This window comes from Streptomyces sp. LE64, assembly GCF_052606915.1.
On the sequence record NZ_CP199708.1, the window covers coordinates 626,324 to 682,612 of the forward strand.

At 74.2% G+C, this 56,289-nt stretch carries 52 protein-coding genes (2 of these 52 only partly in view); 7 read left to right on the forward strand and 45 right to left on the reverse strand.

Going from position 1 to position 56,289, the window contains the following annotated elements:
• The 5 genes from ACSMX9_RS02675 to ACSMX9_RS02695 form a co-directional block, all read right to left on the reverse strand.
• Positions 1–97, reverse strand: the beginning of a protein-coding gene (locus ACSMX9_RS02675) for a hypothetical protein (protein WP_445399664.1). It extends 128 nt beyond the left edge of the window; only the first 97 of its 225 coding nucleotides appear in the window; the start codon lies at positions 95–97; its stop codon lies off the left edge, out of view.
• 195 nt (positions 98–292) lie between these two features.
• Positions 293–613: a hypothetical protein gene (locus ACSMX9_RS02680; RefSeq protein WP_445399666.1), complete on the reverse strand. Its 321-nt coding sequence runs from the start codon at positions 611–613 to the stop codon at positions 293–295.
• Positions 579–803, reverse strand: coding sequence for a hypothetical protein (locus tag ACSMX9_RS02685; RefSeq protein WP_351240602.1), 225 nt, complete (start codon positions 801–803; stop codon positions 579–581). Before ACSMX9_RS02685 ends, ACSMX9_RS02680 begins: the two co-directional genes overlap by 35 nt.
• A 118-nt stretch (positions 804–921) precedes the next feature.
• Entirely contained in the window at positions 922–1,146 is a 225-nt protein-coding gene (locus ACSMX9_RS02690) for a hypothetical protein (RefSeq protein WP_351240596.1), read from the reverse strand.
• A gap of 86 nt (positions 1,147–1,232) precedes the next feature.
• Entirely contained in the window at positions 1,233–2,423 is a 1,191-nt protein-coding gene (locus ACSMX9_RS02695; protein WP_445402869.1) for a glycoside hydrolase family 6 protein, read from the reverse strand.
• A 187-nt stretch (positions 2,424–2,610) separates the two neighbouring features.
• Here ACSMX9_RS02695 and ACSMX9_RS02700 point away from each other — a divergent pair, with 187 nt between their 5' ends.
• Positions 2,611–3,303 (forward strand): DUF5995 family protein, encoded by a 693-nt coding sequence (locus ACSMX9_RS02700; RefSeq protein WP_445399668.1) that lies wholly within the window; start codon positions 2,611–2,613, stop codon positions 3,301–3,303.
• Positions 3,304–3,318: 15 nt separating this feature from the next.
• Here ACSMX9_RS02700 and ACSMX9_RS02705 read toward each other — a convergent pair whose 3' ends face one another.
• From ACSMX9_RS02705 to ACSMX9_RS02715, 3 genes are all read right to left on the reverse strand, one after another.
• Positions 3,319–5,010 carry a flavin monoamine oxidase family protein gene (locus ACSMX9_RS02705; RefSeq protein WP_351240592.1) on the reverse strand — a complete coding sequence of 564 codons (1,692 nt, stop codon included), beginning with the start codon at positions 5,008–5,010 and terminating at the stop codon, positions 3,319–3,321.
• Positions 5,011–5,232: 222 nt separating this feature from the next.
• Entirely contained in the window at positions 5,233–5,688 is a 456-nt protein-coding gene (locus tag ACSMX9_RS02710) for an Lrp/AsnC family transcriptional regulator (protein ID WP_351240590.1), read from the reverse strand.
• Positions 5,689–5,821: 133 nt separating this feature from the next.
• Positions 5,822–7,264 carry a GuaB1 family IMP dehydrogenase-related protein gene (locus ACSMX9_RS02715; protein ID WP_445399670.1) on the reverse strand — a complete coding sequence of 481 codons (1,443 nt, stop codon included), beginning with the start codon at positions 7,262–7,264 and terminating at the stop codon, positions 5,822–5,824.
• A 326-nt stretch (positions 7,265–7,590) separates the two neighbouring features.
• Between ACSMX9_RS02715 and ACSMX9_RS02720 the strand changes: the two genes are divergently transcribed.
• Together ACSMX9_RS02720 and ACSMX9_RS02725 are read left to right on the forward strand one after the other, a co-directional pair.
• Entirely contained in the window at positions 7,591–8,802 is a 1,212-nt protein-coding gene (locus ACSMX9_RS02720; RefSeq protein ID WP_445399672.1) for a lycopene cyclase family protein, read from the forward strand.
• Positions 8,802–10,382: an FAD-dependent oxidoreductase gene (locus tag ACSMX9_RS02725; RefSeq protein WP_445399674.1), complete on the forward strand. Its 1,581-nt coding sequence runs from the start codon at positions 8,802–8,804 to the stop codon at positions 10,380–10,382. Before ACSMX9_RS02720 ends, ACSMX9_RS02725 begins: the two co-directional genes overlap by 1 nt.
• A 12-nt stretch (positions 10,383–10,394) precedes the next feature.
• On the opposite strand, the gene ACSMX9_RS02730 is transcribed toward ACSMX9_RS02725, so the two are convergent.
• The 5 genes from ACSMX9_RS02730 to ACSMX9_RS02750 form a co-directional block, all read right to left on the reverse strand.
• A complete protein-coding gene (locus ACSMX9_RS02730) occupies positions 10,395–11,414 on the reverse strand; it encodes a DUF5914 domain-containing protein (protein ID WP_445399676.1) in 1,020 nt (339 codons plus the stop codon).
• Positions 11,411–12,379, reverse strand: a complete 969-nt coding sequence (locus ACSMX9_RS02735) for a phytoene/squalene synthase family protein (protein ID WP_445399678.1) — start codon at positions 12,377–12,379, stop codon at positions 11,411–11,413. The genes ACSMX9_RS02730 and ACSMX9_RS02735 overlap by 4 nt, the downstream gene beginning before the upstream one ends.
• The gene (gene crtI / locus ACSMX9_RS02740; protein ID WP_445402870.1) at positions 12,376–13,890 is read right to left on the reverse strand and encodes a phytoene desaturase family protein; all 1,515 of its coding nucleotides are present in this window, start codon (positions 13,888–13,890) and stop codon (positions 12,376–12,378) included. Before crtI ends, ACSMX9_RS02735 begins: the two co-directional genes overlap by 4 nt.
• Positions 13,890–15,101, reverse strand: coding sequence for a polyprenyl synthetase family protein (locus ACSMX9_RS02745; RefSeq protein ID WP_445399680.1), 1,212 nt, complete (start codon positions 15,099–15,101; stop codon positions 13,890–13,892). Before ACSMX9_RS02745 ends, crtI begins: the two co-directional genes overlap by 1 nt.
• 173 nt (positions 15,102–15,274) lie before the next feature.
• Positions 15,275–16,222, reverse strand: a complete 948-nt coding sequence (locus ACSMX9_RS02750; protein ID WP_445399682.1) for a MerR family transcriptional regulator — start codon at positions 16,220–16,222, stop codon at positions 15,275–15,277.
• Positions 16,223–16,360: 138 nt separating this feature from the next.
• On the opposite strand from ACSMX9_RS02750, the gene ACSMX9_RS02755 reads away from it, so the two are divergent.
• Positions 16,361–16,960, forward strand: a complete 600-nt coding sequence (locus ACSMX9_RS02755) for an RNA polymerase sigma factor (RefSeq protein WP_445399684.1) — start codon at positions 16,361–16,363, stop codon at positions 16,958–16,960.
• 20 nt (positions 16,961–16,980) lie between these two features.
• Here the strand turns inward: ACSMX9_RS02755 and ACSMX9_RS02760 are convergent, their stop codons facing one another.
• The 4 genes from ACSMX9_RS02760 to rpe all read right to left on the reverse strand — a co-directional run bounded on the left by ACSMX9_RS02760 (position 16,981) and on the right by rpe (position 21,914).
• Positions 16,981–18,354: a cryptochrome/photolyase family protein gene (locus tag ACSMX9_RS02760; RefSeq protein WP_445399686.1), complete on the reverse strand. Its 1,374-nt coding sequence runs from the start codon at positions 18,352–18,354 to the stop codon at positions 16,981–16,983.
• An 86-nt stretch (positions 18,355–18,440) separates the two neighbouring features.
• On the reverse strand, positions 18,441–19,937 hold the full coding sequence (locus ACSMX9_RS02765) for an SDR family oxidoreductase (protein ID WP_445399688.1): 1,497 nt from the start codon (positions 19,935–19,937) through the stop codon (positions 18,441–18,443).
• A gap of 150 nt (positions 19,938–20,087) precedes the next feature.
• On the reverse strand, positions 20,088–21,128 hold the full coding sequence (locus ACSMX9_RS02770; RefSeq protein WP_351240570.1) for a sugar-binding transcriptional regulator: 1,041 nt from the start codon (positions 21,126–21,128) through the stop codon (positions 20,088–20,090).
• 105 nt (positions 21,129–21,233) lie between these two features.
• The gene (rpe, locus tag ACSMX9_RS02775) at positions 21,234–21,914 is read right to left on the reverse strand and encodes a ribulose-phosphate 3-epimerase (RefSeq protein ID WP_351240568.1); all 681 of its coding nucleotides are present in this window, start codon (positions 21,912–21,914) and stop codon (positions 21,234–21,236) included.
• Between the two features lie 127 nt (positions 21,915–22,041).
• Between rpe and ACSMX9_RS02780 the strand changes: the two genes are divergently transcribed.
• Complete coding sequence (locus ACSMX9_RS02780) at positions 22,042–22,713, forward strand: HD domain-containing protein (RefSeq protein ID WP_445399690.1); 672 nt, start codon at positions 22,042–22,044, stop codon at positions 22,711–22,713.
• A 37-nt stretch (positions 22,714–22,750) separates the two neighbouring features.
• Here the strand turns inward: ACSMX9_RS02780 and ACSMX9_RS02785 are convergent, their stop codons facing one another.
• Both ACSMX9_RS02785 and fmt read right to left on the reverse strand, forming a co-directional pair.
• Positions 22,751–24,199: an RsmB/NOP family class I SAM-dependent RNA methyltransferase gene (locus tag ACSMX9_RS02785; protein ID WP_445399692.1), complete on the reverse strand. Its 1,449-nt coding sequence runs from the start codon at positions 24,197–24,199 to the stop codon at positions 22,751–22,753.
• Between the two features lie 150 nt (positions 24,200–24,349).
• Complete coding sequence (fmt, locus tag ACSMX9_RS02790; RefSeq protein WP_445399694.1) at positions 24,350–25,282, reverse strand: methionyl-tRNA formyltransferase; 933 nt, start codon at positions 25,280–25,282, stop codon at positions 24,350–24,352.
• A gap of 254 nt (positions 25,283–25,536) precedes the next feature.
• On the opposite strand from fmt, the gene ACSMX9_RS02795 reads away from it, so the two are divergent.
• On the forward strand, positions 25,537–26,076 hold the full coding sequence (locus ACSMX9_RS02795; RefSeq protein ID WP_445399696.1) for a hypothetical protein: 540 nt from the start codon (positions 25,537–25,539) through the stop codon (positions 26,074–26,076).
• A 75-nt stretch (positions 26,077–26,151) separates the two neighbouring features.
• On the opposite strand, the gene ACSMX9_RS02800 is transcribed toward ACSMX9_RS02795, so the two are convergent.
• The 14 genes from ACSMX9_RS02800 to pyrR form a co-directional block, all read right to left on the reverse strand.
• Positions 26,152–28,311, reverse strand: a complete 2,160-nt coding sequence (locus ACSMX9_RS02800; protein WP_445399698.1) for a primosomal protein N' — start codon at positions 28,309–28,311, stop codon at positions 26,152–26,154.
• Between the two features lie 113 nt (positions 28,312–28,424).
• A complete protein-coding gene (metK, locus tag ACSMX9_RS02805) occupies positions 28,425–29,636 on the reverse strand; it encodes a methionine adenosyltransferase (protein WP_445399700.1) in 1,212 nt (403 codons plus the stop codon).
• Between the two features lie 257 nt (positions 29,637–29,893).
• Positions 29,894–31,126, reverse strand: a complete 1,233-nt coding sequence (coaBC, locus tag ACSMX9_RS02810; RefSeq protein ID WP_445399702.1) for a bifunctional phosphopantothenoylcysteine decarboxylase/phosphopantothenate--cysteine ligase CoaBC — start codon at positions 31,124–31,126, stop codon at positions 29,894–29,896.
• A gap of 142 nt (positions 31,127–31,268) precedes the next feature.
• Positions 31,269–31,541 (reverse strand): DNA-directed RNA polymerase subunit omega, encoded by a 273-nt coding sequence (gene rpoZ, locus ACSMX9_RS02815; RefSeq protein WP_030620214.1) that lies wholly within the window; start codon positions 31,539–31,541, stop codon positions 31,269–31,271.
• 93 nt (positions 31,542–31,634) lie between these two features.
• A complete protein-coding gene (gene gmk, locus ACSMX9_RS02820) occupies positions 31,635–32,228 on the reverse strand; it encodes a guanylate kinase (protein ID WP_445399704.1) in 594 nt (197 codons plus the stop codon).
• A 38-nt stretch (positions 32,229–32,266) separates the two neighbouring features.
• Complete coding sequence (locus tag ACSMX9_RS02825; protein ID WP_351240552.1) at positions 32,267–32,590, reverse strand: integration host factor; 324 nt, start codon at positions 32,588–32,590, stop codon at positions 32,267–32,269.
• 396 nt (positions 32,591–32,986) lie between these two features.
• Complete coding sequence (gene pyrF / locus ACSMX9_RS02830; protein WP_445399706.1) at positions 32,987–33,862, reverse strand: orotidine-5'-phosphate decarboxylase; 876 nt, start codon at positions 33,860–33,862, stop codon at positions 32,987–32,989.
• Complete coding sequence (locus ACSMX9_RS02835) at positions 33,859–34,965, reverse strand: quinone-dependent dihydroorotate dehydrogenase (RefSeq protein WP_445399707.1); 1,107 nt, start codon at positions 34,963–34,965, stop codon at positions 33,859–33,861. Before ACSMX9_RS02835 ends, pyrF begins: the two co-directional genes overlap by 4 nt.
• 143 nt (positions 34,966–35,108) lie before the next feature.
• Positions 35,109–38,417, reverse strand: coding sequence for a carbamoyl-phosphate synthase large subunit (gene carB / locus ACSMX9_RS02840; RefSeq protein ID WP_445399709.1), 3,309 nt, complete (start codon positions 38,415–38,417; stop codon positions 35,109–35,111).
• Positions 38,410–39,567, reverse strand: coding sequence for a glutamine-hydrolyzing carbamoyl-phosphate synthase small subunit (gene carA, locus ACSMX9_RS02845; RefSeq protein ID WP_445399711.1), 1,158 nt, complete (start codon positions 39,565–39,567; stop codon positions 38,410–38,412). The genes carB and carA overlap by 8 nt, the downstream gene beginning before the upstream one ends.
• Positions 39,564–40,187 carry a PH-like domain-containing protein gene (locus tag ACSMX9_RS02850; RefSeq protein WP_351240542.1) on the reverse strand — a complete coding sequence of 208 codons (624 nt, stop codon included), beginning with the start codon at positions 40,185–40,187 and terminating at the stop codon, positions 39,564–39,566. The genes carA and ACSMX9_RS02850 overlap by 4 nt, the downstream gene beginning before the upstream one ends.
• Positions 40,187–41,473, reverse strand: coding sequence for a dihydroorotase (locus ACSMX9_RS02855; RefSeq protein ID WP_351240540.1), 1,287 nt, complete (start codon positions 41,471–41,473; stop codon positions 40,187–40,189). Before ACSMX9_RS02855 ends, ACSMX9_RS02850 begins: the two co-directional genes overlap by 1 nt.
• A gap of 4 nt (positions 41,474–41,477) precedes the next feature.
• The gene (locus ACSMX9_RS02860; RefSeq protein ID WP_351240538.1) at positions 41,478–42,455 is read right to left on the reverse strand and encodes an aspartate carbamoyltransferase catalytic subunit; all 978 of its coding nucleotides are present in this window, start codon (positions 42,453–42,455) and stop codon (positions 41,478–41,480) included.
• Positions 42,456–42,631: 176 nt separating this feature from the next.
• Positions 42,632–43,222, reverse strand: coding sequence for a bifunctional pyr operon transcriptional regulator/uracil phosphoribosyltransferase PyrR (gene pyrR, locus ACSMX9_RS02865; protein WP_445399713.1), 591 nt, complete (start codon positions 43,220–43,222; stop codon positions 42,632–42,634).
• 218 nt (positions 43,223–43,440) lie between these two features.
• On the opposite strand from pyrR, the gene bldD reads away from it, so the two are divergent.
• Positions 43,441–43,941 carry a transcriptional regulator BldD gene (bldD, locus tag ACSMX9_RS02870; protein ID WP_351240534.1) on the forward strand — a complete coding sequence of 167 codons (501 nt, stop codon included), beginning with the start codon at positions 43,441–43,443 and terminating at the stop codon, positions 43,939–43,941.
• 201 nt (positions 43,942–44,142) lie between these two features.
• On the opposite strand, the gene nusB is transcribed toward bldD, so the two are convergent.
• The 12 genes from nusB to ACSMX9_RS02930 all read right to left on the reverse strand — a co-directional run.
• On the reverse strand, positions 44,143–44,571 hold the full coding sequence (nusB, locus tag ACSMX9_RS02875) for a transcription antitermination factor NusB (RefSeq protein WP_445399715.1): 429 nt from the start codon (positions 44,569–44,571) through the stop codon (positions 44,143–44,145).
• Between the two features lie 2 nt (positions 44,572–44,573).
• Positions 44,574–45,140: an elongation factor P gene (gene efp, locus ACSMX9_RS02880; protein ID WP_351240530.1), complete on the reverse strand. Its 567-nt coding sequence runs from the start codon at positions 45,138–45,140 to the stop codon at positions 44,574–44,576.
• Positions 45,141–45,212: 72 nt separating this feature from the next.
• Positions 45,213–46,319: an aminopeptidase P family protein gene (locus ACSMX9_RS02885; protein ID WP_445399717.1), complete on the reverse strand. Its 1,107-nt coding sequence runs from the start codon at positions 46,317–46,319 to the stop codon at positions 45,213–45,215.
• A gap of 70 nt (positions 46,320–46,389) precedes the next feature.
• Complete coding sequence (locus tag ACSMX9_RS02890) at positions 46,390–47,208, reverse strand: AAA family ATPase (protein WP_445399719.1); 819 nt, start codon at positions 47,206–47,208, stop codon at positions 46,390–46,392.
• Between the two features lie 206 nt (positions 47,209–47,414).
• Positions 47,415–48,509: a 3-dehydroquinate synthase gene (gene aroB, locus ACSMX9_RS02895; protein WP_351240524.1), complete on the reverse strand. Its 1,095-nt coding sequence runs from the start codon at positions 48,507–48,509 to the stop codon at positions 47,415–47,417.
• The gene (locus tag ACSMX9_RS02900; protein ID WP_445402871.1) at positions 48,506–49,009 is read right to left on the reverse strand and encodes a shikimate kinase; all 504 of its coding nucleotides are present in this window, start codon (positions 49,007–49,009) and stop codon (positions 48,506–48,508) included. Before ACSMX9_RS02900 ends, aroB begins: the two co-directional genes overlap by 4 nt.
• 56 nt (positions 49,010–49,065) lie before the next feature.
• Positions 49,066–50,250, reverse strand: a complete 1,185-nt coding sequence (gene aroC / locus ACSMX9_RS02905; protein ID WP_445399721.1) for a chorismate synthase — start codon at positions 50,248–50,250, stop codon at positions 49,066–49,068.
• 175 nt (positions 50,251–50,425) lie between these two features.
• Entirely contained in the window at positions 50,426–51,268 is an 843-nt protein-coding gene (locus ACSMX9_RS02910; protein ID WP_445399723.1) for a shikimate dehydrogenase, read from the reverse strand.
• Positions 51,243–52,970 (reverse strand): endolytic transglycosylase MltG, encoded by a 1,728-nt coding sequence (gene mltG, locus ACSMX9_RS02915; protein WP_445399725.1) that lies wholly within the window; start codon positions 52,968–52,970, stop codon positions 51,243–51,245. Before mltG ends, ACSMX9_RS02910 begins: the two co-directional genes overlap by 26 nt.
• A gap of 122 nt (positions 52,971–53,092) precedes the next feature.
• Positions 53,093–53,557 (reverse strand): Holliday junction resolvase RuvX, encoded by a 465-nt coding sequence (gene ruvX, locus ACSMX9_RS02920; RefSeq protein ID WP_351240519.1) that lies wholly within the window; start codon positions 53,555–53,557, stop codon positions 53,093–53,095.
• The gene (gene alaS / locus ACSMX9_RS02925) at positions 53,557–56,229 is read right to left on the reverse strand and encodes an alanine--tRNA ligase (protein WP_445399726.1); all 2,673 of its coding nucleotides are present in this window, start codon (positions 56,227–56,229) and stop codon (positions 53,557–53,559) included. The genes ruvX and alaS overlap by 1 nt, the downstream gene beginning before the upstream one ends.
• Positions 56,229–56,289, reverse strand: partial view of a hypothetical protein gene (locus ACSMX9_RS02930; RefSeq protein ID WP_445399728.1) — the 3' end only. The gene runs 299 nt beyond the window's last position; only the last 61 of its 360 coding nucleotides appear in the window; its start codon lies beyond the right edge, outside the window; it ends in the stop codon at positions 56,229–56,231. The genes alaS and ACSMX9_RS02930 overlap by 1 nt, the downstream gene beginning before the upstream one ends.

Here is a 56,289-nt window from a genome sequence, read left to right on the forward strand (position 1 = left end):
GCCCGTTCCGATCGTGCGTCACCTTGAGTCCGGCCGCCTCCGCCCGCTTGAGCGCCGCCTCCACGTCCTTCTTCTGATGCCGGTCCCCGAGTCCCATGAACGAGGATCCTGCTCTCCCGCGATCCGCCGGGCGGAGGAACCCGCCGACGCCCACCCGATCGAGGCGACGCCGATCGTGCGGATCACCAAGGTGGTGCGGCGCGCCCGGAGCCCGGAGGACATGCCGGTCGCCGACCCGCAGATGGGCACAGACCCGACCCCCGAGCCCACTGAGCCCGACCGACCGCACACCCTAACCAGGAGCCGGCACCACGGCGGGCGTCGCCATCCCGTTGTAAGCGAGGGAGTACTCGCTCAGCTCGACGCTGCGGATCAGGACACCGGGGAAGTACTCGAAGCGGGCCAGCGCGTCGGCGATCGCCCCGGTGAGCGTGGGGGCGTCCAGGTAGCAGGTGAAGAGAGAGCAACCCGGTCCTTGTTCGAGACCCAGGTCCCCGTCGGCGAACTGGTCGAGTCCCGCCAGGACGTCGACCTGCTCGGCGGTGAGCGGGTCCTGCACGTGCAGAATGAAGTGCCAGCTACGAACAGCCTCGGTGCCGTTGCGTGAACTCATCGATCCTCTTCGCCATGGTTCCTGTGTCCTTCGGCGTGCAGTGCACCGTCACGCTCCTGCTGCAGGGGCAGCAGAGGACGTATCCCCAGTGATGTCGGTTCTTGTCGTGCGTCACCTTGAGTCCGGCCGCCTCCGCCCGCTTGAGCGCCGCCTCCACGTCCTTCTTCTGATGCCGGTCCCCGAGTCCCATGAACGAGGATCCTGCTCTCCCGCGGTCCGCCGGGCGGAGGAAACCGCCGACGCCCACCCGATCGAGTCGGCGCCGGGCACCGTCCCCGGGGCGCCGCCGAAGGGGGCCCGGCGCGGGGTCACCGCCCGTCGTGGCGCGGGTGGCGGCGGGCGACCCGTTCGTTGCCCCGCCGGTAGTTGCCGGTCCACCGGGCCATGACCGCCTGGGCGTCCTGGGTCGTCACCTCCTGGAGGAACCGGGCGGCGCGCTCGCCCCGCAGGACGGTGGCGGAGCGTCCGAAGTGCCGTACGTCGACGGTCCCGTCGCCGTACTCCCGGTAGGTGAAGCCGTGCGGCCGTGCCATCCTCGTCCCCGTTCCGGGCCGGTGCCGGCCCCCGCCCCCATGGTGACGGGGCGGGGGGTCGGCGGCGAGCGGAAATCGACGGGCGGTCAGCCTCCGTTGCGGGCCAGTTCGTAGGCGTAGGACGGGGTGAACCTGCCGGGACGGCCCCGGCAGCCGTCGGACTCGCCGGGGAGCTTGACCCACAGGTACCCGTCGATGCGGGCCTGCCCGGTGCGCAGGGTCGGCGGCCGGCCCAGCGCCCGGCCGGCCGGATCGCACCAGGCGCCGTCCGCGGGGGCGCCGTTGCCGTTGCGACTGGTGTCGACGACGGCACCGAGACCGGGGGCGCCGCCGAGCGCGTCGAGGACGGCGCGCGCGAACGCGGTCTCGTCGGTGGTGCGGTGGAAGTTGGACACGTTGGTGAAGATGCCGTCCGAGGCGGTGGCGGCGCCTGCGCCGGCCGCGCGCAGCCGTTCCGCGATGGTGGCGGGGGCGTGCCAGCCGGAGTGGCCGGCGTCGAAGTACACCCGGGCTTCGGGGTTGGCCGCCTTGAGGACGCGTCCGGCCCGGGCCAGCGAGCGGTAGCGGCGTTCGCGGGCGTCGGCGGGGAGGCAGTCGACCAGGGCGAGCGCATCGGGTTCGAGGACGACGATGACCTCGTCGTCGCCGAGTCCGGCGGCGAACCGGTCGATCCAGGCGTCGTAGGCGGCGGTGTCCGGGGCGCCGCCCTGGGAGGCGCCGCCGCAGTCCCGGTCCGGGATGGCGTAGGGCACGACGACGGGGACCCGGTCCCGGTCGGCGCCGCCGGAGGTGACGGCCCGCACCCGGGCGGTGATGGTGTCGGGCGTGTAGTCGGCGAACCACACGGCCGCGGGCTGGTCGCCGATGCGGGACGCGATGGTGGCGGCCCGGGGATCGCCGGGGTTGGCCCGCAGCCAGTCCAGCACCTGGGAGGCGGGGTGCCGGTACAGGGCGGCGGAGACGGGTTCGGCCCGGGTGGCGGGCGCGCTGCTGGGGGGCGGGGCGGACGCGGTCGGGGGCGGGGCGGGCGGTTCCGGGGCGCGGGTGACGGTGCGCGAGGGGCTCGGGGAGGGCGACGGCGACGGCGACAGGGTGGGGGACGGCGGTGGCGGGGTGGGGCTGGGCGCGGGCGGGGGCGTGGTCGGGGCGGGGGGCGGCAGCGGGGTGGTGGTGATCTCGGGCCGGGCCTCGTCGGCGGTGCGACCCCGGTCCTCCAGGGCGTCGAGGGTGCCGGCGACCGTACCGAGCAGGGCGACCACCGAGGCGGTGACCACCATGACGGTGCGGTGCCGTCCGTACCGCCGGCGCGGTACGCGGACCGCTCCCGTCCGGTTGCCGGTCCGTCGCGCGTGGCTGCCGGGCACGGCGCCTCCCTCCCCCGGTGCCGTGCGACCGTTCCCCCGTTCCGGGGAAGCCCCCGGCCCTTCGGCACCCGGGACAGCCTAGGGCTGGGACGCTGCCGCCATGACACCGTTCACGGAGTTGCCCGCCCCGACGCACGGGGTGGACGAGGTGGTGCGGACCCTGCGCGCGCTCGGCGGGAGGTGGCCGGCGGGTGACGGCGTCGGGGTGTTCAACCGCGTCTACCTGACGGTCACGGAGGCGGTCGGCCGGGACGTCCTCGGTGGTGGGTTCGCCGATCGGGAGGCCGCCGTCACCCTGGACGTGCTCTTCGCCGGACGGTACGTGGCCGCGGTGCGGGCGGTGGACGAGGGGGGCCGGCCGCCGGCCTGCTGGCGGCCCCTGTTCCAGCTCCGCCGGCATCCCGGGGTACGTCCGGTGCAGTTCGCCCTGTCGGGCGTGAACGCGCACATCGGGCACGACCTGGCGCTGGCCGTGGTGGACACCTGTCGTAGCCTCGGCTGCGAACCCGCCGATCTGGAGGACGAGTTCGACCGGGTGGGCGAGGTGCTGACGGGGTTGGAGGAGCGGGTCCGCGAGGAACTGATGCCCGGCCCGGACCTGTTGGAGCTGGCCGATCCGCTGACACACCTGGTGGGCGCGTGGAGCCTGGAGCGGGCCCGGGACGCGGCCTGGGCGGCGGCCCGGGGGCTGTGGGCGCTGCGGCACCTGCCCGAGCTGCGGGACGAGACCGCCGCCCGCCTGGACGCGGCGGTCGGCCTCGTCTCCCGCTACCTGCTGACGCCCACCCGGTGAGCGGGGCGTCGTCGTTCAGTCCTCCGGCAGTTCCACCGGGGCGATCTCGTCGTACACGTCGCCCGGGCCCGGGTTGCCGGCGTCGGTCTCCCCGCCGAACTGGCGCATCACGCCCCACACCGCGTTCAGCGCGGTCTGCACCGCGCCCTCGGCCCAGCCGGCCGTCCAGGAGATGTCGTCGCCGGCGAGGAAGATGCCCCGCTTGTCCTCGGGCAGCCGGTCCTGCACGAAGTGGGTGAACAGCCGCCGCTGGTAGCGGTAGTGGCCCGGCAGGTTGGCCTTGAACGCGCCCATGAAGTACGGCTCGTTCTCCCAGGACACGGTCACCGGGTTGCCGATGACGTGCCGGCGGACGTCCACCTTCGGGTAGATCTCGCCGAGCGACTTCAACATGACCTCCATGCGCTCGTGCGCGGAGAGCGGAAGCCACTTGAGGCTGTCGTCGCACCAGGTGTACGAGAGGCAGATGACGGCGGGCTTGTCGGGTCCGTCGTCCAGCAGGTAGGTGCCCCGGGTCATCCGGTCGGTGAGGGTCATCGACATGACGTCCCGGCCGGTCTCCTCGTCCTTGTCCAGCCAGAACGGCCGGTCCACGGGGACGAAGAGCTTGCTGGACTCCATGTAGTGGGTGCGCTCGATGGCGGTCCAGTGGTCGATCGGGAACAGCTCGTCATCGCACTCGATCTTGGACAACAGCATCCAGGACTGCGCGGTGAACACCACCGCCGGATAGGTGCGGATGTCGCCGGTGGCGTCGGTGACGGTGATCCGGTTGCCGGCCGTGCGGTGCAGTCGGGTCACCGCGGGGCGCGGGGCCCCGTCGTGCAGCGAGGAGAGCGAGGTGCCGGGCGCCCAGTGGACGATCTTGCCGGGGGCCCGCTCCCACAGCCGCAGCGGCAGCTGCTGGCTGCCGCCGACGATGCCGCGGTGGTGGTCGTCCGCCTCGGTGTAGACGACCCGCAGGATCTCCAGGATCGAGTTGGGGAAGTCGGTGTCCCAGCCGCCGGTGCCGAAGCCGACCTGGCCGAAGATCTCCCGGTGTCGGAAGGAACGGAACGCCTCCGAGTCGCAGAGGAAGCCGTAGAAGGTCTGGTTGTCGAGCTTCTCCACGAGCCGCGCCCAGATCTCCCGGATGCGCGGCACGTCCCGCTCCCGCATCGCCCGGTTCATGTCGGAGAAGTCGGCGCCCTCCTCCAGACAGGCGCTCCACGCCTCGGCGACCTGCCGGTACACCGGGGGCAGGTCGTCCAGCGTGCGGGCGTAGTGCGACTCGCCCTTGAGGTCGACCACGGTGGACGGGGTCGCCTCGGCGAGCGGGTTGGGGAACGGCCGGGTCTCCAGGCCCACCAGGTCGATGTAGTGCTGGAGCGCCGTCGACGAGGGCGGGAACCGCATGGCGCCCATCTCGGCGGTGAGGCCCGGGTCGCACCCCTCGAAGCCGACCGTCCGCAGTCGCCCGCCGATCCGGTCGGCCTCGTAGACGACCGGCTTGAGGCCCATCTTCATCAGCTCGTACGCGGTGACGATGCCGGACAGCCCGCCGCCGATCACCGCGACCTCGGTGCCGTGCTCGGTCGCCGGCACCTGCCCCAGCCCGGCCGGGTGGGCCAGGAAGTCGTCGTAGGCGTAGGGGAAGTCCGGGCCGAACATGGTGATCGGCGGCTGCGCGTCGCTGTGCTGGACGGCGTTGGGCACCGTGGACGTCATGGGGCGGGGACTCCTTGCACGGGGAACGACGGCCGCTGCGGCGGCGGAACGGGGGGAGGCGCGGGGCCGACTCGACGGTACGTTTCGGCCTTCTGCCGCCACAAGGCGCGTCCGTTGCGCACGACCCGGTGATCCCTTGCGTCTGTGGACCCCTGTACGGCGATTCGTTGCGTCCGCCCGGTCGACGTGAGCTGGGCCACGTCCGGGAGGGGGTGCGGGCCGTCAGCCGGGGGCGCCGGAGGAGACCCGGCGCAGCAGCGGCGAGAGCACCAGCACCGACTTGGTGCGCTCCACGAACGGCTCGGCCGCGATGCGCTCCAGGACCCGCTCGAAGTGGCGCATGTCGGCGGCGAAGACCTGCACCACCGCATCGGCGGCGCCGGTGACCGTGGAGGCCGCCACGACCTCCGCGTACGGTTCGAGGCCGCGGTGGATCTCGTCCGCGGAGGTGTTGCTGCGGCAGTACAACTCGATGAAGCCCTCGGTCGCCCAGCCCATCGCGGCCGGGTCGACCCGGACCGTGAACCCGGTGATGACCCCGGTGGCGCGCAGCCGGTCCACCCGGCGTTTCACGGCCGGGGCCGAGAGGCCGACCCGGTGGCCGATGTCGGCGTAGGAGCGGCGGGCGTCCTGGGCGAGGGCGTGGACGATGGCTTCGTCGAGGTCGTTCAGTCGCACGGGGGTCGTTCGCTTCTCTTCACTGGCCCCGGCGCTGCGGGGACGGCGGGGGGCCGTACCCGCAGTAGAACACGCCTCGCGCCGGGCCGGCCGCGGACGGCACCCGGGGTGCCGTCCGCGGCCGGCGGGGCGGTCAGTTCCAGCTGGCGTGCAGGGGCTTGCCCTCGGCGTAGCCGGCGGCGCTCTGCACCCCGACGACGGCCCGCTCGGCGAACTCCTCCAGCGAGCCGGCGCCCGCGTAGGTGCAGGAGGAGCGGACGCCCGCGATGATCGAGTCGATCAGGTCCTCCACCCCGGGCCGGGCCGGGTCGAGGTACATCCGGGAGGTGGAGATGCCCTCCTCGAACAGCGCCTTGCGGGCCCGGTCGTAGGAGGACTCCTCGCTGGTGCGGTTGCGGACCGCGCGGGCGGACGCCATGCCGAACGACTCCTTGTACAGGCGGCCGTCCGCGGCCTGCTGGAGGTCGCCCGGGGACTCGTGGGTGCCGGCGAACCAGGAGCCGACCATCACGTTGGACGCGCCGGCGGCCAGGGCCATCGCCACGTCGCGCGGGTGGCGGACGCCGCCGTCCGCCCAGACGTGCTTGCCGTGCTTGCGGGCCTCGGCGGCGCACTCCAGCACGGCCGAGAACTGCGGGCGGCCCACTCCGGTCATCATCCGGGTGGTGCACATGGCGCCGGGTCCGACGCCGACCTTGACGATGTCGGCGCCCGCCTCGATCAGGTCGCGCACGCCCTCGGCGGCGACGACGTTGCCGGCGACGATCGGGACCTCGGGGCCCAGCGCCCGCACCGCCCGTACCGCGGCGATCATCGATTCCTGGTGGCCGTGCGCGGTGTCCACCACCAGGGTGTCCACACCCGCGTCGAGCAGCTGCTTCGCCTTGCCCGCGACATCGCCGTTGATGCCGACCGCGGCGGCGATCCGCAGCCGTCCCCGTGCATCGGTCGCGGGCGTGTAGAGGGTGGCGCGCAGCGCGCCCCGTCGGGTGAGGATGCCCACCAGGCGCCCGTCCGCGTTCACGGCGGGGGCGTAGCGGCGGTTGGCGGCGTCGAGCTGGTTGAACGCCTCGCGCGGGTCTATGTCGGCGTCGAGGATCAGCAGGTCACGGGACATGACCTCGCCGAGTTGGGTGAACCGGTCCACCCCGGTGAGGTCCTGCTCGGTGACCACGCCGACGGGGCGGTGGTGCTCGTCGACGACGACGCCGGCGTGGTGGGCCCGCTTGGGCAGCAGGAGCAGGGCGTCGGCGACGGTCTGGTGCGGCACCAGCACGATGGGGGTGTCGAGGACCAGGTGGCGGCCCTTGACCCAGCCGACCACCTCGGTGACGACCTCGATCGGGATGTCCTGCGGGATCACCACCAGGCCCCCGCGCCGCGCCACCGTCTCCGCCATCCGGCGGCCCGCGACCGCGGTCATGTTGGCGACCACGAGGGGGATGGTGGTGCCCGTGCCGTCCGGGGACGAGAGGTCCACGGCCTGTCGGGAACCGACGGCGGACCGGCTCGGCACCATGAAGACGTCGTCGTAGGTCAGGTCGTACGGGGGCTTGAGGTCATTCAGGAAACGCACGTGCTGCTCATCCCAGTCGATCAGAGGTGGCCCCCGAACAGGTCAGTCGGGGGAAAAGCACGTACTTCAGTGTCCCATGCCGGGCCCCCTCGCCGACCTGGGACGATCGGCCAGGCCGCGGCGCGTACCCCTCGTCGTTTCCTCCGAACGCCTTCCCCCGGTCGGGGCGTGCGTCGGCCCGGCGTACCGGCCGGGCGGGACCCGAGGGGCGATCGTGTGCCACGGGGCGCATCCGGGGACGGCACCGGGACGGAAGCACCCGTGGACGGCCGGGTACCGCCCCCGGCCCGGCCGTCCGCCGCGCACCCGGGACGGAGGAGGACGAGGTGTCCGATGCGGACGTGGTGATCGTGGGTGCCGGGGCGGCCGGCTTGTCGCTCGCGCACCGGCTGTGCGCGCTCGGCCCGCGGGAACGGCCAGCGGTCGTCCTGGTGGAGGCGCCCCCGGGGCCGCGACGGCCCGGGGAGCGCACCTGGTGCTACTGGGAGGAGCCCGGCGGACCCTACGACGCCTGGCTCACCGCGTCCTGGGACCGGTTGCGGGTGCGGGGCGAGGACGGCGCCCCGACGACGGGGCGGACGGCCCCGCTGCGGTACAAGATGCTGCGGTCCCGGGAGTTCACGGCGGCGGTGGAGGCGCGGATCGCGGCCACGGACGGCGTGCGCCGGCTCACCGCCACCGTGGACCGCATCGCGGACCCGCCGCCGGGACGGGCACCCGGCGCTGAGGTGCACGGCACCCGGGCCGACGGCTCCCCGCTGCGGTTGCGGGCCCGCTGGGTGTTCGACTCGCGTCCCCCCTCGGCGCCGCCCCCGGCGCGCACCGTGCTCCTCCAGCACTTCCGGGGCTGGTTCGTGCGGACCCGGCGCCCGGTGTTCCGCCCCGACACCGTCGACCTGATGGACTTCCGCACCCCGCAACCCGCGCACGGGCTGTCCTTCGGCTACGTCCTGCCCACCGGACCGCGGACGGCACTGGTCGAGTACACCGAGTTCTCCCGGAGCGTCCTGCCGGACGCCGACTACGACCGCGCCCTCGCCCACTACCTGGAGGAGGTGCTCGCCGCCGGGCCCTACGAGACCACCGGGGTGGAGCACGGGGTGATCCCGATGGCGGACTCCCGGCCCGCGCCGCGCGCCGGCGCCGCGGTCTTCCGGATCGGTGCGGCCGGCGGGGCCATCCGACCCGCGACCGGGTACGCCTTCGCCGGCATCCAACGGCAGACCCGGGCGGTCGCCGCGCTGCTGCGCGCCGGTCGCACCCCGCTGCCGCCGCCCGCCCACCGGGCCCGTTCCCTCGCCATGGACGCCGTGCTGCTGCGGGCCCTGGACACCGGGCGGATCGACGGCGCCGACTTCTTCGCCCGGCTCTTCCGCACCGTGCCCACGCCGACCCTGCTGCGCTTCCTCGACGGGGCCACCCGCCCCGTCGAGGATTTCACCCTCGGGCTGCGCACCCCCGTGCTGCCGATGCTGCGCACCGCCCTGGAACTGCCCCTGCTGCGCCGTTCCCCGTCCGCCTCCGGAAAGGCCCCCTGATGCACCCGCACCCCGACCGCCAGCCGTTCCCCGACCGACCCCGGCGGGCCGGCGGCGCCCGGTTCCGGGACCGGCGCTCGGTACTGCTGCCCGCCCCCGAGGGGCGCCCGCGCGCCTCCGGCGAGGGGCCCGCGGTGGCGGTCGTCGGCGGGGGCATCGCGGGGCTGGCCGCGGCGACCGGGCTGGCCGAGCGGGGCGCACGGGTCACCCTGTACGAGCGGGAGCCGGTGCTCGGCGGGCGGCTCGCGGGGTGGCCGATCCGACTCGCGGACGGTTCCGCGGCGACCATGAGCCGCGGGTTCCACGCCTTCTTCCGCCAGTACTACAACCTGCGGGCGCTGCTGTGCCGCACCGACCCCGGGCTGGACCGGCTGCGCCCGCTGCCGGACTATCCGCTGCTCCACCGCGACGGCCGCACCGACGGTTTCGCCCGGGTGCCCCGCACGCCCCCGTGGAGCGCGCTCGGCTTCGTGGCGCTCAGCCCCTCGTTCGGCTGGCGGGACCTGGGGCGGATGGACGTGCGGGCGGCGCTGCCGCTGTTCGACGTGCGGGTGCCCGAGGTGTACGCGCGGCTGGACGCGACCGACGCCCGCGCGTACCTGGAGCGCATCCGGTTCCCGGCGGCGGCCCGGCACCTGGCCTTCGAGGTGTTCTCCCGCAGCTTCTTCGCCGATCCGCGGGAGTTGTCGGCCGCCGAGTTGGCCCTGATGTTCCACGTCTACTTCCTCGGTTCCGCCGAGGGCCTGCTGTTCGACGTGCCCACCGAGCCCTTCCCCACCGCCCTGTGGGAGCCGCTCGCCCGGTACCTGGGCGGACTGGGCGTGACGGTGCGCACCGAGTGCCCGGTGACGACGGTGGTGCCGGTCGACGACGGCTCCGAGGGGCTGGCCCTCACCGCGGACGCCCGGACCGTCCGCTACGACGCGGCGGTGCTGGCGCTGGACGGCGGGGGGCTGCGGCGGTTGGTGGGGGCCTCGCCGCTGCTGGGGGACCCGTCGTGGCGCGCCCGGGTGCTCGGCTCGCGGGAGGCGCCGCCGTTCCTGGTCTCCCGGTACTGGCTGGACCGTCCCGTGGCGCCCGGCCGCCCCGGGTTCCTGGGCACCGGCGGCTTCGCCTCGCTGGACAACGTCAGCGTGCTCGACCGCTGGGAGGGCGAGGCGGCCCGTTGGGCCGCGCGCAGCGGCGGCAGCGTGGTGGAACTGCACGCGTACGCGCTCGCCCCCGACGCCGACCGGGCCGCCGAACAGGACCGGCTGCTGCGGCAGTTGCACCGGGTGTACCCGGAGACCGCACGGGCGCGGGTGGTGGACCAACGGCACGAGTGGCGGGCCGACTGCCCGCTGTTCCCGGTGGGCGGCTACCGCGACCGCCCCACGGTCCGCACCCCCCACCCCGCGCTGGTCCTGGCCGGCGACCAGGTGCGCACCGACCTGCCGGTGGCGCTGATGGAACGCGCGGCGACCACCGGCTTCCTGGCCGCCAACGCGCTGCTGGCCCGCTGGGGGGTGCGGGGGCACGCGCTGCGCACGGTCCCCCGCCGGGGGCGGGCGCCGTTGCTGCGGGCCCTGGCCGGCGGCTGAGCCGCGGCGGCCTCACCCGGGGAACCGACCCGCGGCGCGCAGCGCCCAGCGGCGTTCCGCGTACGCCAGGTCGTCCCGCCACAGCCGGGCCGCGGCCCGGCGCATCAGGGGCCGCAGCAGCGGCGAGAGCCTTCGGGCCACGGCGAACCCGTTCCGGTCGGAAGCCGCGAGGACCGCCTCGACCACCGCGGTCCGGGGCGGCCGTCCCCCGGTGCCCGGGCCGGTCACCGGAGTGGCGTGGGTCTCGACCACCGAGCCGGCCCCCTCCCCCTCGACGATCCGCATCACCACGGTGCGCGGACCGGGCGCGGTGAACTCGGCCCGGACCGGCACCACCAGGCGCCCCGTCAGCCGGAAGGACACGTCCACCACGAAGGCGTCGGCCTCCTCGGGAGCCTCGGCCCCGGGGGCGCTGACCACGGTCAGGTCCACGAAGGAGTACGGGTGGAACCACGCCCCGTGCCAGGGGTCGAGCCGGTTGGCGACCACGTCCTGCGGGGCGCAGCGCCCCACCGCCGTGCACACCGCCGCCACCGCCCGGGCGGTGGCGGGTCGCGGCGGTACCGGCGGGCGGGCGGTGGGCTCGGCGCCGCCGGCCCGGTCGAGGCGCACCCAGACGAGGACGCCGTCGTCGTGGGCCGGGTAGGGCTCCCAGCCGGCGCGGGGACGGCCGTCGAGGGCGAGTCCGTGCCAGTGGCACACCAGCGTCCCGCACCGCACCGGGCTGTCGCGCAGCGGGGCGCCCAGGTGGGGGCAGGCCCCCGGGCCGGCGGTCAGCGCGCCCGAGGCGTCCCGCCACAGGACGATCTCGGTGCCCTCGACGGTCCGCCCGAGCGGGGCGCCGGCCGGGACGTCCCGACTGGCGCCGACGACGTACCAGTTGCCGTGCGGACGCCGGAGGGCCCGGTCCAGCGCACCGGCGATCAGCGCGGGCCGGGCCTGCGGCCAGGTGGGGCGCTGGCGCGCCCAGGGCACGGGGTCCCGGCGCAGGCGCACCGGGACCCCGGGGAGCCGGACGGGACGGCGGGTCATGCGGGCCTCCCGGGGGCGGTCTGCGGGGCGACGGGGGTCCGCCGGCGAGCGTGCAGGGCGGCGGCGTACCCCCGCGCGGCGACGGCCAGGCGGCGGGGCAGACCGACGGCGGCGCGCCGGTGCAGCACCGCGTAGCCCCCGTCGGCGACGGCGTCGAGGATCCCCCCGTACAGCACGAACGCGGTGCGCACGCACGGCCGGGAGACCGGTTCCAGCAAGGCGATGCCGGGCTCGGCCCGGGCGTAGGCCGTCCGGGTCAGTCCGGCCGCGGCGACCAGGGCGGCGGTGATCCGCGGGTCCCGGCGGCCGGTGCGGCGGGACCACTCCAGCAGCGGACGGTCCACGCCGTGGGCGGCGAGCAGGTCCGCCGGCAGGTAGATCCGCCCCCGGTCCAGGTCCTCGCCCACGTCCCGCAGGAAGTTGGTGAGCTGGAAGGCGACGCCGAGGTCCGCCGCGTAGGGGGCGGCCTCCCGCGGCGGGGCGACCGTGCCCAGGACGGGCAGCATCTGGAGGCCGATGACGGCCGCCGAGCCGTGCATGTAGCGGCGCAGGGCCGCGTAGTCGGCGTAGTCGGTGACGGTGAGGTCGGTGTGCATGGCGGTCATGAAGTCGTCGAACAGGCCGTGCGCGATGCCGTACCGGGCGGCGGTGTCGACGAGCGCGCGCACCGCGGGTTCCCCCGCGGGGGCTCCGGCGAGCCCCTCGGCCAGCCGCCGGCGCAGGGCCGTCAGCGCCTCGGCCCGCTGTCCCGGCCCCGCGGCGGGCCCCGGGACGTCCACGATGTCGTCGGCGTGCCGGGCGAAGCCGTACAGCGCGTGCACGGCGGGCCGGCGGGCGGCGGGCAACAGCCGGGTGGCGAGGAAGTAGGTCCGGCCGTGGCGGGCGTTGAGGCGTCGGCAGTGGGCGTAGTCGGCGCGGAGCGCGGGGTCGGTGATCCGGGCCGCGTCGAGTTCACGGTCCGTCATGTGCGGGGGGCCTTCCTGGCGGGCCGGGGCAGGTGGGCCCCGGTGATGCGGGCGGCGGCGAGCTTCCCGGAGACCAGGACCGTCGGCACGCCCACGCCGGGGGCGGTGCCGCAACCGGCGAGGACGGCGTTGGTGGTGCCGCGAACCAGGTTGCGCGGCCGGAAGGGGCCGGTCTGGGCGAAGGTGTGCGCCACCGCGAACGGGCCGCCCGCGGCGTGCCCGGCGGCGGCCCAGTCCACCGGGGTGACCAGGCACTCCTGCTCGATCGCGGCGGCGAGGCCGGGCATCTGACGGCGTTCCAGCACCCGCAGCAGGGAGTCCCGGTAGGCGGGCCCGAGGGTGCGCCACTCCCGGACGCCGGGGCCGGTGTCGGTGTTGGGGCAGGGCGCGAGCACGGTGTGCAGGTGGCGGCCCGGCGGGGCGAGGTCGGGGTCGGTGCCGGTGGGACGGGTGATGAGCAGCGAGGGGTCGGTCATCAGCCGTCCGGTCCGGGTCAGCTCGTCGAAGGTGCGGTGCCAGGCCGCGCCGAAGGAGAGCGTGTGGTGGCCGAGGTCCGGCCAGGTGCGGTCGGTGCCCAGGTGCAGCAGCACGGCGGACGGGGCGTGCCGCAGGGGCCGGGGGCGCCGCGGGGCGCGGCCCAGCAGTCGGTAGCTGATCGGGAGGTCGGGGGTGAGGACGACAGCGTCGCAGGGGATGCGCTCGTCGGCGGTGTGCACGGCGGTGATCCGCTCGCCGCGCCGTTCCAGCCGGGTGACGGGGCTGGCGCAGCGCAGGTCGGCCCCGGCGTCGACGGCCGCGGCGGCGAGGGCCCGGGGCAGTGCGTGCACGCCGCCGCGCGGGAAGTACACCCCGGCGACGGTGTCCATGTAGGCGATGACGGCGTAGGCGGCGAGGGCCCGGGCGGGCGGCACGCCCGCGTACAGCGACTGGAAGGAGAAGACCCGCCGCAGTCGTTCGTCGGAGAGGAAGCGGCCGATGCGGGCGTCGAGGCGGCCGAAGCCGCCGAGGGCGGCGAGCCGCGCCAGGTCCGGGTGGAGCAGCCCGAACGGGGAGTCGAAGTGGGCGTCGATGAACCGGTTCATCTGCACCCGGTACAGCGCCTGGAGCCAGGCGCGGAGCCGCCGGTAGCCGAGGGCGTCCCGGGCGCTGGCGAAGCGGTGCACCTCGGCCTCCATCGTCTCGGCGCAGGTGTGTACGTCGAGGGCGGAGCCGTCGGCGAACCGGGCCCGGTAGGCGGGGTGCAGCGGGACGAGGTCGAGCCGGTCGGCCAGGTCCTCGCCGACCGCGGCGAAGGGTTCGGCCATCAGGTCGGGCATGGTCAGCACGGTGGGTCCGGTGTCGATGCGGTAGCCGCCGCGGGTCAGCAGCCCGGCCCGGCCGCCGGGTTCGGCCTCCCGTTCCAGGAGGGTGACCCGGCGGCCGGCGCCGAGCAGGTGCAGCGCGGTGGCGAGGCCGGCGAGCCCGGCCCCCACCACCACGACGTGATCGGTGGGTCCGGCGACGGTCTTCATCATGACGGGAGGACTCCTCGGACTCGGGAGGGGGCGCGGCGGCCGTGGGCGGTCTCCTCCAGCAGGCGGGCGAGCCGGCGCAGGGCCTCGGGGGCGGAGGAACGGGGGACGGCCTCCAGATGGCGCAGGGCGAGGGCGGCGAAGTGGTCGGCCCGGTCGGCGACGGCGTCCCGGGCGCCGGTCATGATGAGGGCGGTGCGCACCCGGCGCAGGTCGTCGGCGGTGAGGTCGGGGGCGCCGATCGCGGCGTCGAGGACGGCCAGGGCCGCCAGGTCGCCGCCGGTCTCGGCGCGGGCCCGGCCGACCGCGGCCAGATAGGTGGGCTTGCCCTCCCGGATGTCTTCGCCGGACGGCTTCCCGGTCTCGGTGGGGTCGCCGAACACGCCCGAGAGGTCGTCGCGGAGTTGGAAGGCGATGCCCGCGTACCGGCCGGCCGTGCACAGCGCCCGGGTGGTGTCCTCGTCGGCGCCGGCGAGTGCCGCGCCGAGCGCCAGCGGCCGTTCCACCGTGTAGAGGGCGCTCTTGAGCCGGGTCACGTGCAGGGCCTGGGCCCGGGAGCGGGAGCCGGTGACCTGGCCGTGCAGGTCGAGGTACTGACCGGCGACGAGTTCGGTGCGCAGGGCCCGCCATTCGGCGCGCACCCGCTCGCGGGAGCCAGGCGGGACTTCCGTGTCGAGGAGGACGTCGTCGGCCCAGGCCAGGGCGAGGTCGCCGACGAGGACGGCGGAGGAGGTGCCGAAGTCGGCGCCCTCGTGCCGGGGGCCGGGTCCGTAGCGGTCGCGCAGGGCGGTGTGCACGGCGGGTCTGCCGCGGCGCAGCGCGGAGCCGTCCATCAGGTCGTCGTGCACCAGGGCGCAGGTCTGGAGGAGTTCGAGGGCGGCGGCGATCCGCAGGGCGGGGACGACCGCGGCGGCGGGGCCGTTGCAGGCCCGCATCGCCCACCACAGGAACTGGGAGCGCAGCCGCTTGCCGCCGTCCAGGGTGAAGCGGGCGACGCAGGCGGCGACGTCCCGGGCGAAGACCGGGTCGAGGCGGGCGGACTGGTCGAGGCGTTCGTCGAGCAACCGGGCGAGGACCTCCCCCACGGCGGAGGGCACGTCCCGGTCGACGTGCCGGGCCTGCGGGGGCTGGCGCCGGGGAGACGGTTGGTGCCGGGGCGCCCGGCCCGGGGGCGGACCGGCTCCGGAGCGTTCTTCGGCGGCGCGGCGCATGGGCCTCCTTCGGGGTGGGCGGCTGGGTCTGCGGATCGATTCGTGCCGGGGCGTGCGGACGGATGCAGGGGACGCGGATCCGGGTGTCCGCCGTAGCGGGCCTATCAGCGCCGGGTCGGCCCGCACGGCTGCGCCGCCGACCGGCCGTCCGGGTCCACACCACCGGCCCAGTGCTACGCGGCCCCGTCGGCGTACAGCTCGCGGACCATCCGCAGCGCCCCGGCCAGGGTGGTGGGGCGCAGCGCGCCCTCGGGCGCCGGCCCCGCCCAGCCGGGCCCGGCGGCGAGGACCACCGGGGTGCGCCGGGCTCCGCGCACCCCCCAGACCGTGGTGGCGGTCCGGCGCAGCAGGGCGCGGTCGGCGGTGGTGCGGGACTGGGACCACAGGACGACCGCGACGGGGCCCGAGCGGTGGACCGCCTCGTCCAGGGCGCGGGCGGGCACCGCGCCGCCGAGCATCCGCACCGGGAGCCCGACGGACAGCAGTCCGGCGGTGAGCGCCTCCAGCGGCAGGGTGTGCATCTCCCCCGGTGCGCAAGCGGCGAGGACGGGCCCGGCGGGGTGCCGGGCGCCGGGGCGGGCCGGGGGGACCCGGCGCAGGGCGGAGGAGATGTGCCAGGACAGCAGGTGCTCCACCTCGATGTAGCGGCCGTCCGAGGACTGCCACTTGCGGCCGACGGCGCGCAGCGCCGGCATCATCACCTCGTCCCAGGCGAAGAGCAGACCGTGCGCGTCGAGGCTGTGGGCGAGCAGTTCGTCGACGGCGTCGGCGTCGAGCCGGACGGCGGCGCGGGCGAGTCCCCGGCATTCGGGGCCGACCCGGCCGAGCGGGAGGGCGCCGTGGTTGCGCAACCGGGGGGCGGCCCCGGTGGGCGGCGGGACGGGACCGGACCGGGCGGCCCGGGCCGCTTCGGCCGGCGGCACCCCGGAGGCGGTGAGCCGGCACATGGCCTCCAGCACCGCGATGTCCCCCGGCGTCCAGCGCCGGTGCCGGCCGCCCTCGTGGTCTGCCGGGCCCAGGCCGTAGCGGCGGCCCCAGGAGCGGAGCGTCGTCGGTGCCACCCCGAGCAGGCGGGCCACCGCACCGGTGGTGAGGGCGGGCGCGGGCGGTACCTCAGGCATCCGCCCAGAATAGGCCAATCGATGCACGAACGATGCGTGTTGCGAGGATCGGGCGCCTGCTCGACAGTCGGGATGACGGCCCGTCGACCGACGCCGGGCCGTCCGTCAGCTCCACCTCCGGACCGAGGAGCCCGTGCAGTGACCACCGAAACACCGGTCGGGTCCGTCCCGAGCGCACCGTCCGAGGAGGCCCGCTGGGAGGAGGAGCTGTCGGCCGCACTGGTCGGCGGCGACCAGGACGCCCTCGCCGTCGCCTACCGCCGTTGGGGACCGCTGGTGCGGACCCTGGCGGTGCGCTCGCTGGGGGACGCCGGTGAGGCCGAGGACGTCAGTCAGCAGGTGTTCCTGGCGGTGTGGCGGGGGCGGGCCGGGTACCGCCCGGAGCGCGGGCCGTTGGCCGCCTGGATCGTGGGGATCACCCGCCGCAAGGTCGCCGACGCGCTGTCCGCGCGGACCCGCCGGAGCACCTTGGCCGCCGCGGCGGCACGGGTGTCCGGGCCCCGGGTACCGGGCGGGGACCCGGAGGCGGCGCTCGACCGGGTGGTGCTCGCGCAGGCCCTGCGGGGACTGACCCCGGTGCAGCGGGACCTGTTGCACCTGGCGTTCTACGAGGACCTGACGCAGTCGCAGATCGCCCGGCGCACCGGTCTGCCGCTGGGCACGGTGAAGAGCCATGTGCGGCGGGGGCTGCACCGGCTGCGCGGGCACCTGGGGCCGCCCGGGGCCGGCGGGCCGTGAGCGGTCCGCCCGGCGGTCGTTCACCCGGCCTCCCTGCCCCGGCGGAACCGTTCGGTCCCGGCCGCCAGGTCCACGAGCGGCTCCGGGTAGTCGTAGCGGGCGCGCTCGGTCGCGGACAGCTTCCAGGGCTCGTGCACGGCCGGTCCGGCGAGGCCGGCGAGTTCGGGCACCCAACGCCGCACGTAGCTGCCGTCGGGGTCGTGACGCCGGCCCTGGCGCACCGGGTTGAGCACCCGGCCGGGGCGGGTGTCGGTGCCGGTGCCGGCCGCCCACTGCCAGTTGAGCTGGTTGTCGGCCACGTCCCCGTCGACCAGGAGGTCCAGGAAGTGCCGGGCCCCGATCCGCCAGTCCAGGTACAGCGTCTTGGTGAGGAAGCTGGCGGTCAGCAGCCGGGCCCGGTTGTGCATCCACCCCTCGTGGCGCAGTTGGCGCATCGCCGCGTCGATCACCGGGTAGCCGGTGCGGCCGGTCCGCCACGCCTCGGCGTCCCGGTCAGCCGCCGCTCCGGTCCGCCACCGGTCGTGCCGGGGGCGGTAGTCGGCGTCGGCCGCGTCGGGACGGGCCGCGAGGACCTGGTGGTGGAAGTCGCGCCAGCACAGTTGGCGGACGAACGCCTCGGCGCCGCCGCTGCCGACCGCCCGGGCCCGGTGGACCACCTCGGCGGCGGACACGGTGCCGAAGTGCAGGTGCGGGGAGAGGCGGGAGGTGCGGTCGCCGGGCAGGTCGTCGTGGCCGTCCGCGTATCCGTCGAGCCCGCTGCGCAGCCAGCGGGTCAGGAGCCGACGGCCGGTCTCCTCGCCGCCCGCGGCCAGCCCCGGCGACACCCCGGTCACCCCGTCGCGGGCGGGGAGCGGCTCCGAGCGGAGCGCCTCGGGCACCCGGACGGCACGGGGCGCGGCCAGGGGCTCGCGGAGCGGTTCGGCGTTCCAGCGGCGCAGGTAGGGGGTGAAGACGGCGTAGTGGTCGGTGCCCTGCGGGGTGACGGCTCCGGGCGGCAGCGCGGTGATCACCGCCTCGTGCGCGGTGAGCCGGCCCCCGGCCTCCCGGACGGCCGTCGTGAGGCGCCGCTCCCGGCGCGCCGCGTAGCCGCTGGCCCCGGCCGCGAGGTGCACCTCGCGGGCGCCCGTCTCGGCGAGCACCTCCCGCACCGCGGTGACCGGGTCCCCGGAGCGCACCACCAGTCGGCCGCCCCGGCGCCGTAGCCCGGCGTCCAGGTCCCGCAGGCAGTCGGCGAGGAAGGCCAGCCGGTTGGGCGGGGCGAATCCCGCCGCCTCGATCGCCGGGTCGCGGACGAACAGCGGGACCACCCGGTCCGCGGCGCGCAGGGCGGCCCGCAGCGGCGGGTGGTCGTGCAACCTCAGGTCGGAGGTGAACAGGACGACGGACGCGGTCACGGGCGCCACTCCTCGGTCGGACGGTTCGGCGTGCCCCTTCTTCGGCCCGGGGGCCGCGATCGGACGCACCCGGTGGCGGTCGGGTCCTACTCGTTCCCGGCGTCGCGCTCGGCGGTGCGTTCGGCGGTGCGGGCGATGTTGCGGACCATGCCGCCGAACACCAGGGCGTGGAAGGGGGCGACGCTCCACCAGTACAGGTGGCCCAGCAGTCCGCGCGGGTGGAACAGCGCCCGTTGCCGGTAGCGGCTGCGCCCCTCGGCAGCGGGTTCGGCGGTCAGCTCCAGCCAGGCCAGTCCGGGCAGCCGCATCTCGGCGCGCAGGCGCAGCAGTCGTCCCGGCCGGATCTCCTCCACCCGCCAGAAGTCGAGGGAGTCGCCGGCGCGCAGCCGGGCCGCGTCCCGCCGGCCCCGGCTGAGGCCGACCCCGCCGATGAGCCGGTCCAGCCAGCCCCGTACCGCCCAGGCCGGCGGGAAGGAGTACCAGCCGTTCTCGCCGCCGATGCCCTCGATGACCCGCCACAGGGCGGTGGGCGGGGCGGCGACCACCGTCTCCCGGCGGTCGGTGTACAGGCTGCCGCCGGCCCAGTCGGGGTCGGTGGGCAGCGGGTCGCTGGGGGCGCCGGGCGTGGCGGCGGAGGACCAGCGGGTGGCGACGTTGGCCTCGCGGACCCGGCGCAGGGCGAGGGCGAGGGCGGTGTCGAAGGGCAGGGGGTGTCCGGGCGGGTCGGGGACGTACCGGGTGATGTCGTGTTCCTGCTGGACCACCTCGTGGCGGAGCGATTCGGCGAGCGGACGGGCGAGCGCCGGCGGGACCGGGGTGACCAGGCCGATCCACCGGCTGGACAGTCCGGGGCTGAGCATCGGCACGGGGAGGACGAGCCGGCGCGGGAGTCCCGCGACGGCGGCGTAGCGGGCCATCATCTCCCGGTAGGTCATGACGTCCGGCCCGCCGATGTCGAAGGTCCGGTTGACCTCCTCGGGCATGGTGGCGCTGCCCACGAGGTAGCGCAGCACGTCGCGGACCGCGACGGGTTGGACGCGGGTGGAGACCCAGCTGGGGGTGACCATCACCGGGAGGCGTTCGGTCAGGTAGCGCAGCATCTCGAAGGAGGCGGAGCCGGAGCCGATGACCACGGCGGCGCGGAGCACCGTGGTGGGCACCCCGGAGGCCAGCAGGACCCGGCCGACCTCGGCGCGGGAGCGCAGGTGCGGCGAGAGTTCCCGGACGGGCACCCCGGCCGGGGTGAGCCCGCCGAGGTAGACGATGCGGCGGACGCCGGCGGCGCGGGCCTGCTGGCCGAAGGAGAGGGCGGCTTCGCGGTCGGTGCGCTCGAAGCGGGAGCCGCCGCCCATGGTGTGCACGAGGTAGTAGGCGACGTCGACGTCGCGCAGCGCGGCGGCGAGGGAGTCGGCGTCGGTGACGTCGCCGCGGACGAGTTCCGCGCGGCCGGCCCAGGGGTGGTCACGCAGCACCGCCGGGTCGCGGGCCATGCAGCGGACCCGGTGGCCAGCGTCGAGCAGTTCGGGCACCAGGCGCCCGCCGATGTATCCGCTGGCCCCCGTGACCAGGCAGCGCAGCACCACCGTGTCCCCTCACTCGGTCGGGAAGCGCCCCGGTGTCCGTGCCTCCGGGGCTCTGGACCAGCGCACCACAGCGCGGGGCGGAGCACCCCTCCGGAGGTCCGAAAGGGGGCCGGGTGCGCGGCCCGCGCCGGTGCGGCGCGGGCGGCGCGGTCAGGCGTCCGGGTCCCGGCGCTCCAGCGCGGGGGCGGGCGACGTTCCGGTGGTCATCAGCAGGTCCGCCGCGGCGGTGTCGGTGACGAGGCTGGTGACCAGCCCGGACCGCAGCACCGCGTCGATGGCCGTCGCCTTGCGGCGGCCCCCGGCGATGGCGATGACCTCGGGGATCCGTCGCAGCCGGTCGGCCTCGACGGTGATGCAGCGCTCCCCCAGGTCCCTACCGACTCGGCGGCCCTCCGAGTCGAACAGGTGGGCGGACATCTCGGCGGCGACGCCCAGCGAGGCGTAGTGACCGCGTTCCTCGTCGGTGAGCATGTCGTGCACCGTGGAGATCCCCGGCTCCCAGGAGCCGATGGAGACGCAGGCGACGGTCACCTTGTCGAAGTACTCGAAGGCGCGGGCGATCCCGGTCTGCTCCCGCAGCGCGGCGGCGGTGGCCGCGTCGGGCAGCAGCATCGGGGCGTAGATGGGGTGGGCGTCGCCGCCGGAGACCTGGGCGGCCCGGCGGACCGCCTCGACGGACCCCCGCTCCGCGGTCCCCGCGTCGTACACCCCGGTGAGCTGGACGACCGTGCACTGCGGCAACCGGTCGAGCGCCGCCGCCATGTGGATGGTCGAGCGTCCCCAGGCCAGTCCGAGGACGTCCCCCTCCGTCACCAGTTCGCCGAGCAGGTCCGCGGCGACCTCTCCGAGGTTCTCCGGGTCCGGGGAGTCCTCGGTCTCGGCGGGCGACTCGACCACCACGGCGTGCCGCAGGCCGTAACGGGCGCGCAGCGCGTCGGAGCGTTCCGCGTCCAGTTCGGCGGGCACCCGGATCTCGATGCGCACGAGGTCCCGTTCGAGGGCGGTCTCCAGCACCCGGGCCACCTTGAAGCGGCTGACGCCGAACTCCTCGGCGATCTGGATCTTGGATTTGCCCTCAAGGTAGAAGCGGCGGGCCATGGCGGCGGCCTGCACCAGCTCAGCGGGTCCCATCCGCATGGCCGATCGGCCCGCCGAGAAGCCAGTCAAGGCGATCTCCTCACTGCTGTTCACTTCTGTTCACAACCCGGCCGGCTCACAACCGGCTCTCGTCGTTCATCCTCGCAGATCCCGTTCGACCGATGAGCCCGGATGAAACGTCGTTCATCTGCGGGTGGCTCAGTGCTCGCAGGCCCGGACGCCCCCGGCCGACTCCGCCAGGGTGCGCAGCCCTCGGACGGCCTGGGCGGGATCGGCCGCGCCGTAGACGGCGGAGCCCGCCACGAACACGTCCGCCCCGGCCTCGGCGCACCGCTCGATGGTGGCGGCCGAGACCCCGCCGTCGACCTGGAGCCAGAGTTCCAGGCCGTGCTTGGTGATCAGCTCCCGGGTGCGGCGGATCTTGGGCAGCATGATGTCGAGGAACGCCTGGCCTCCGAAGCCGGGCTCCACCGTCATGATCAGCAGCATGTCGAGTTCCGGCAGGAGGTCCTCGTACGGCTCGATGGACGTGGCCGGCTTCAGCGCCATGGAGGCCCGGGCGCCCTTGGCGCGGATCTCCCGGGCCAGCCGCACCGGGGCCGCCGCGGCCTCCACGTGGAAGGTGACCGACCCCGCGCCCGCCTCGACGTACTGGGGGGCCCAGCGGTCGGGGTCCTCGATCATCAGATGGCAGTCGAGCGGGGTGTCCGTGGCGCGCGCCAGGGATTCCACGACCGGAACGCCCAGGGTGAGGTTGGGGACGAAGTGGTTGTCCATGACGTCGACGTGGAGCCAGTCGGCGCCGTCCACCGCACGGGCCTCTTCGGCGAGGCGGGCGAAGTCTGCGGAGAGGATACTGGGATTGATCTGCACGGCCATGGTCCAAGACTGCCATGCCGGCCGCCGGTTGCTTCCCCGATCCCCGTCCGGGCGGCCGTCCGCTCCGGACCCCCACGACCGAACTGCCCGACCTGACCGGAATTGCCCCAGCCAGGGAGTGAAGGCGATGACGAACCCGCAGGAGCCCGGCTCACCCCCCGCCCCCGAGGAGGTCGCCGGGGTCTCCGTACCGGACACCGAGGTCGCGGCGGCGGCCACGGAGTTCATCCGGGACACCACGAGCGAGCTGATCTACCACCACTCCCGCCGGGTGTACTTCTTCGGCGCCCTCCAGGGCGCCCGCCGGGGCCTCGGCTTCGACCCCGAACTGCTCTACGTGGCGGCGATGTTCCACGACGTCGGACTGGGCGAGCCCCACCGTTCCAGCGGACGGCGCTTCGAGGTGGACGGCGCCGACGCGGCCCGCGACTTCCTGCGCGGCTACGGGCTGCCCGAGGACAGCGTGCGCCGGGTGTGGACGGCCATCGCCCTGCACACCACCCCCGGCATCCCGGAGCACCTGGAGCCGGAGGTGGCCCTGGTGACCGCCGGGGTCGAGTACGACGTCCTCGGCATCGGCTACCACGACCTGGCGGACCACCTCCGCACGGCGGTGACCGCCGCCCATCCGCGCCCCGACTTCAAGCAGCGCATCCTGGGCGCGTTCACGGACGGCATCGCCCCCAAGCCCGCGACCACCTTCGGCAACGTCAAGGCGGACGTGCTGCGCCACTTCGTCCCCGACTTCACCCCCGGCGACTTCGTGCAGGTCATCCGGGACTCCCCCTGGCCCGAGTGACCGGCCGCACGGGCCGGAACCCGGGCGGTGCGCACCGTCAGCCGGTGCGGCGCAGCAGCGCCAGGTACATGGCGTCGGTGCCGTGCAGGTGCGGCCACAACTGCACGTCGGGCCCCTCGCCCAGAGCGGGCACGCCGGGCATCAGCGGGCGGGCGTCGACGAGTTCGGCCGTCAGCGCCGGCCCAGCACCGCGCAGCACGTCGTCCACCACCGCCCGGGTCTCCGCGAGGTGCGGGGAGCAGGTGGCGTAGCCGACCACCCCGCCCACCCGCACCGACTCCAGCGCCCTCGCCAGCAGGGCGCGCTGGAGCGGCGCGAAACCCGCCAGGTCCTCGGGGCGGCGGCGCCAGCGGGCCTCGGGCCGGCGGCGCAGCGCACCGAGGCCGGTGCAGGGCACGTCCACCAGGACCCGGTCGAAGCTGCCCGGCCGCCACGGCGGCCGGGTTCCGTCGGCGGTGACCACCTGGTAGGGGCCGGGGTTGCCGTCCAGGGCCCGGGCCACCAGCCCGGCCCGGTGCGGCTGCCGCTCGGCGGCCAGCAGCGCGGCCCCCCGCCCGGCGGCGAGGCCGGCGAGCAGGGCCGCCTTCCCGCCGGGGCCGGCGCAGCCGTCCAGCCACCGGGCGTCGGGCCCGTCCAGCGGCGCGTTCGCCACGGCCAAGGCGACGAGCTGGCTTCCCTCGTCCTGCACACCGGCCCGGCCCTCCCGCACCGCCTCCAGCGCACCGGGCTCGCCGCCCTCGGTGAGCCGGACCGCGTACGGCGACCAACGGCCCGCCACGGCGCCCTCGCCGGCCAGCCCCTCGCGCAGCGCGTCGACGTCGATCCGGCCGGGGCGGGCCACCAGGGTGACCTCGGGGCGTTCGTTGTCGGCTTCCAGCAGGTCCTCGATGCCGGCGCGGCCACCGCCGAGGGAGTCCCACAGGGCGGAGACCACCCAGCGGGGGTGCGAGTGGACGACGGCGAGGTGGTCCTCGGGGTCCTCGTCGTAGGGCGGGGCGACCCGCTCCAGCCAGCCGTCCAGATCGTGCTGGGTCACCTTGCGGAGCACGGCGTTGACGAACTTCGCCCGCCCGTCCCCGAGGACGACCCGGGCCAGCTCCACCGAGGCGGACACCGCCGCGTGGCTGGGGATGCGGGTGCCCAGGAGCTGGTGGACGCCGAGGCTCAGCACGTCCAGCACGGGCGGGTCGACCTCGCGCAGCGGCCGGTCCACGCAGGCGCCGAGCACCGCGTCGTAGGTGCCCTGACGGCGGAGCGTGCCGTACACCAGCTCGGTGGCCAGGGCCGCGTCCCGGTCGTCGAAGCCGTCCTGCTCCCGGGCCTTGCGCAGCAGCGGCGGCAGGACGAGGTTGGCGTACGCGTCGCGCTCGTCCACGGCGCGCAGGGCGTCGAAGGCGAGGATGCGGACGGGGTCCTTCTGGGGTCGCCGGTAGGGACGGCCGGGCCGCCGGGAGGGGGACGTCGGCCTGCGCCGCTGGTCGTTCACGACAAGGTGCTCCGGAGAAAGGGGGACGGGCGTGGAGGGGGAAGGCGCGGGACGCGCGTCCCGCCGCACGGAAGCGGAGGTCGGCGCCCCGTCCAGCGTACGCCGGGGTGCGGGGGCCCACGCCCCGGCGGGGGCCGGGGCGCCCACGCCTCAGTCGCCGAGCCGCTCCCCCGGGGCGATCCGCGCTCCCCGGGCCCAGTCCGCGGCGTTCATCGGCCGCTTGCCCTGGGCCTGCACCCACAGCAGCCGCACGGCCTGCGAGCCGCTGCCGACGTGCACGGTGCTCTTGCCCACCGCGAGTTCACCGGGGGCGAGGTCGGTGCGCTCGGGGTCCGGGGCGACCTGGACGAGCTTGAGCCGTTCGCCGCGGAAGACGGTCCACGCCCCGGGCGCCGGGGTGCAGCCGCGCACCACCCGGTCCACCCGCAGGGCGGGGGCCGTCCAGTCGACCCGGGCGTCCTCCACGCTGATCTTCGGGGCGACGGAGACCCCGTCGGCCGGCTGCGGCACCGCCTTGAGGGTCCCGTCCGCGATGCCGTCCATGGTGGCCGCGAGCAGTCCGCCGCCCGCGAAGGCCAGCCGGGTGAGCAGGTCCCCGCTGGTGTCGGTGGAACGCACCCGTTCGGTGACCGTCCCGTACACGGGCCCGGTGTCCAGGCCCTCCTCGATCAGGAAGGTCGAGGCCCCGGTGTACTCGTCGCCGGCCATCACCGCGTGTTGCACGGGGGCCGCCCCGCGCCAGGCGGGCAGCAGGGAGAAGTGGAGGTTGACCCAGCCGTGGGTGGGCACGTCCAGGGCGATCCGGGGCAGCAGCGCGCCGTAGGCGACGACCGGGCAGCAGTCCGGGGCGATCTCCCGCAGCCGTGCCAGGAAGTCCTCGTCCCGGGGGCGGGCGGGCTTCAGCACCTCGATGCGCGCTTCCTCGGCCCGTTCGGCGACGGGGCTCGCGACCAGTCGGCGGCCCCGTCCGGCGGGGGCGTCGGGCCGGGTGACGACGGCGGCGACCTCGTGCCGGTCGGAGGCGATCAGGGCGTCCAGGGCGGGAACGGCGACCTCGGGGGTGCCGGCGAAGACGAGCTTCATCAGGGTCGTTCGGCCTCTCGGAGCGGGGGCGGGGCGTGCACGGGGCGCACTCGGCGGGCAGCGCACCAGTCTATGGGGGCCCGGCCGGGGCACGCCGGGGGCGTACGTCGGCCCGTGCGCCCCGCTCGCATTTCTCGCGCCCCGGCACCGTGACCACTCCAGGCGTGGCGCGTTGGTCAAGACAGCGTTGACCGCCGGGCCGTCGAGACGGCCCGGCACACCCCCTTCCACCGCCGGTTCGAGAGGCTTGTCTGATGGCCGACCACGCAACCCACGACGCACAGGCACGGGCCAGCCTGCACCTGCTGGTGCGGGACATCGAGCGGGTCCGCCGACAGGTGGACGCCCTGCGGACGCTCACCGCCCAGTTGGGCAACGTCTACCGTCCCCGCCGCTCGGGCCCGTCCACGGGCTTCGTCGTCTACGGGCGCGCGCCCGCGCCCACCGTCCGCCTCGCCCAGGAACTGCGGGACAGCGTCGAGACCCTGGTCACCGCAGCCGTGGACTTCGACCGGTCGCTCGGCTTCTCCTGGGACGCGGTGGGCTCCGCCCTCGGCGTGACCAAGCAGGCGGTGCACCGCCGCTACGGTGCCCGCCGGGCCGCCGCCCAGGCCGCCGCCGAGGCGGAACGGGCCCAGGAGGCCGCACCCGCCGCCCGCCCGGTGGGGGTGACGGGCTCTCCCCTGCCGGCGGTTCCGGCCGCACGCACCATGCCGACGCAGCCCATCGGCGGCAGTCCTGCCCTGCGGGACGACAGCCGACCGAACGCCTTCCCGGGTCCGCGCAACGGCTGAGCCAGCGCGGCGGCGCGGCCGGGGTGCGGACGGACCTCCCGCACCCCGGCCGTCGCCGTGTCCGGGGACGGTTCCTCAGCCGATGTCCGGCGGATCCACCCGTACCTCGACCCTGCCCCCGCCCCCGGTGCCCCGCGCGGTCCGTGCCGCCTGCGCGGACTTCAGGGCGGCGGCCAACGCGCCGCCGCTGCCCGGTGGCACCCTCAGCAGGGCCCGCTCCCAGGGCCGGTCGGACGGGGGCCCTCCCGGGACGCCCGGTGCCGGCATCGGCACCGGGCCCAACACCACGACGTCGGCGGGCAACTCCACCAGGGCCAGGAACTCGGCGACCGCCTCCGGCGGGCCGGCGACCGACGCCATCCGGGACACCGGGGGGAACCCGAGTTCGGCACGGTCGGCCAGCTCGCGCAGCGCGTGCCCCACCGGGTCCCACCGCACCAGCGCCTGCACCGGACGCAGGGTCGGCTCGGCGACGATCACCACGGTGCCGCCCGAGCCCTGGTCCCGGACCAGGGCGCTTGCCCCCAGCCAGCGCCGCAGCGCCTCCTCGCCCGCCCGCAGATCGGGCCGGGACAGCATCGCCCAACCGTCCAGCAGCAGGGCCGCCGCGTACCCGCCCTCGGCCACGGGCTCCGCACCCGGGGTGCTGACGACCAGCGCGGGGGCGTCCGGGACGGTGTCCAGCACCTGTTCGCGGCCCGAGGTGCGCACCGGGACGGCGGGGAACGCCCGGCCCAGCTCCTCGGCGGTGCGCCGGGCCCCCACGACCTGCGCCCGCAGCCGGGAACCGCCGCACTCCGGACAGTGCCAGCGCGGCTCCTCACGCCCGCACCAGGAGCAACCGAGGCCGCCGTCCTCCCGGGCGGCCAGCGGTCCGGCACAGTGTCGGCAGCGGGCCGGGGCCCGGCACCGTGCGCAGGCCAGCCGCGGCACGTAGCCGCGCCGCGGGACCTGGACCAGGACGGGGCCACGGGCGAGCCCCTCACGGGCCACCTGCCAGGCCAGCGAGGGCAGCCGGGCGGCGCGGGCCGCGCCGTCCCGGGCCAGCTCCGCGTCCCCGACGGTGCGCACCAGCGGGGCGGCGGCCCGCACCCGGTCCCGGTCGGCCACCAAGGGCCGGGCCCAGCCGGTCTCGACGAGTTGGGCGGCCTCCACCGTGCACCCCAGCCCGCCCAGCAGGAAGCCGCACCCCTCGTGCGCGGCGCGCAGTTGGAGGACCTCGCGGGCGTGCGGCCTGGGCGCGTGCCGTTCGCTGTGGTTGCCGTCCCCGTCGTCCCACAGGACGACCAGCCCCAGGTCACGGACCGGGGCGAACATCGCCGCCCGGGTCCCGACGACCGCCCGCAGGGCACCCCGTCGCACGGCCAACCACTGCCCGTAGCGCTTCTCGGGACCCGCGTCCGCGGTGAGCACCGCGTGCCGGCCGGAGCCGAGCAGGGCGGTGAGCGCGGTGTCGACCCGTTCGACGACCCGCCCGTCCGGGACCACGACCAGGGCGCCGCGTCCCGAGGCCAGGGCGGCGGCGACGGCACGGGCGATCCCCTCCGCCCAGCCGGGGCCGGGCAGCGCGGTCCACACGGCGCGGGGGGCGGCCCCGTCGGCGAGGGCGCGCAGGAAGGCCGGGCCCCGTGCGTAGTTCTCCCAGGGGCCGGGGGCCGGCGCGGGGGGCGGGGGCAGCGGCTCGGGCGAGGGGCGTTTCTCGGCCCGGGCGCTGCGCGGGGGGACGGCCAGTTGCAGCACGTCGGCGAGGCTGCCGGCGTAGCGGTCCGCGACCGCCCGGGCCAGGGCAAGCAGTTCCGGTCCGAGGACCGGTTCCGGGGAGACGACCTGGGCGAGGGCGGCGAGGGGACCGGGGTAGTCGGAGGCGGCGACGCGCTCGACGAGGAAGCCGTCGACCAGTCCCCCGCCCTCGCGCCGCCCGCCGCGGACCTGGCCGCGGCCGGCGCCGAACCGCACCCGGACCCGGACGCCGGGTCGGGCCTGGGCGTCGAGTTCCTCGGGGACGGCGTAGTCGAAGTAGCGGTCGAGGTGGAGGACGCCCTTGTCCACCAGCACCCGGGCCACCGGCAACCGGCCGGCGAGGGCGGCGCCCCGCCAGGTGCGGGGTTTGGCCCGGGGGACCTCGGCCCGGCGGACGGACTCCCGGATCAGGGCGAGCTGCTCGGGGGGCTCGGAGCGGGGCCGGTCCTCCGCGCCCTCACCGGGGCCGGCCGCGCCGTGGTCTGGGCTGCTCACACCGCATTCCTACCAGACCGCACCGACAGCCCGGCCCCGGCGGCGGAGCACACAGCGAGGGCCGGACACCGCGACGGATGCGGTGTCCGGCCCTCGTCCGGGTGCAGGGGCGGTCAGAGCCCGGCGGCGGCGCGCAGGGCCTCGACCCGGTCCGTGCGCTCCCAGGTGAAGTCCGGCAACTCACGGCCGAAGTGCCCGTACGCGGCGGTCTGGGCGTAGATCGGCCGGAGCAGGTCGAGGTCGCGGATGATCGCGGCCGGTCGGAGGTCGAAGACCTCGCTGATCGCGCTCTCGATCCGGTCCGTGTCGACCTTGTGGGTGCCGAAGGTCTCGATGAAGAGGCCGACCGGTTCGGCCTTGCCGATGGCGTAGGCCACCTGCACCTCGCAGCGGGAGGCCAGCCCGGCCGCGACGACGTTCTTGGCCACCCAGCGCATGGCGTACGCGGCCGAGCGGTCGACCTTGGACGGGTCCTTGCCGGAGAAGGCGCCGCCGCCGTGGCGGGCGTAGCCGCCGTAGGTGTCGATGATGATCTTGCGCCCGGTGAGGCCGGCGTCGCCCATCGGGCCGCCGATCTCGAAGCGCCCGGTCGGGTTCACCAGCAGGCGGTAGCCCTCGGTCTCCAGCTTGATGCCGTCGTCCAGGAGCGCCTTCAGCTCGGGCTCGACGACGAACTCGCGGATGTCGGGAGCGAGCAGCGACTCCAGGTCGATGTCGGAGGCGTGCTGCGAGGAGACGACGACCGTGTCGAGCCGGACGGCCTTGTCGCCGTCGTACTCGATGGTGACCTGCGTCTTGCCGTCGGGACGCAGGTACGGGATGGTCCCGTTCTTGCGGACCTCGGACAGCCGGCGGGAGAGCCGGTGCGCCAGGTGGATGGGGAGCGGCATCAGCTCGGGCGTCTCGTCGCACGCGAAGCCGAACATCAGGCCCTGGTCGCCGGCGCCCTGTCGGTCCAGGTCGTCGGTCCCCTTGGACTCGACGCGGGACTCGTACGCGGTGTCGACGCCCTGGGCGATGTCGGGCGACTGCGCGCCGATGGACACCGAGACGCCGCAGGAGGCGCCGTCGAAGCCCTTCTTCGACGAGTCGTACCCGATGCCGAGGATCGTGTCGCGGACGAGTTGCGCGATGGGCGCGTACGCCTTCGTCGTGACCTCGCCGGCCACGTGGACCAGGCCGGTGGTGATCAGCGTTTCCACGGCGACCCGGGACGTCGGGTCCTCCCGCAGAAGCGCGTCGAGAATGGTGTCGCTGATCTGGTCGGCGATCTTGTCGGGGTGACCCTCGGTCACGGACTCCGAGGTGAAGAGACGGCGGGACACATCGCTCCCTGTGGTTGCAGCGGCTGCTGGCTGTTCATAGGCGGGCCCTCCGGAGGCTGCGCCCGGGGGGTCCGTCATCAGTTTATCGGTCGCGCTCGCCGGACGGGTCACGTGTCTCGCCACCTGGGAGGGCTGTGACCTGCGGCACCGGCATTCTGGTGCACGGTCGGTGCGCGCACCAGTACGCCCTGCCCGAATGTGGGGGTTGCCAAATCCCGGGAAGGGGGTTCCGGCGATTGTCGCGCAGGGACCGTCGCTCACCCCGTGGGCGCGCCGGGGAACCGGGCCGCCACCAGGTCCCAGACGGTGTCCGCCACGGCGTCCTTCGGTCCGAAGGGCACCGGGGTCAGGGTGCCGTCCGCGCCCAGGACCACGGCTTCGTTCTCGTCGGCGCCGAAGGTCTTGCGTTCCCCGACCTCGTTGACGACCAGCAGGTCACACCCCTTGCTGCGGAGTTTGGCGCGGCCGTTGTCCAGCACGTCGTCGGTCTCGGCGGCGAAGCCGACGACCACCTGTCCGGGGCGGGCCCGGTCCCGGGAGACCTCGGCAAGGATGTCCGGATTCCGTACCAGGACGATGGGGTCGGGCTCCTGCCCGTCCCGCTTCTTGATCTTGCCGGGGGCGTAGGCGGCGGGGCGGAAGTCGGCCACCGCGGCGGCCATGACCACCGCGTCGGCGGTGGCCGCGGCGGCGAGCACGGCCTCGCGCAGTTCGGCGGCGGTGCCCACCGGGACCAGGTCCACCCCCGCCGGGTCGGAAAGGGCCCCCGCGGTGTTGGCGGCGACCAGGGTGACCCGGGCGCCGCGGGCGGCGGCGGACCGGGCGAGCGCGTAGCCCTGCTTGCCCGAGGACCGGTTGCCGAGGAAACGGACCGGGTCGAGCGGCTCCCGGGTGCCGCCGGCGCTGACGACCACGTGCCGGCCGGTCAGGTCGGGCTCGCGGACCCCCCGGGCCAGGACGCGCCGGCACACCTCGTAGATCTCCCCCGGGTCGGGCAGTCGGCCCTTGCCGGTGTCCACCCCGGTGAGGCGGCCGACCGCGGGTTCCACGACGACCGCGCCGCGGCGGCGCAGGGTGGCCACGTTCTCCTGGGTCGCAGGGTGCTCCCACATCTCGGTGTGCATGGCGGGCGCGAAGACGACCGGGCAGCGCGCGGTGAGCAGCGTGTTGGTGAGCAGGTCGTCGGCGAGGCCGTGGGCGGCCTTGGCGAGCAGGTCGGCGGTGGCCGGGGCCACCACGACCAGGTCGGCTCCCTGGCCGATGCGGACGTGGGGCACCTCGTGGACGTCGGACCAGACCTCGGTGGCGACCGGCTGCCCGGAGAGCGCCGACCAGGTGGCGGCACCGACGAAGTGGAGCGCGGACGCGGTGGGGACCACCCGGACGTCGTGTCCCGATTCGGTGAGCCGGCGGAGCAGCTCGCACGCCTTGTAGGCCGCGATGCCTCCGCTGACCCCGAGCACGACCCTGGGCCTGGCCGCCTTGTTCATGTGTCTCCCGCCTCGACTCGCGTTCCGGCCCCGGGCCGGCACGCATCCCGTTGGTGCGCGTGTCACGTCCCATCAGACACCACGGGCCCGGCAGCGTCGCTGCCGGGCCCGTGACGGGTGGTGCTGCGGAGGAACCGCCGAGCTACTGGGCGGGGCCGTCGACGGCCTCGGAGGTCAGCAGGCCCGCGTTGATCTCGCGCAGGGCGATCGAGAGCGGCTTCTCGTGGACGTGGGTGTCGACGAGCGGACCGACGTACTCCAGCAGGCCCTCGCCGAGCTGGGAGTAGTACGCGTTGATCTGCCGGGCACGCTTGGCCGCGTAGATCACGAGGCTGTACTTGGAGTCGGTGGCCTCAAGCAACTCGTCGATCGGCGGGTTGATGATGCCCTCGGGCGCGGTGATGGAAGAGGACACGCTCTACCTTCCGAAATATGGGCCGTCGCTGCGGTCCGCGGTGGACGCGGGGCGCGGGGCCTTGAGGAAAAGACGGTACGGGATCAGCGAAGATCACACGACGTTCATCAAGGCTAGCAGCTCGCGCGCCACGTCCTTGACCGAGGTGTTGACCAGGGTGGTGTCGAACTCCGACTCCGCGGCCAGTTCGGTCGTGGCGGCTTCCAGTCGGCGGGCGATCACCTCGGGGGACTCCGTGCCGCGGCCGGTGAGGCGACGGACCAGTTCCTCCCAGGAGGGGGGAGCGAGGAACACCAGCTGGGCGTCCGGCATGGACTCCCGCACCAGGCGGGCGCCCTGGAGGTCGATCTCCAGGAGCACCGGCTCGCCGGCCTCCAGCCGCTCCTGCACTGCGCCGCGCGGGGTGCCGTAGCGGTTCCCGGCGAACTCGGCCCACTCCAGCAGCTCGCCGTTGGCGATCAGCTTGTCGAACTCCTCGTCGGTGACGAAGAAGTACTGCACGCCGTGCTGCTCGCCGGGACGGGGCCGCCTGGTGGTGGCCGAGACGGAGAGCCAGACCTCGGGGTGCTCCTTGCGCATGTGGGCGACGACCGTGCTCTTGCCGACCCCGGAAGGGCCGGAGAGCACGGTCAGTCGCGGACGTGCGTCCGGGGGTACGGGGGGCGTCCCCCGGGATGTTGCAGCCATGGAACGATTATCCCGCTTCGCGGGGGTGCCCGAGAACGTCAGGCGGGGCCGCCGCCGAACTCCCGCTCCAGGGACGCGATCTGGTTGGAGCCGAGCCCTCGGACGCGCCGGCTCTCGGAGATGCCGAGCCGCTCCATGATCTGCTTGGCGCGGACCTTGCCCACGCCCGGGAGGGACTCCAGGAGGGCGGAGACCTTCATCTTGCCGATGACGTCGTTCTCCCGGCCTTGTTTGATGACCTCGTGGAGGGAGGCGCCGGAGTGCTTGAGTCGATTCTTGACCTCGGCCCGCTCCCGGCGAGCCGCGGCGGCCTTCTCGAGCGCGGCTGCGCGCTGTTCAGGGGTCAGGGGCGGAAGAGCCACGCCTACGTCACCTCGGATGTCGAACTGTCGGATGTCTGTCAGGTACAGCAGTCCGGTGAGGAACCTAGTCGCCCCACACCTGGGGAGCAACGAGCAACGCGCTTGCCCGTCCGCTCTCGACGGAGACTAGCGGCCACGGCCCCCCGAGTCAGCGAGAACAGCGGAAAACTCCTGGTCAGCCTTGCCAGAGCCCGACATTTTCGGGCAAATGGACCCTGTTTCTGAGAACTCTTTCAGAAGACACGCCGGGGCGGGTGCAGGGCGGACGGCGCCTGCGGAGCCGAATTCGGGAGACTGCCCACCTCGGACCGCGCCGAAACCGACACCTCGTGGCACTTCCGGCAGGTGCCCCCGTACCGCCCCTCGGGGGCGGCGGCACGGGGGCGGAGCAGGCGGTCAGCCCCGCCCGACCGCCTCGCGGACCTCGTCGGCGAAGCGGTCCGCCGACGACCGCAGGGCCGCCGGGTCCGGGCCGTGCCGCAGCACCCCGCGACTGACGTTGGGCACCACCTGGTGCACCGCCGACCCGAAGACCCGGGGCAGGTCCGCCGGGGTCGCCCCCTGGGCACCGATGCCGGGCGCCAGCAGCGGCCCGTCGATCGCCAGGTCCTCGGCGGACAGGTCCGCGAGGGTCGCCCCCACGACCGCCCCGAAGGAACCCAGGCGGGCTCCGCCGGCCACCTCGGGCGCGTTCTCCGCGGCGAGGTGCGCCAGCATCGTGGACCCGACGGTGCGCCCGTCCCCGCGCACCGCGTGCTGCACCTCGGCACCCTCCGGGTTGGAGGTCAGCGCCAGCACGAACAGTCCGGCGCCGCTCTCCCGGGCCAGCTCGACCGCCGGCGCCAGCGCGCCGTAGCCCAGGTACGGCGAGACCGTCAGGGCGTCCGAGAACAGCGGGGCGTCCGGGCGCAGGAAGGTGTCGGCGTACGCGGCCATGGTCGAGCCGATGTCCCCGCGCTTGGCGTCCATCAGCACCAGGGCCCCGGCCGCGCGGGCCTCGGCCACGCAGGTCTCCAGCACCGCGACGCCGCGGGAGCCGAACCGCTCGAAGAACGCGCTCTGCGGCTTCAGCACCGCGACCCGGTCGGCCAGCGCCTCGACCACCGTGCGGCTGAAGCGCTCCAGCCCGGCCAGGTCGTCGCCGAGCCCCCAGGAGGTCAGCAGGGAGGCGTGCGGGTCGATGCCCACGCAGAGCGGGCCGCGGGCGTCCATCGCCCGGCGCAGCCGGCTGCCGAAGGGCGCCGTGGGGGCGGCGGGGGCGGTGTCGGTCATGCGGACCTCCGGGAGTCGGCGCCGACGGCCTCGGCGAGGGTGGCGTACGGGGAGGCGGCCAGTCGGGCGGCGAGTCCGCGGTGGATGCCCCGGGCCCAGGCCGGGCCCCGGTAGATGAACGCGCTGTACCCCTGCACCAGGGTGGCGCCGGCCAGGATGCGCTGCCAGACGTCCTCCGCGTCCTCGACGCCGCCGACCCCGATCAGGGTGATGTGGTCGCCCACCCGGGCGTACAGCCGGCGCAGGACCTCCAGCGAGCGCTCCTTCAGCGGGGCGCCGGACAGTCCGCCGGCCTCGGCGAGCAGCGCGGGGTCGCTGCGCAGCCCGAGGCCCTCGCGGGCGACGGTGGTGTTGGTGGCGATGATGCCGTCCAGGCCCAGCTCCACGGCGAGGTCGGCGACGGCGTCGACGTCCGCGTCGGCGAGGTCGGGCGCGATCTTCACCAGGAGCGGCACCCGGCGGCCGGTGACCGAGCGGTCGGCGGCCTCGCGGACCGCGGTGAGCAGCGGGCGCAGGTGGTCGACGGCCTGGAGGTCGCGCAGTCCGGGGGTGTTCGGCGAGGACACGTTGACGACGAGGTAGTCGGCGTGGCGGGCGAGCCGTTCGGTGGACTTCACGTAGTCGGCGACGGCCTCCGCCTCCGGGACGACCTTGGTCTTGCCGATGTTGACGCCCACGGTGGTGCGGAACACCTCGCGGCGGGCGTCGAGCCGGGCCGCTACGGCCGCCGAGCCCTCGTTGTTGAAGCCCATGCGGTTGATCAGCGCCCGGTCGGCGGTCAGCCGGAAGAGGCGGGTGCGGGGGTTGCCGGGCTGCGGCTCCCCGGTGACGGTGCCGATCTCGACGTGGTCGAAGCCCAGCATCGCCAGGCCGTCCACGGCGATCGCGTTCTTGTCGAAGCCGGCGGCCAGGCCGAAGGGGCTGTGCAGCCGCAGCCCGAGCGCCTCGGTGCGCAGTTCGCGGTGGCGCGGGGCGAGGTAGCCGGCGACGAAGGTCCGCAGCACGGGGGTGCGGGCCGCCAGCCGGATCCAGCCGACGGCCAGGTGGTGGGCCTGTTCGGGGTCCAGGCGCCGGAACAGGTGGTGGAAGAGGAGCTGGTACACGGTGGTGGGTCCCTCGGTCCGGGGGGCGGGGCGCCGGACGGGCGCGGGTCATGGAACGGGGGCACCGTTTCCGGTGCCCCCGGGGGCGGTGCCGTGCGGCGGGCGCGGGCCGGCCCCGTCGAGGGCCGGCCCGCGCTCCGGGATCAGTCCCGGGCCGCGGTCAGTTGCTGCGCGTGCTCCTGGAGCGAGCGCACGCCGACGTCGCCGTGGTGCAGCGCGTCGATGCCCTGGACGGCGGCGGCGAGCGCCTGCACGGTGGTGAGGCAGGGCACCGACCGGGCGACGGCCGCGGTGCGGATGTCGTAGCCGTCGAGCCGGCCCCCGGTGCCGTAGGGCGTGTTGACGATGAGGTCGACCTCGCCGTCGTGGATGAGCTGGACGATGGTCCGCTCGCCGTTGGGGCCCTCGCCCTCGGACTGCTTGCGCACCACCGTGGCGTTGATGCCGTTGCGCTTGAGGACCTCGGCGGTGCCGGAGGTGGCGAGCAGTTCGAAGCCGTGGGCGACCAGCTCCCGGGCCGGGAAGATCATCGATCGCTTGTCGCGGTTGGCGACCGAGATGAAGGCGCGGCCCTTGGTGGGCAGCGGGCCGTACGCCCCGGCCTGCGACTTGGCGTAGGCGGTGCCGAAGACGGAGTCGATGCCCATGACCTCGCCGGTGGAGCGCATCTCCGGACCGAGCACGGTGTCCACGCCGCGGCCGTGGATGTCGCGGAACCGCGACCACGGCATGACGGCCTCCTTGACGGAGATCGGCGCGTCCAGCGGCAGGGTGCCGCCGTCGCCCTGGGCCGGGAGCAGTCCCTCGGCCCGCAGTTCGGCGACGGTCGCCCCCAGCGAGATCCGGGCGGCGGCCTTGGCGAGCGGGACGGCGGTGGCCTTGGAGGTGAAGGGCACGGTCCGGGAGGCGCGCGGGTTGGCCTCCAGGACGTAGAGGATGTCCCCGGCCATGGCGAACTGGATGTTGATGAGCCCGCGGACCCCGACGCCCTTGGCGATGGCCTCGGTGGAGGCGCGCAGCCGCTTGATGTCGAACCCGCCGAGGGTGATCGGGGGCAGGGCGCACGCCGAGTCGCCGGAGTGGATGCCGGCCTCCTCGATGTGCTCCATCACGCCGCCGAGGTAGAGCTCCTCGCCGTCGTAGAGGGCGTCCACGTCGATCTCGATGGCGTCGTCGAGGAAGCGGTCCACCAGGACCGGGCGGGAGGAGCTGATCTCGGTGGACTCGGCGATGTACGAGGAGAGCCGGACCTCGTCGTAGACGATCTCCATGCCGCGCCCGCCGAGCACGTAGGAGGGGCGCACCAGGACCGGGTAGCCGATCTCGTCGGCGATGGCCTTGGCCTCGGCGAAGGTGGTGGCGGTGCCGTGCTTGGGGGCGGGCAGTCCGGCTTCGGCCAGGACCCGGCCGAAGGCGCCGCGGTCCTCGGCGGCGTGGATGGCCTCCGGGGGCGTGCCGACGATCGGCACGCCGTTGTCCTTGAGCGCCTGGGCCAGGCCCAGCGGGGTCTGGCCGCCGAGCTGGACGACGACGCCCGCGATCGGTCCGGCGAGGGACTCGGCGTGGACGATCTCCAGGACGTCCTCCAGGGTGAGCGGCTCGAAGTAGAGCCGGTCGGAGGTGTCGTAGTCGGTGGAGACGGTCTCCGGGTTGCAGTTGACCATGACGGTCTCGTATCCGGCGTCGCTGAGCGCGAAGGAGGCGTGCACGCAGGAGTAGTCGAACTCGATGCCCTGGCCGATGCGGTTGGGGCCGGAGCCGAGAATGATCACCGCGGGCTTCTCGCGCGGGGCGACCTCGGTCTCCTCGTCGTAGGAGGAGTAGAAGTACGGGGTCCGCGCGGCGAACTCGGCGGCGCAGGTGTCGACGGTCTTGTAGACCGGGCGCACCCCGAGGGCGTGCCGGACCTCGCGGACGACGTCCTCGCGCAGTCCGCGGATCTCGGCGATCTGGGCGTCGGAGAAGCCGTGCCGCTTGGCTTCGGCCAGCAGCTCGGGCTCCAGCCGGTCGACGGCCGCCAACTCGTCGGCGATCTCCTTGATCAGGAAGAGCTGGTCGACGAACCAGGGGTCGATCTTGGTGGCCTCGAAGACCTCTTCGGGGGTGGCGCCGGCGCGGACGGCCTGCATGACGGCGTTGATCCGGCCGTCGGTGGGGCGCACCGCCTCGCGCAGCAGCTCGGCCTTGTCGCCGGGCTCGCCCACGAAGGTGAACTGGCTGCCCTTCTTCTCCAGCGAGCGCAGCGCCTTCTGGAGGGCCTCGGTGAAGTTGCGGCCCATGGCCATGGCCTCGCCCACCGACTTCATGGTGGTGGTGAGGGTGGAGTCGGCGGAGGGGAACTTCTCGAAGGCGAACCGGGGCGCTTTGACGACCACGTAGTCGAGGGTGGGCTCGAAGGACGCGGGGGTCTGCTCGGTGATGTCGTTGGGGATCTCGTCGAGGGTGTACCCCACGGCGAGCTTGGCGGCGATCTTGGCGATGGGGAAGCCGGTCGCCTTGGAGGCCAGGGCGGAGGAGCGGGAGACCCGGGGGTTCATCTCGATGACGATGACCCGGCCGTCCTCGGGGTTGACCGCGAACTGGATGTTGCAGCCGCCGGTGTCCACGCCCACCTCGCGGATCACGGCGATGCCGATGTCCCGCAGGATCTGGTACTCGCGGTCGGTGAGGGTCATCGCCGGGGCGACGGTGATCGAGTCGCCGGTGTGCACGCCCATGGGGTCGAAGTTCTCGATGGAGCACACGACGACGACGTTGTCGTGCTTGTCGCGCATCAGCTCCAGCTCGTACTCCTTCCAGCCGAGGATGGACTCCTCCAGGAGCACCTCGGTGGTCGGCGAGAGGGTGAGGCCCTGGCCGGCGATGCGGCGCAGCTCCTCCTCGTCGTGGGCGAAGCCGGAGCCGGCGCCGCCCATGGTGAAGGAGGGGCGGACGACGACGGGGTAGCCGCCGAGGGCGTCCACGCCGGCGAGGACGTCCTCCATGGAGTGGCAGATCACCGAGCGGGCGGACTCGCCGTGCCCGATCTTGGCGCGGACGGCCTCCACGACCTCCTTGAAGAGTTCGCGGTCCTCGCCCTTGTTGATGGCCTCGACGTTGGCGCCGATCAGCTCGACGCCGTACTTGTCGAGGGTGCCCGCCTCGTGCAGCGAGATGGCGGTGTTGAGGGCGGTCTGCCCGCCGAGGGTGGGCAGCAGGGCGTCGGGGCGCTCCTTGGCGATGATCTTCTCGACGAACTCGGGGGTGATCGGCTCGACGTAGGTGGCGTCGGCGATCTCCGGGTCGGTCATGATCGTCGCCGGGTTGGAGTTCACCAGGACGACGCGCAGGCCCTCGGCCTTGAGGACACGGCACGCCTGGGTGCCGGAGTAGTCGAACTCGGCGGCCTGACCGATGACGATCGGGCCGGAGCCGATGACCAGGACGGACTGGATATCGGTGCGCTTAGGCACGCTGGCCCTCCATCAGGGTGACGAAGCGGTCGAACAGGTAGGCGGCGTCGTGCGGACCCGCGGCGGCTTCGGGGTGGTACTGGACACTGAACGCGGGCTTGTCGAGGAGCCGCAGCCCCTCGACGACCTGGTCGTTCAGACAGACGTGGGAGACCTCGGCGCGACCGTGGGGGGTGTCGCTGACCCGGTCGAGGGGGGCGTCCACGGCGAAGCCGTGGTTGTGGGCGGTGACCTCGACCTTGCCGGTGGTGCGGTCCTGGACGGGCTGGTTGATGCCCCGGTGGCCGTACTTCAGCTTGTAGGTGCCGAAGCCGAGGGCCCGGCCGAGGATCTGGTTGCCGAAGCAGATCCCGAACAGCGGGGTGCCGCGGTCCAGGACCGCGCGCATCACGGCGACCGGGTGGTCGGCGGTGGCGGGGTCGCCGGGGCCGTTGGAGAAGAACACCCCGTCGGGCCGGACCGCGTACACGTCGTCGACGGTGGCGGTGGCGGGCAGCACGTGCACCTCGATGCCGCGCTCGGCCATCCGGTGCGGGGTCATGCCCTTGATGCCGAGGTCGACCGCGGCGACGGTGAAGCGCTTCTCGCCGATCGCGGGGACCACGTACGCCTCGCGGGTGGCCACCTCCGCGGAGAGGTCGGCGCCCGTCATCTCCGGGGCCTGACGGACCTCGGCCAGCATGGTGCCCTCGTCCGGCAGGGCGTTGCCGGAGAAGATCCCGACCCGCATGGCGCCGCGCTCGCGCAGGTGGCGGGTGAGGGCGCGGGTGTCGACGCCGGAGATCCCGACGACGCCCTGGGCGGCGAGTTCCTCGTCCAGGGAGCGGCGGGAGCGCCAGTTGGAGGGCGTCCGGGCGGGGTCGCGGACCACGTAGCCGGCGACCCAGATGCGGCCGGACTCGGGGTCCTCGTCGTTGACGCCGGTGTTGCCGATGTGCGGGGCCGTCATCACGACGACCTGCCGGTGGTACGAGGGGTCGGTGAGGGTCTCCTGGTAGCCGGTCATGCCGGTGGAGAACACCGCCTCGCCGAAGGTCTGGCCGACCGCTCCGTACGCACGGCCCCGGAAGACGCGGCCGTCCTCCAGGACGAGTACGGCGGGAACCCGGGTTCCCCTGGTGGAGGTCGGCTGCGCTGTCTGCGCGCTCATCGGTCCGCGCCTTCCGTGGTGGTGGTGTGCAGGGGGGTGCCCTCGGTGGGGCGGTGGGGGTCGACGGGGGCGCCCAGGGCCTCGACCCAGGCGGGGTGCTCGGCGGCCCGGTCGGAGCGGAAGCCCGAGTCGATCAGGCGGTCGCCGTGCTGCCAGGTGAGGACGAGCAGTCCGCCCTCGGCGAGGACCTTGCCCGCGATTCCCTTGTCGAGCCGGGCCCCGCGCAGGCGGTCCGCGGGGACGAAGAAGTCGTTCGCCCCGGGGCGGACCACGGCCAGGCCCGCGTCGGTGAGGGTCAGCTCGGCCCGCGAGCGGGCGCCGAGGCCGTGGGCGACGATCCGGTCGAGCCACTGCCCGGCGGTGGTGGAGCCGTGGTAGCGGCCGTGCAGGGTGAGGCGGGGGGTGCCGGGGTCGGCGGGCGCCTCGGGGAGCGGGGGCAGGTCGCCCTGGAGGGTGCCGCGCCACTTCCACCCCTCGCGCATCAGCCAGTACACGAGGGCGACGAAGAGGACCAGGCCGACGAGCCAGCCGATGCGGGCGGCCCAGTCGGTGACCTCAGCCGATTTCCGCTCGGTGGCGAGCACGGTGAGGAGTTCGGCACTGCGCAGGGGGTGAGACATCACACGAGCTTCCCGTCGACGACCGTGGCACGGCCCCGCAGCCAGGTGTGGGTGACGCGTCCCGGCAGCTCGCGCCCCTGGTACGGGGTGTTGCGGCTGCGGGAGGCGAAGCCCGCGGGGTCCACGGTCCCACGGTAAGCGGGATCGACCAGGGTCAGGTTGGCGGGCTCGCCCACCGAGACGGGGCGGCCGTGTCCGGCGAGGCGTCCGATCTGGGCGGGACGCACCGACATCCGGTCGGCGACCTGCGCCCAGTCGAGCAGTCCGGAGTCGACCATGGTGTGCTGGACCACGGAGAGCGCGGTCTCCAGGCCCACCATGCCCATGGCGGCGGCGGCCCACTCGCAGTCCTTGTCCTCGTGCGGGTGGGGGGCGTGGTCGGTGGCCACGCAGTCGATGGTGCCGTCGGCGAGCGCCTCGCGCAGGGCCAGCACGTCGGCCTCGGTGCGCAGCGGCGGGTTCACCTTGTAGACCGGGTTGTAGGTGCGCACCAGCTCGTCGGTGAGGAGCAGGTGGTGCGGGGTGACCTCGGCGGTGACGTCCCAGCCCTTGGACTTCGCCCAGCGGACGATCTCCACCGAGCCGGCGGTGGAGAGGTGGCAGATGTGGACCCGGGAGCCGACGTGCGCGGCGAGCAGCACGTCCCGGGCGATGATCGACTCCTCGGCGACGGCGGGCCAGCCGCCGAGACCGAGCTCGGCGGAGACGACGCCCTCGTTCATCTGGGCGCCCTCGGTGAGCCGGGGCTCCTGGGCGTGCTGGGCGACGACCCCGTCGAACGCCTTCACGTACTCCAGGGCGCGGCGCATGATCACCGCGTCGTCCACGCACTTGCCGTCGTCGGAGAAGACCGTCACCCCGGCGGCCGAGTCGTGCATGGCGCCCAGTTCGGCGAGCTGCTTGCCGGCGAGGCCGACCGTGACGGCGCCGACCGGCTGCACGTCGCAGTAGCCGTGCTCGCGACCGAGCCGGTAGACCTGCTCGACGACGCCCGCGGTGTCGGCCACGGGGAAGGTGTTCGCCATGGCGTGCACCGCGGTGAAGCCGCCGACCGCGGCGGCGCGGGTGCCGGTGAGGACGGTCTCGGAGTCCTCGCGGCCGGGCTCGCGCAGATGGGTGTGGAGGTCCACCAGGCCCGGCAGCAGGACCTGCCCGTCCGCCTCGACCACGGTGGCGCCCTCGGCGCTCAGCCCGGTACCGACCCCGGCGATGGTCTCGCCGTCGACCAGGACGTCCTGCGGCTCGCCGCCGAGCACCCGGGCACCGCGAATCAGGATCTTGCTCATGTCGTTACTTCTCCTCGGTACGGGTGTGGGTGACGGCGGGCTCGTTGCCGCCGAGCAGCAGGTAGAGGACGGCCATCCGGATGGAGACGCCGTTGGCGACCTGTTCGACGGCGGTGCAGCGGGGCGAGTCGGCGACCTCGGCGGTGATCTCCATGCCGCGGACCATCGGGCCGGGGTGCATCACGATGGAGTGTTCGGGCATCCGCGCCATCCGGTCGGCGTCCAGGCCGTACCAGCGGGCGTACTCGCGCTCGGTGGGGAAGTAGGCGGCGTTCATCCGCTCGCGCTGGACGCGCAGCATCATCACCGCGTCGGACTTGGGCAGCACGCGGTCGAGGTCGTAGGAGACCTCGCAGGGCCAGTGCGAGACGCCGACCGGCACCAGGGTCGGCGGGGCGACCAGGGTGACCTCGGCCCCCAGGGTGTGCAGCAGGTCGACGTTGGAGCGGGCGACCCGGCTGTGCAGGACGTCGCCGACGATCGTGATGCGCTTGCCGGCGAGGTCCCGGCCGAGCCCGGTGTCCCGGCCGACGAGCCGCCGGCGCATGGTGAAGGCGTCCAGCAGGGCCTGGGTGGGGTGCTGGTGGGTGCCGTCGCCGGCGTTGATGACGTGGGCGTCGATCCAGCCGGAGGTGGCGAGCCGGTAGGGCGCTCCGGAGGCCCCGTGCCGGATGACGACGGCGTCGACCCCCATGGCCTCCAGGGTCTGCGCGGTGTCCTTCAGGGACTCGCCCTTGGAGACCGAGGAGCCCTTGGCGGTGAAGTTGATGACGTCGGCGGAGAGCCGCTTCTCGGCGGCCTCGAAGGAGATCCGGGTGCGGGTGGAGTCCTCGAAGAACAAGTTGACGACGGTGCGACCGCGCAGGGTCGGCAGTTTCTTGATCGGCCGGTCGGCGACCCGGGACATCTCCTCGGCGGTGTCGAGGATGAGGACGGCGTCGTCACGGGTGAGGTCGGCGGCCGAGATGAGGTGACGCTGCATCTGGATGCTCCGTGGGCGGGTTCGGCGGTGTGCGGGGACGGGCGGGGCGTGCGGGGCCGAGGGGCTCCCGGGGGAAGGAAGCGGACCGGATCGTTCCGGAACGTTCCCGTGCAGGCGCGCACGACGGCGTGCTGCGCCGCGACCCGGTGGTCTCCCGCGGACGGTGTGCCGGGGGCTCAGCCGGCGGGGCCGGCGGGCTTGGTCCCGAGCAGGACGGTGTCCCGGCCGTCCTCCTCCGCCAACCGGACCCGGACCGTCTCGCGCAGCGAGGTCGGCAGGTTCTTGCCGACGTAGTCCGCGCGGATGGGCAGCTCGCGGTGGCCCCGGTCCACGAGGACGGCGAGCTGCACCGCGCGCGGGCGGCCGATGTCGTTCAGGGCGTCGAGGGCGGCTCGGATCGTGCGGCCGGAGAAGAGCACGTCGTCGACGAGGACGACCAGCCGTCCGTCGATCCCCTCGCCGGGGATCTCGGTGCGCGCCAGGGCGCGCGGCGGGTGCATCCGCAGGTCGTCGCGGTACATGGTGATGTCGAGGGAGCCGACCGGAGTGTCGCGGCCGGTGATCTCCGCGAGCTTGGCGGCGAGCCGGCGGGCGAGGAAGACCCCGCGGGTGGGAACGCCGAGGAGCACCACGTCGTCGGCGCCCTTGGCGCGTTCGACGATCTCGTGGGCGATGCGGGTGAGCACCCGGGCGATGTCCGGGGCCTCCAGGACGGGACGGGCCGAGCCGTCCTGGCCGTGCGGGCGTTCGGTGCTGCTGGTGTCCATAGGAAACGGACCTCCTTCTCCGCCTCACGGGACGGACCTTAAAGGACGTCGGAATTGCGCCGTCCACGGTAGCAGGCCGCGCGTTCCCCCAGTTCACCCCCTCACCGTGCGCCCCGGGGCGAGGCAAGGAAGAGTCGGTGCTGACCATTCGGCTTGACGCATGCAAGTCACGCTGCGTAACCTCACAGTGAGTCACCAGCCTTCGTCCGGGGAGCCATATGTCCAGCGAATACGCCAAGCAGCTCGGGGCCAAGCTCCGGGCCATCCGCACCCAGCAGGGCCTGTCACTCCACGGCGTCGAGGAGAAGTCCCAGGGCCGTTGGAAGGCAGTGGTGGTCGGTTCGTACGAGCGCGGGGACCGCGCCGTGACCGTCCAGCGCCTTGCCGAACTGGCGGACTTCTACGGGGTCCCGGTGCAGGAGCTCCTGCCCGGCACCACGCCCGGCGGTGCCGCCGAGCCGCCGCCGAAGCTCGTCCTGGACCTGGAGCGCCTCGCCCACGTCCCGGCCGAGAAGGCGGGCCCGCTCCAGCGCTACGCCGCCACCATCCAGTCCCAGCGCGGCGACTACAACGGCAAGGTGCTGTCGATCCGCCAGGACGACCTGCGCACCCTCGCCGTGATCTACGACCAGTCCCCCTCGGTCCTCACCGACCAGCTCATCGGCTGGGGCGTCCTGGACGCGGACGCGCGCCGCGCGGTGGCCCACGAGGAGGGCTGAGCCGCCCGCCCGGGTAGGGCACAGCAGAAACGTGCCGCCCGGGTGGTACGGACCGGTCGGTCCGTACCACCCGGGCGGCCCTTTCGCGCCCCGCGTCCTCCGAGCGCCTCGGACCACCCGTTCGGCGGTGTGCGCACGGGCGGATCGCCGGGGCGGAACGACACCGGTCCCCGTCGGGATCGACGGGGACCGGGCGGCCGGTCACGCCCTGCGCAGACCGGGCTTCAGTTCCTTCAACCGTCCGAGCAGTCCGTTGACGAAGGACGGCGAGTCGTCGGTGGAGAACTCCTTGGCCAACTCGACGGCCTCGTCCAGGACCACCGCGTCGGGCGTCCCGTCGACCCAGATGAGTTCGTAGGCCCCGAGCCGCAGGATGTTCCGGTCCACGACCGGCATCCGGTCCAGCGTCCATCCCACGGAGTACTGGGCCAGCAACTCGTCGATGCGCCGTGCGTGCTGCGCGTAGCCCTCGACCAGCTCCATGGTGTACTCGCTGACCGGCGGCTGCCGGGAGTCGGTGCGTGCGTGGCGCACCCAGTCCGCGAGGACCGTCAGGACGTCCGCACCGCGCTGGTCGCCCTCGAACAGGATCTGGAAGGCGCGCTTGCGGGCCGTGTTCCGGGCAGCCACGGTTAGCTGTTCACCCGGCCGAGGTAGTCGCCCGAACGCGTGTCGACCTTGATCTTCTCACCGGTGGTGATGAAGAGCGGGACCTGGATCTCGTAGCCGGTCTCCAGCTTGGCGGGCTTGGTGCCGCCGGTGGAGCGGTCGCCCTGGACGCCGGGCTCGGTCTCCGCGATGACCAGCTCGACGGCGGTCGGCAGCTCGACGAAGAGCACGTTGCCCTCGTGCTGCGCGACGGTGGCCTCGAAGCCCTCCAGGAGGAAGTTCGCGGCGTCGCCGACCGTCTTGCGGTCGATGTGCAGCTGGTCGTAGGTCTCCATGTCCATGAACACGAAGTACTCGCCGTCCATGTAGGAGAACTGCATGTCGCGCTTGTCGACGGTGGCCGTCTCGACCTTGACGCCGGCGTTGAAGGTCTTGTCGACGACCTTCCCGGAGAGGACGTTCTTGAGCTTGGTGCGCACGAAGGCCGGGCCCTTGCCGGGCTTGACGTGCTGGAACTCGACGACGGACCAGAGCTGGCCCCCGTCGAGCTTGAGCACCATGCCGTTCTTGAGGTCGTTCGTGGAAGCCACGGTTGCGGAATCTCCTGGACTGACGTGGACGACCAGCGGGGCCCGCGTCCGGCGGCTCAGCGTGCGCTGAGGCTAGAGCGCCAGCAGCTCCTTGGTCGTGATGGTGAGTAGCTCGGGTCCGCCGTCCGCCTCGGAGCGGACGACGAGCGTGTCATCGATCCGGACCCCGCCCCGGCCAGGGAGGTGAACCCCCGGTTCGACGGTGACCGGCACACGAGCGTCCAGTTTACCCATGGCGGAGGGGGCGAGCTGCGGGTCCTCGTTGTTTTCGAGCCCCACCCCGTGGCCGGTGCGGGGGGAGAGCCCCTCCCGGTGCCCCGCCGCCGCCAACACCTGGCGCGCCGCCGCGTCCACGTCCCGGCAGGCGGCGCCGGGCGCCAGTGCCTCCCGTCCGGCCCGCTGAGCGGCGAAAACGGCCTCGTACAACTCGACCTGCCAGTCCGCGGGCGAGGTGCCGATGACGAAGGTGCGACCGATCTCGCACCGGTAGCCGCGGTAGGCGGCGCCCAGGCAGACGGAGAGGAAGTCGCCCTCCTCGACCCTCCGGTCGGTGGGCCGGTGGCCCACCCGGCCCGCGTCCGGACCGGTCCCCACCGAGGTGGCGAACGCGGGGCCGTCCGCACCGTGGTCGACCAGGCGCCGTTCGAGTTCCAGGGCCAGGTGCCGCTCGGTGCGCCCCACCAGGATCGACTCCAGCAGCTCGCTCAGGGCCTGGTCGGCGATCTCGGCGGCGATCCGCAGACAGCTGATCTCGTCCTCGTCCTTGACCAGTCGGAGCTGTTCGACGGCCCCGCCCAGATCGGTCAGTCGCAGCCCCGGGGCGGCAGCGGTGACCGCCCGGTGCCGGGCCACGGTCAAGTGGTGCTCCTCGACGGCCAGCGAGTCGAGGCCCCGGCCCGCCGCCACGGCCGCCGCGGTGACCGCGCTGTCCTCACGGGGCCCGGTGAGCGTCCGGGTCGGGAGGGTGTCGTCGGGCTGGGGGGTGCCCGGTCGGGGCTCCGGGGGCCCCGCCTGGACGAGGAGGTCGCCGCCCTCGGCCAGCAGCAGGGTGGCGCCCACGGGCGCGGAACCGGCGAGGTAGCGGATGTTCGCGGGCCGGGAGACGAGGACGGCTGCGGTACCGGTGGCCGTGATGCGCTCCCGCAGGCGGTCCCTGCGGCTCGCGTGGGTCTCTGCCATGTCCCGAGCCTACGAGCGAAGGCGCCGAAGGGCCCGGTCAGCGCGTCCGGACGGGCTGGCCCGGCACACCTCAGGCCGGGGGCGGGGTGGCGACGGCCCGGGCCAGCGCCTCGTTCAGGGCGCGCGCCGTGCCGGCGACGTCCAGCTGGGAGTTGTCGATGATGGGCAGGCCCGAGCCGTACCAGCCGGCCATCCGGGCGTGGATGTGGGCGACCTCCTCGTCGCCGAGCCGGCGGTTGCCCCGGCGCCTGGCGTTGCGCTCCAGCACCACTTCCAGACCCGGCAACAGCACCACCGGCAGCAGCCCGGGCCCCACGTGCCGCTTCCAACCGCCGAGGCCGACCACCGGGCGGTCGGGGAAGACCGCGTCGTCGATGACGCAGGAGATGCCGTTGGCGAGGAAGTTGCGGGCGGCGAACCCGCAGGTGCGGCGGGCCAGCCGGTACTGCGCCTCGGAGTGGTCGTTCCAACCGTCCTGCGGGTCGGCGAAGCCGCAGCGCACCCATTCCCGGACGTCGTCGAGGCTGATGTGCGCGGTGGGGGTGCGCCGGCGGTCGGCCCAGTACCGGGCGACGCTGGTCTTCCCGGCGCCCGCGGGACCGATGAGCAGGACGGCCAGGGTCGTCGTGGAGAGGTCGGCGGTCGGGCCGTGCGGCGGGCTCCCCACGGGGACGCCCGGGGGCAGGGGGACGTGCCCGGTGGCCTCCGGCACGGGCGGGGCGCCCGCGGGCACCGGCGGCGGGCCGGCCGGCCGGCCGGGGGCGCCGTGCGGCGCCGGCGGCGGCAGCGGGAAGTCCGGGGCGGCGGCGGGCGGGGCCGGGGGAACGGGAGGCGGCCACGGGGCCCCCGGTCGTCCGTGCGGCGGCAGCGCCGCTTCCCCTGCGTGCATCCGGTACCACTCCGTCTCGTCGGGCCCGTCCCGGAGGGGTGTCGGACCGGTGGGCCGCGTCTCCTACGGGCAACTGACGGCGGTCGTGGAGAAGTTCCCGAACGCACCGTCCGGTTCCCCGCGGTCGGCCCGTGCGGGGAGCACCCCGCGCCGAACGGTACCCGCCCCGGGCCGGGCCGTGCGGCCGGTCCGGGGCGGAAAGGGGACTACTGGGCGACTTCCCCGTAGGCGGCGAGCAGCACCGCCGGGTCAGGGCCCTCCAGGACCACCGGACGGGCGAGGCCGTCGAGGACGATGAAGCGCAGCAGGTCGCCCCGGGACTTCTTGTCGACCTTCATGGTCTCCAGCAGCTTGGGCCACTGGTCGTAGCGGTAGCTCAGGGGCAGGCCGACCGACTCCAGGACGGTGCGGTGCCGGTCGGCGGTCGCGTCGTCCAGGCGTCCCGCGAGGCGCCCCAGCTCGGCGGCGAAGTGCATGCCGACGGCGACGGCGGCGCCGTGCCGCCACTGGTAGCGCTCGTTCTTCTCGATGGCGTGGGCCAGGGTGTGGCCGTAGTTGAGGATCTCCCGGCGACCGGACTCCTTGAGGTCCCCGGAGACCACCTCGGCCTTGACCTTGACGGCCCGTTCGATCAGTTCGGCGGTGTGCGGGCCGGCCGGGGTGCGGGCGGCTTCCGGGTCGGCCTCCACGAGGTCGAGGATCACCGGGTCCGCGATGAAGCCCGCCTTGATGATCTCGGCGAGCCCGGAGACGTAGTCGTGCACCGGCAGCGACTCCAGCGCGGCGAGGTCGCACAGCACCCCGGCCGGCGGGTGGAAGGCGCCGACCAGGTTCTTGCCCTCGGCGGTGTTGATGCCCGTCTTGCCGCCGACGGCCGCGTCGACCATGCCGAGGACCGTGGTGGGCACCGCGATCCAGCGGACCCCGCGCAGCCAGCTGGCGGCGACGAACCCGGCGAGGTCGGTGGTGGCCCCGCCGCCGACGCCGACGATCACGTCGGTGCGGGTGAACCCGGACTGCCCCAGCGCCTTCCAGCAGTACGCGGCGACCTCGGCGGTCTTGGCCTCCTCTGCGTTGGGCACCTGGATGGCGACCGCTTCGAAGCCCTGCTCGGCGAGGTCCGCCCGCAGCGCCTCGCCGGTCTCGGCCAGCGCCTCGGGGTGGATCACGGCCACCCGCTTGGCCCGCCCGCCGACCAGGGGGCCCAGTTCGCCGAGGAGCTGACGGCCGATGAGCACCTCGTAGGGTTCGGTGCCGGCCGTCCCGGCGACCTGGATGCGGATGGGCTGCTGGGCGGTCATGAGGTCTTCTCCTGCGAGGGGTCTGGGGGCAGTCCGAGCGCGTCGAGGACCGCCCCGGCCACCTCTTCGGGGGCGCGGCCGTCGGTCGGGACGACGACGCGGGCCACCTCCCGGTAGAGCGGGAGGCGGGCCTCCATCAACTCGCGCCACTGCCGGCGCGGGTTGACGGCGAGCAGCGGGCGGGCGACGTCGAGGCCGGTGCGCCGGACCGCCTCCGCCACGTCCATCGACAGGAAGACGACGGGGCGGTCGACGAGCAGGGCCCGGGTCCCGGGGTCGAGGACGGCCCCGCCCCCGAGGGCCAGGACGCCCTCGTGGGTGGCGAGGGCGGTGCGCACGGCGTCCTTCTCGACGGCCCGGAAGTAGGGCTCGCCCTCTTCCACGAAGATCTCGGAGACGGGGCGGCCCTCGGCGGCGACGATGTCGTCGTCGGTGTCGCGGTAGGGCAGGCCGAGCCGGTCGGCGAGCAGCGCGCCCACGGTGGACTTGCCGACGCCCATCGGGCCGACCAGCACGACCGCCGGGCCCGGGCGCCCGGGCTGCGGGGTCACGGCCGTCACCGGATGTGCAGGTGGTCGAGGTAGGACCGGACGTTGCGGGCGGTCTCGGGGACGCTGTCGCCGCCGAACTTCTCGGCGACCGCATCGGCGAGGACCAGGGCGACCATGGCCTCCGCGACGATCCCGGCGGCCGGCACCGCGCACACGTCGGAGCGCTGGTGGTGGGCCTTGGTGGCCTCGCCGGTGGCCACGTCGACGGTGGCCAGTGCGCGCGGCACGGTGGCGATGGGCTTCATCGCGGCGCGCACCCGCAGCAGTTCCCCGGTGCTGAGGCCGCCCTCGGTGCCGCCGGAGCGGCCGGTGGAGCGCTTGAGCCCTTCGGGGGTGCTCACGATCTCGTCGTGGGCCTTCGAGCCCGGGACCCGGGCCAGTTCGAAGCCGTCGCCGACCTCCACGCCCTTGATCGCCTGGATGCCCATCAGCGCCGCGGCGAGGCGGGCGTCGAGGCGGCGGTCCCAGTGGACGTGCGAGCCCAGCCCGACCGGGACGCCGTAGGCGAGGACCTCGACCACTCCGCCGAGGGTGTCGCCGTCCTTGTGGGCCTGGTCGATCTCGGCGACCATCGCCTTGGAGGCCTCCGTGTCGAAGCAGCGCACCGGGTCGGCGTCGAGCCGCTCGACGTCGCCGGGAACGGGGAGGAGGCCGTAGGGGGCCTTGGCCGCCGCGAGTTCCACGACGTGGCTGACGATCTCGATGCCCGCGGTCTCCTTGAGGTAGGAGCGGGCGACGGCGCCGAGGGCGACCCGGGCCGCGGTCTCGCGGGCGGAGGCGCGCTCCAGGATGGGGCGGGCCTCGTCGAAGCCGTACTTCTGCATGCCCGCGAGGTCGGCGTGACCGGGGCGGGGACGGGTCAGCGGGGCGTTGCGGGCCGAGCCGGCGAGTTCCTCCGGGTCGACCGGGTCGGCCGCCATGACCTGTTCCCACTTGGGCCACTCGCTGTTGCCGACCATGATCGCCACGGGCGAGCCCAGCGTGAGGCCGTGCCGCACGCCGCCGATGAAGGTGATCTCGTCGCGCTCGAACTTCATCCGGGCGCCGCGACCGTAGCCCAGGCGGCGCCGGGCGAGGTGGTCGGCCACCATCTCCGTGGTGATCGGGACGCCTGCGGGAAGACCCTCCAGCGTCGCCACCAAGGCGGGGCCGTGCGACTCCCCCGCGGTCAGCCAGCGCAACCTGCTCAACGGTGCTCCTCCTGTGGACCCGCGCATGCGACTGATACGGCCGGGCCGGGTGCGCAGTCCTGTGCCCGCCTCCCCCGATCCTCGCACGTCCCGGAGGGTCGCCCGTTCGAAGGTCCAGCAGGCGGACGCCGACGGAAGGGCGCCGTCCCACCCGGACCCGGGCGCGCACGCCGGCTCAGCGGGCGGCGAGCGCCCCTTCTCCCGCACGGCGCATGGCGGCCAGCGGCGCCGACCGTCCGGTCATCCGCTCGACCTGGAGCACCGCCTGGTGGACGAGGAGGTCCAGTCCGCTGACGACGGCGCCCCCGTGGGCGGACCAGCGCGCCGCCAGCGCGGTCGGCCAGGGCTCGTAGAGCACGTCGAACAGGGTGGCCGGGCGTTCGGGGACCTCGGCGGCGAGCGCGTCGGTGGTGCCGGCGGGGGTGGTGGCGATCACCAGGGGGGCGCGCAGGGCGCGGGCGGCGTCCGCCCAGTCGGCGGTGCGGACCTCGATGCCGAGGCGCTCGCCCCACTGCCGCATCTCGGCCGCCCGGGCGGCGGAGCGCACGTAGGCGGTGATCTCACCGGTGCAGATCCGGGCGAGGGCGGCGAGCGCGGAGGAGGCGGTGGCCCCGGCGCCGAGCACGGCGGCGGAGTCCACGGTCTCGACGCCGCGCTCCCGCAGGGCCGCGACCATGCCGGGGACGTCGGTGTTGTCGCCGGTGCGGCGGCCGTCCTCGGTGAGGACCACCGTGTTGACGGCCTCGACCGCGGCGGCGGTGTCGCTGACCTCGTCCAGCAGGGGTATCACCGCGCGCTTGAGCGGCATGGTCAGGGAGAGCCCGGCCCACTGCGGACCGAGCCCGGCGAGGAAGCCGGGCAGCGCCGCCTCGTCCACCTCGAACCGGTCGTAGCTCCAGGCGTCGAGGCCGAGCTCGGCGTAGGCGGCGCGGTGCAGGACCGGGGACAACGAATGGGCGATGGGCGAGCCCAGGACGGCCGCCCGGGTGCGGTCAGTCGCCCTTCGTGCGTCCGGCATTGAACTCCTCCACCAGCTTGTTGTGGTCGGTCAGGTTGTCGGTGAAGGTCGTCGTCTTGCCGTCGACGGAGACGAAGAACATCCAGCCGCCGTCGTCCGGTTCGAGCGCGGCGCTCAGGGCGTCCTCGCCGGGGTTGCCGATCGGCCCGGGCGGCAGGCCCTTGTAGAAGTAGGTGTTGTACGGGTGGTCGAGGTTGCGGATCTCCTTGATGGAGATGTCGAGCTTGCTCTGGTTCCTCAGGTAGTTGTAGGTGGAGTCGAACTCGATCTTCTGGTTGGTGACCGTGTTGTCGGGCTTGAGCCGGTTGTAGACGACGGCCGCCATCTTCTTGAAGTCGTCGTGCGTCCTGCCCTCGGCCTGGACCAGACTGGCCACCGTGATGAGCTCCAGGGGGCCCTTCAACCCCAGCTCCCGGGCCTTGCCGTCGAGGTCGTGGGCCGCGTACTGGCTCTTCGCACGGGAGATCATCTTCTTGAGCACCTCGGCCGGCTCGGCGCCCTCGGCGACGGGGTAGCTCGACGGGTAGAGGAAGCCCTCCAGCGGGTCCTTGCGGCTCGCCGCGCCGTTGGTCGCCCACTCCGGCAGGCCCAGGGACTTCCACTCGGTGAGGGCGACGTCCTTGGTGGTGCCCTCGGGGAGGTCGAGCCGCTTGTCGATCTGCTCGTAGACCCAGATGTTGCGGCGGCCCTCGGCGATGATGAGGTTGTTGCGGCTCTTCGGGTCGAGCATCAGTTCCACGGCGCTGGCCGCGGACATCTGCTTGCGCAGGATGTAGGCGCCGTCCTGGATGCTCTTGCCCTGGGGGTGCCGGTTCTGCGCCTGGGTGAAAGCGTCGACGCTCTTGATGACACCGGCTTCCTTGAGCTTCTGGCCGATGAGGGAACCGATCGCACCCTTGGGGATGTCCACCGACACGTTCTCGTCGGTGCCGGCGCCCGCGAAGTCCTCGGGTGCTCCGTAGCGGTCCTGGTAGAACTGGTAGCCGAAGTAGCCGACGGCGCCGATCCCGCCCACGAAGACCGCGGTCACCAGGAGGCAGGCGCAGCCGTTGCGGCGTTTGCGCTTGCCCTCCTTGCCGCTGCGGCCCCCCCGGCGGTCTTCGCGCCCGCCGGACCGACCGGGCGGTTCTTCGTCTTCGTAGTCGTAGTCGTCCGGCGCGTCCGCGTGGCGTGGGGCGGCCGGGGCCTCCCGGTCGGGGCGGGCCGGGTCCCAGTCCTCCCGGTCGCCGGCGGACTCGTCGGGCGGGGCCGGGGCGGCGGTCCGGTGGGCGGGGGGCCTCGGCGGCGGGTACGCCTCCGGGGTGCCGTAGTAGTCGGGGGGCTCGGCCCCGTACGCCTCGGGGTGACCGGCGTACGGCGCGGTCGGATCGGTGCCGTAGGGGATCTGGCCGGGCTGGGCCGCCTCCCAGCCGCCCTGGTACTGCTGGCCGTAGCCGTCCGAGTGCCCCGGGGCGGGCTGCTGCCCGGTCCACTGGTCGTAGCCCTGGCCGGCGTGCTGCTGTTGGACGTACTCCTGCGGGTGTCCCGACTGCGGCTCCAAGGGCCCGGCACCGTACTGCGGACCGCCCCGCGGGTACTGCTGCTGGCCGGTCTGCGGGGACTGGCCGGGGTGGCCCTGCTGCCCTCCCCATCCGACGTCCCCGTGCGACGGGTCCTCCGGATACCACGGTTCGGAGCCCTGGCCCCGGCCATATTCAGTCATGTGTCCCCATCGAGCCGCGAGGCGGGCCGGGGGCGCTCGCGGCGCACCCTCGCGCCCACCTCTTTGCTGTGCGGCGGCTGTTCGAACACCGTCGCATCGCGCGGAACGTTACCGTATCGCGATCAGATGACCACTTCGACGCCCTCTCCGGGGGCCCGACCAGACGCCCGTTCGGACTCCAGAGCGTTCTGGAGGATCACCACAGCGGCAACCTGGTCGATGACAGACCGGCCCTTTCGGGACGTGACGCCCGAGGCGCGCAGTCCCTGCGTGGCCGTAACTGTGGTCATCCTCTCGTCCACCAGACGCACCGGGACGGGGGCGATCGCGGCCGCGAGCCGTCCGGCGAACGCACGGACCTTGGTCGCCGCCGGGCCCTCCCCGCCCTTCAGGGAGCGGGGAAGCCCGACGACGACCTCGATCGGTTCGTACTCGTCGACCAGCTGACGCAGCCGCCGGTGGGCGGCCGGGACGTCGCGTCCCGGCACGGTCTCCACCGGGGTGGCGAGGATGCCGTCGGGGTCGCAGGAGGCGACGCCGATCCGGGCGTCACCCACGTCGATCGCCAGTCTGCGGCCCCGGCGCATCAGGCCGCCGTCTCGGCGACGAGCCGCTCGACGGCGACGACGGCGTCGCCGACCGCGGCGGCGTTCTGACCGCCGCCCTGGGCGACGTCCGGCTTGCCGCCCCCGCCGCCGCCGAGCGTCTTGGCCGCGGCGCGGACCAGGTCGCCGGCCTTGAGGCCGCGGGCGCGGGCGCCGTCGTTGGTGGCGATGACGGTGAGCGGCTTGCCGCCGACCGTGGTGAACAGGGCCACGACGGCGGGCCGACCGCCCTGGATGCGCCCGCGGACGTCGAGGACCAGCTTGCGCAGGTCGTCGGCGGTGGTGCCGTCCGGCACCTGCCCGGTGACCAGGGCTACCCCGTGGACGTCGCGGGCCGTCTCGGCGAGCCCGGCGGCGGCCTGGAGGACCTTCTCGGCACGGAAGCGCTCGATCTCCTTCTCGGCCTCGCGCAACTTGGCGAGCATGCCCGCGACCTTCTCGGGCAGTTCCTCGGGACGGCCCTTGACCAGCTCCTGGAGCTGGGCGACGACGGTGTGCTCCCGGGCCAGGAAGTTGTAGGCGTCGACGCCCACCAGGGCCTCGATGCGCCGGACGCCGGAGCCGATCGAGGACTCGCCGAGCAGCTTCACCAACCCGAGCTGGGAGGTGTTGTGGACGTGCGTGCCGCCGCACAGCTCCTTGGAGAAGTCGCCGATGGTGACGACCCGGACCCGCTCGCCGTACTTCTCGCCGAACTCGGCGATGGCACCCTGCTTCTTGGCCTCGTCGATGCTCATGACCTCGGCCTCGACGTCGAGGTCCCGGGTGAGCACCTCGTTGATCCGCTGCTCGACGTCGGTCAGCACGGCGCCGGGCACGGCGGACGGGGAGCCGAAGTCGAAGCGGAAGCGACCGGGCTGGTTCTCCGAACCGGCCTGGGCGGCGGTCGGGCCCAGGGCGTCGCGCAGCGCCTGGTGGGTCAGGTGGGTGGCGGAGTGGGCGCGGGCGATGGCGGTGCGCCGGCGCACGTCGATGGTGGCGTGGGCCGGGGCGTCGAGGGTGACCTCGCCGACCTGGACGACGCCCTTGTGCACGTAGACGCCCGGCACCGGCTTCTGGCAGTCGCGGACCTCGACCACGGCGCCCGAGTCCAGTCGGATGCGGCCGGTGTCGCCGATCTGCCCGCCGCCCTCGGCGTAGAAGGGGGTGCGGTCCAGGACGATCTCGACCTCGTCGCCCTCGGTGGCGGCGGGCGAGGCCACGCCGTCCACCAGGATGCCGACGATCCGGGACTCGCCCTGGGTGTCGACGTAGCCGATGAAGTCGGTCTCGCCCGCGCGGTCGGCGATCTCACGGTAGGCACCGAGGTCGGCGTGGCCGGTCTTCTTGGCGCGGGCGTCGGCCTTGGCGCGCTCCCGCTGCTCCTTCATCAGGCGCCGGAAGCCGTCCTGGTCGACGCTGAGGCCCTGCTCGGCGGCCATCTCCAGGGTGAGGTCGATCGGGAAGCCCCACGTGTCGTGCAGCAGGAACGCCTTCTCGCCGGGCAGGACGCTGCCGCCGGTGCTCTTGGTCTCGGTGACAGCGGTGTCGAGGATGTTGGTGCCGGCCTTGAGGGTCTTGAGGAAGGCGGCCTCCTCGGCGAGGGCGACCGACTCGATGCGGCTGCGCTCGTCCTCCAGCTCCGGGTACTGCTCGGCCATGGACCGGATGACGGTGTCCACGAGGTCGCCGACGACGGGGCCGGTGGCGCCGAGCAGGCGCATGTTGCGGATGGCGCGGCGCATGATGCGGCGCAGCACGTAGCCGCGGCCCTCGTTGCCGGGGGTGACGCCGTCGCCGATGAGCATCACGGAGGTGCGCATGTGGTCGGAGACCACGCGCAGCGAGACGTCGCTCCCGTGGGCCTTGCCGTAGGCGACGCCGGTGAGTTCGGTGGCCTTGTCGATCACGACCCGGGAGGTGTCGATCTCGTACATGTTCTGCACGCCCTGGAGGATCATGGCGAGCCGTTCGAGACCGAGGCCGGTGTCGATGTTCTTGTTGGGCAGCTCGCCGAGGATCTCGAAGTCCTCCTTGCCGGTGCCCTCGCCGCGCTCGTACTGCATGAACACGAGGTTCCAGATCTCCACGTACCGCTCGTCGTTGACGGCGGGGCCGCCCTCGACGCCGAACTCGGGGCCGCGGTCGTAGTTGATCTCGGAACAGGGGCCGCAGGGGCCGGGCACGCCCATGGACCAGAAGTTGGGACCCTTGCCGAGGCGCTGGATGCGCTCGGCGGGGACGCCGATGACGTCGCGCCAGATCCGCTCGGCCTCGTCGTCCTCCTCGTAGACCGTGATCCACAGGCGCTCGGGGTCGAGGCCGTAGCCGCCGTCCGCGAGGGAGCTGGTGAGCAGCTCCCAGGCGTAGCTGATGGCGCCTTCCTTGAAGTAGTCGCCGAAGGAGAAGTTGCCGCACATCTGGAAGAACGTGCCGTGGCGGGTGGTCTTGCCGACCTCTTCGATGTCCGGGGTGCGCACGCACTTCTGCACGCTGGTGGCCCGGGCGTGGGGCGGCTTGACCTCGCCGAGGAAGTACGGCTTGAAGGGGACCATGCCCGCCGGGACCAGGAGCAGCGTCGGGTCGTCCGCGATCAGCGACGCCGACGGCACGACGGTGTGCCCGCGCTGCTCGAAGAAGCGCAGCCAGCGACGGCGGATTTCAGCCGACTCCATCAGTGGTCCTCATTCCGGTTGTCCTTGTGCGAATACATGTCCGAACGCGCACCGTAGCCG

Bases quoted from the DNA above. Each gene is read 5' to 3' on its own strand.
- ACSMX9_RS02680 (WP_445399666.1), bottom strand. From the start codon at position 613: ATGAGTTCACGCAACGGCACCGAGGCTGTTCGTAGCTGGCACTTCATT.
- ACSMX9_RS02685 (WP_351240602.1), bottom strand. From the start codon at position 803: ATGGGACTCGGGGACCGGCATCAGAAGAAGGACGTGGAGGCGGCGCTC.
- ACSMX9_RS02690 (WP_351240596.1), bottom strand. From the start codon at position 1,146: ATGGCACGGCCGCACGGCTTCACCTACCGGGAGTACGGCGACGGGACC.
- ACSMX9_RS02695 (WP_445402869.1), bottom strand. From the start codon at position 2,423: ATGGTGGTCACCGCCTCGGTGGTCGCCCTGCTCGGTACGGTCGCCGGC.
- ACSMX9_RS02700 (WP_445399668.1), top strand. From the start codon at position 2,611: ATGACACCGTTCACGGAGTTGCCCGCCCCGACGCACGGGGTGGACGAG.
- ACSMX9_RS02705 (WP_351240592.1), bottom strand. From the start codon at position 5,010: ATGACGTCCACGGTGCCCAACGCCGTCCAGCACAGCGACGCGCAGCCG.
- ACSMX9_RS02725 (WP_445399674.1), top strand. From the start codon at position 8,802: ATGCACCCGCACCCCGACCGCCAGCCGTTCCCCGACCGACCCCGGCGG.
- ACSMX9_RS02730 (WP_445399676.1), bottom strand. From the start codon at position 11,414: ATGACCCGCCGTCCCGTCCGGCTCCCCGGGGTCCCGGTGCGCCTGCGC.
- ACSMX9_RS02735 (WP_445399678.1), bottom strand. From the start codon at position 12,379: ATGACGGACCGTGAACTCGACGCGGCCCGGATCACCGACCCCGCGCTC.
- crtI (WP_445402870.1), bottom strand. From the start codon at position 13,890: ATGAAGACCGTCGCCGGACCCACCGATCACGTCGTGGTGGTGGGGGCC.
- ACSMX9_RS02745 (WP_445399680.1), bottom strand. From the start codon at position 15,101: ATGCGCCGCGCCGCCGAAGAACGCTCCGGAGCCGGTCCGCCCCCGGGC.
- ACSMX9_RS02750 (WP_445399682.1), bottom strand. From the start codon at position 16,222: ATGCCTGAGGTACCGCCCGCGCCCGCCCTCACCACCGGTGCGGTGGCC.
- rpe (WP_351240568.1), bottom strand. From the start codon at position 21,914: ATGGCCGTGCAGATCAATCCCAGTATCCTCTCCGCAGACTTCGCCCGC.
- ACSMX9_RS02780 (WP_445399690.1), top strand. From the start codon at position 22,042: ATGACGAACCCGCAGGAGCCCGGCTCACCCCCCGCCCCCGAGGAGGTC.
- fmt (WP_445399694.1), bottom strand. From the start codon at position 25,282: ATGAAGCTCGTCTTCGCCGGCACCCCCGAGGTCGCCGTTCCCGCCCTG.
- ACSMX9_RS02795 (WP_445399696.1), top strand. From the start codon at position 25,537: ATGGCCGACCACGCAACCCACGACGCACAGGCACGGGCCAGCCTGCAC.
- coaBC (WP_445399702.1), bottom strand. From the start codon at position 31,126: ATGAACAAGGCGGCCAGGCCCAGGGTCGTGCTCGGGGTCAGCGGAGGC.
- gmk (WP_445399704.1), bottom strand. From the start codon at position 32,228: ATGGCTGCAACATCCCGGGGGACGCCCCCCGTACCCCCGGACGCACGT.
- pyrF (WP_445399706.1), bottom strand. From the start codon at position 33,862: ATGACCGACACCGCCCCCGCCGCCCCCACGGCGCCCTTCGGCAGCCGG.
- carA (WP_445399711.1), bottom strand. From the start codon at position 39,567: ATGAGCGCGCAGACAGCGCAGCCGACCTCCACCAGGGGAACCCGGGTT.
- ACSMX9_RS02850 (WP_351240542.1), bottom strand. From the start codon at position 40,187: ATGTCTCACCCCCTGCGCAGTGCCGAACTCCTCACCGTGCTCGCCACC.
- ACSMX9_RS02855 (WP_351240540.1), bottom strand. From the start codon at position 41,473: ATGAGCAAGATCCTGATTCGCGGTGCCCGGGTGCTCGGCGGCGAGCCG.
- ACSMX9_RS02860 (WP_351240538.1), bottom strand. From the start codon at position 42,455: ATGCAGCGTCACCTCATCTCGGCCGCCGACCTCACCCGTGACGACGCC.
- pyrR (WP_445399713.1), bottom strand. From the start codon at position 43,222: ATGGACACCAGCAGCACCGAACGCCCGCACGGCCAGGACGGCTCGGCC.
- bldD (WP_351240534.1), top strand. From the start codon at position 43,441: ATGTCCAGCGAATACGCCAAGCAGCTCGGGGCCAAGCTCCGGGCCATC.
- ACSMX9_RS02885 (WP_445399717.1), bottom strand. From the start codon at position 46,319: ATGGCAGAGACCCACGCGAGCCGCAGGGACCGCCTGCGGGAGCGCATC.
- ACSMX9_RS02890 (WP_445399719.1), bottom strand. From the start codon at position 47,208: ATGCACGCAGGGGAAGCGGCGCTGCCGCCGCACGGACGACCGGGGGCC.
- aroB (WP_351240524.1), bottom strand. From the start codon at position 48,509: ATGACCGCCCAGCAGCCCATCCGCATCCAGGTCGCCGGGACGGCCGGC.
- ACSMX9_RS02900 (WP_445402871.1), bottom strand. From the start codon at position 49,009: ATGGGCGTCGGCAAGTCCACCGTGGGCGCGCTGCTCGCCGACCGGCTC.
- ACSMX9_RS02910 (WP_445399723.1), bottom strand. From the start codon at position 51,268: ATGCCGGACGCACGAAGGGCGACTGACCGCACCCGGGCGGCCGTCCTG.
- mltG (WP_445399725.1), bottom strand. From the start codon at position 52,970: ATGACTGAATATGGCCGGGGCCAGGGCTCCGAACCGTGGTATCCGGAG.
- ruvX (WP_351240519.1), bottom strand. From the start codon at position 53,557: ATGCGCCGGGGCCGCAGACTGGCGATCGACGTGGGTGACGCCCGGATC.
- alaS (WP_445399726.1), bottom strand. From the start codon at position 56,229: ATGGAGTCGGCTGAAATCCGCCGTCGCTGGCTGCGCTTCTTCGAGCAG.